Source organism: Ensifer sp. ENS10, from assembly GCF_014852025.1.
Taxonomy (GTDB): Bacteria; Pseudomonadota; Alphaproteobacteria; order Rhizobiales; family Rhizobiaceae; genus Ensifer.
The window spans coordinates 111,209-168,879 of the sequence record NZ_JACVAS010000004.1 but is presented as its reverse complement, the minus strand read 5'-3'; the positions used below and the strand labels follow the sequence as shown (position 1 = coordinate 168,879).

Genomic DNA, 57,671 nt, shown 5'->3' with positions numbered 1-57,671 from the left:
GCGTGCATCTTCGTCAAGGACGAAGGCCATCGCCTGGGCCTTGGAAGTTTCAAGGCGCTCGGCGGCTCCTATGCTGTGATCCGTCTGGTGATCGAAGAGGCGGAACGGCGTCTCGGGCGCAGCCTCGATCTCGATGACCTCGATCAGCCCGAGGTCCGGGCGATTGCCGGGGCGATGACCTTCGGCTGCGCCACCGATGGCAATCATGGCCGGTCCGTCGCAATGGGCGCCCGGCTCGTTGGTGCGAGATCGGTGATCTTCGTGCATGCGGGCGTCAGCGAGAAACGCATCGAGGCGATCGCTCACTATGGCGCCGAGATCGTTCGGGTGGCCGGCACCTATGACGATTCTGTCCGCGAGGCGGCGCGGGTCTGCGACGAGAATGGCTGGACGGTGGTTTCCGACACATCCTGGCCCGGCTACGAATACATTCCCGGCCTGGTGATGCAGGGCTACACGGCGCTGCTCAGCGAGGCGTTGCGGCAGATGGAAGAGCCGCCGACCCATGTCTTCGTGCAGGCAGGCGTCGGTGGCATTGCCGCCGCCACCGCGGGACATCTGGCGTTGCGCTATGGAGCGGAGAGACCGCGTTTCGTCGTCGTCGATCCCGCACGGGCCGCCTGCCTCTACGAAAGCGCCAAGGCGGGGCAAACCGTCAAGGTACCACATGGCGAGCCGACCATCATGGCGATGCTCGAATGCTACGAGCCGTCGCTCGTCGCCTGGCGTATCCTGTCCCGCGTGGCCGATGCCTTCATGACCGTCGATGATGAGGACGCCGTTTCGGTCATGAACCGGCTCGCGCGCCCGAAGGGGGCTGACCCGGCGATCGTCGCCGGTGAGAGCGGTGGCGTCGGGCTGGCCGGGCTTCTGGCGGTTGCCCGAGATCCGGCGTTGCGGGAAGCGCTCGGATTGACCGCACAGTCGCGCGTCTTCGTCATGAATACCGAGGGGGCCACGGATCCCGAGCGTTATGCTGCCTTGGTGGGTCTGTCGCCCGAGACTGTCGCGAACACACCGAACGAAAGAGGGTGACTCATGGTGGGAATCGACTTTGATCGGCTTGTCGAGGATATGACCGCCTGGCGCCGTGATCTGCACGCGCATCCGGAATTCGGTTTTGAGGAGCAGCGCACCGCATCCTTCGTCGCGGCGAAGCTTCGAGAATTCGGGCTCGACGAGGTCGTGGAAGGCGTCGGCGGCACCGGTGTCGTCGGCCGGCTGAAACGCGGCAGTGGCAATCGCGCCATCGCCCTTCGCGCCGACATGGACGCGCTCCGGATACCGGAGCAGGGAGAGCAGTCCTATCGCTCGACCCGGCCCGGCACTATGCATGCCTGCGGCCATGACGGCCACACCGCAATGCTGCTCGGGGCAGCGAAAATGCTGGCAGAAGGCGGAGGCTTCGACGGCACCGTTTGTTTCATCTTTCAGCCGGCCGAAGAGTGGGGCAAGGGCGCGCTGGCGATGCTCGACGACGGCCTGATGGAGCGCTTCCCCTTCGACGAGATCTACGGCCTGCACAACATGCCGGGGCTGCCGGTCGGCCGCTTCGAGACCCGTGTCGGCGCGATCATGTCGGCGGAGGACAATTTCGAAATCGTGCTGAAGGGTGTTGGCGGGCATGCGGCGCGGCCGCATTGGGGCAATGAGACGCTTGTCGCGGCTTGCGCTACCGTCGTCAATCTGCAGACGATCGTCTCGCGGCGCCTTTCGCCGACGGATATCGGCGTCGTTTCGGTGACCGAACTCTTGACCGACGGCACGCGCAATGCCTTGCCCGGCCTCTCCCGGATCCTCGGGGACGCCCGCAGCTTCCGCCCCGAGGTCAGCGCCAAGATCGAGGCGGAGATGCGCGTGATCGCCAAGGGCACGGCGGATGCCTATGGCTGCGAGGTCGAGGTCAGCTACACACGCGAGTTCGTGCCGCTCATCAACGACCCGGCCTTGACCGGCCACGCCTTTGCTGCGGCGCAAGCGGTGTTCGGGCCTGAGAATGTCGCGACGGCCGCTGAGCCTATGACCGGTTCGGAGGATTTCGCGCGCTTCCTCGAGCACGTGCCGGGCTGCTTCGTCTTCATCGGCAACGGCGAGACGTCGGCGCCGCTGCACAATCCGCGTTACGATTTCAACGATGATGCCCTGATCTTCGGCGCGCGCTACCACGCGGAAATCACCCGGCAGAGACTGGCGCCGACTGAGCCCCGGCCATGAACAGAAATCCGCATGAAAGCAGGACAGCCAAGCCAATGCAGACCATCGATGCCGCGCGCCTCCTCGGGCGTATTCACGATCTTGGCGAGATCGGCCGCGATCCCCACGGGCAATTGACGCGACTGGCCGGTTCCGACAACGACAAGGCTGGCCGCGATCGCCTCGTCGCCTGGATCGAGGCGGCGGGTCTCGAAGTCGCCATCGACCGCATCGGCAATATCTTCGGCACCTGGCGCGACGAGGGTAATGCCGGCGAGGCGCCCATCATGCTCGGCTCGCACGTCGACACGGTCATCAATGCCGGCATCTATGACGGCTGTTACGGCGTGATTGCCGCGCTCGAAGTGATCGAAACTTTGAGAGAGCGCGGTCTGACGCCGGCCCGGCCGATCGTCGTTGCCGCCTTCACCAACAAGGAGGGCGTGCGTTTTGCGCCCGACATGCTCGGCTCGCTCGTCTATGCCGGCGGGCTGCCGGTGGAGAAGGCGCTTGCGACCGTCGGCACAGATGGCGCGGTGCTGGGAGAGGAACTCGCGCGGATCGGCTATGCGGGCAATGTCGAACCGGGGTTCCTCATCCCCCACGCCTATGTCGAGCTCCATATCGAGCAGGGACCGGTGCTGGAGCGCGAGGGCATGGCAATCGGCGCGGTCGAAAACCTGCAGGGCATTTCCTGGCAGCGGGTGACGATCGACGGTGTCGCCAATCACGCCGGCACGACGCCGATGGCGATGCGCTGTGACGCCGGGCTTGCGGCCGCCCGCATCGGCCTTTTCCTGCGCGATCATATAACCCGCTCGAACGCTCCGAGCGTCGCGACCATTGGCACCATGCGTTTCGAGCCGGACGCAATCAACGTCATTCCGTCGCGGGCGGTCTTCACCGTAGACCTGCGCGACCCGGACGAGGATCGGCTGCAGGCGCTGGAGGCGGCGCTTGCGGATTTCCTCCTGCGTGTCGCCGCTGAAGAGGGTGTCGAGATATCGGTCGAGCGCCTGGCGCGTTTCCAGCCGGTCGCCTTCGATCTGGGCATTGTCGCCACGATCGAGGCTTCGGCGAAGGCGCGGGGCCTGAAGAGCCGGCGCATGACTTCGGGCGCCGGCCACGATGCGCAGATGATCGCACGCATCGCGCCGACGGCGATGATCTTCGTGCCGAGCCGCGACGGCATCAGCCACAATCCGCGCGAACACACGGAGGCGGATGATCTGGTTGCCGGGGCGAATGTGCTGCTCGATGTCGTCGAGCGGATTGCTTGCAGCGGCTGGAAAGGCAGTTAGGAATACTCGCGGCGAGAAAGACGATGGTCTGTATCCGTAACTCCGCCGCCACACTCCGGCAGGTCGTGATCGGGATAGACATATCTCGAATGTAAAGCTCTGACGCCGGCTGATCTGTTCTCGCGCGTCAGAACCCGTTCCTACCGCACATCCGGAGTCCGGTTTCGAGAAATAGCGCAGGTCCCCCTCCGTTGCGACGAAGTTGACCTGTCTTCAAGGCTCTCATTTCGTGTCAACGGTCTTCTGCCGGGCAGACGATTCAGGCTGGCTCCGTTCGAAGCGCCTTTCCGGCGTCTGGCGGAAAAGGTTAAGGAAATTGCTGCCGCCGTGCCAGACCTTGCCGCTTGGTCCGTAATCCCGTGAGTCGCGCATCGATGAGTGGGGCTCGCTGTGGCTATCGCTGTCGATGACGGCAGCACCTCCGCCGCCTGCGCCGGTGCCGCCGGGAACGCCGCCTACGCCGCTGCCGTCACCGGTGCCCCAATCGCCACCACCCCCATCGCCGCCACCCTCTGTGCCGTTGCTTCCGCCGCTCCCGACGTTTTCGCCACCTTGGTCGCTGCCATCAGCGCCATTTTCACCATTCCCGCCGACATCGGCGTCGTCCGCATGGGCGGCGGAAATCCAGGAAAAACCCGCGGCAAAACTCCCGCTGTCGTCGAGGCGTGGCAGATCTCCAGCGAGTGCCACAAGGCCGCCTATCGACAGGGCCGTCAGTCTCAGCAGGCGTGTCCTCAAGTCATTCTCCTCGTAAACGGCGTTTTTTTCGTCGTCCTGCAAGAGCGCCGCAGAGGACGGCAGCTTGGCGTGAATGACGGGTCCGCCGGCGGCGACTTTTGCGTGAGTTTTACATATCGTTCAACCGATAAGGGGGCAAGCTATTCCCCCAGGGCCCAGCATCCGCCTTGCCGTCGGAAGGGACTACGAGGCGTCCCTCCCGACGTGTTGCGCTTTAACTCTTAGCTTCGACCTCAGCGACCGGCATATAGAGATCGCCGCCCTCGCGGTATTTCGCGGCCATTGCCTCCAGCCCTTCCTTCTGCGCTTCCGCACGAATGTCGTGCGAGATCCGCATCGAGCAGAATTTCGGGCCGCACATGGAGCAGAAATGCGCGACCTTGTGTGCCTCCTTCGGCAGGGTCTCGTCGTGGAAGTTTCGGGCCGTCTCCGGGTCGAGAGAGAGGTTGAACTGGTCCTCCCAGCGGAACTCGAAGCGGGCGCGCGAGAGAGCGTCGTCGCGCACCTGGGCGGCCGGGTGACCCTTGGCGAGATCGGCGGCGTGGGCGGCGATCTTGTAGGTGATGACGCCCACTTTGACGTCGTTGCGGTCGGGCAGGCCCAGGTGTTCCTTCGGCGTGACGTAGCAGAGCATGGCGGTGCCGAACCAGCCGATCATCGCAGCGCCGATGCCTGACGTGATGTGGTCGTAGCCCGGAGCGATGTCCGTCGTCAGCGGCCCAAGCGTATAGAACGGCGCCTCGCCGCAGACGGCGAGCTGCTTGTCCATGTTCTCCTTGATCTTGTGCATCGGCACGTGGCCGGGGCCCTCGATCATCACCTGACAATCCTTCGCCCAGGCGATCTTGGTGAGTTCGCCGAGCGTTTCGAGTTCGGCAAACTGCGCCGCGTCGTTGGCATCGGCGATCGAGCCCGGGCGCAATCCGTCGCCGAGCGAGAAGGAGACGTCATAGGCGCGGCAGATGTCGCAGATCTCCTCGAAATGCTCGTAGAGGAAGCTTTCCTTGTGGTGATGCAGACACCACTTGGCCATGATCGAGCCGCCGCGGGAGACGATGCCGGTGACGCGATCGACGGTGAGCGGGATGTAGTGCAGGCGTACGCCAGCATGGATGGTGAAATAATCGACGCCCTGTTCGGCCTGCTCGATCAGCGTGTCGCGATAGACCTCCCAGTTGAGGTCCTCGGCAATGCCATTGACCTTTTCCAGAGCCTGGTAGAGCGGCACGGTGCCGATCGGCACCGGTGAATTGCGGATGATCCATTCGCGGATGTTGTGGATGTTGCGGCCGGTCGAAAGGTCCATAACCGTATCGGCGCCCCACCGCGTCGCCCAGACCATCTTCTCGACCTCCTCGGCCATCGACGAGGTGACAGCGGAGTTGCCGATATTGGCGTTGATTTTCACCAGGAAGTTCCGCCCGATGATCATCGGCTCGGATTCCGGATGGTTGATGTTGGCGGGCAGGATCGCTCTGCCGCTGGCGATTTCCTGGCGCACGAACTCCGGTGTCACATGGTCGGGGATATGGGCGCCGAAGCTTTCGCCGTCGCGAGCTATCGCGCGTGCCGCATCGCGGCCGAGGTTCTCGCGGATCGCCACGAACTCCATCTCCGGCGTGATGATGCCGGCGCGGGCGTAGGCAAGCTGCGTTACCGCCTTGCCGCCAGTCGCCTTGAGCGGCGCGTGCTGGAACGGGAAGGTCGGCGTCAGCCGGTCGCCGCTGGCAAAACCGTTGTCTTCAGGACGGACGATGCGCCCCTCGTAGGTTTCCACGTCGCCGCGCCCGACGATCCAGTTGCGACGGAGTCGCGGCAGCCCCGCCTCGATGCTGATCTCCGCATCGTCGGCGGTATAGGCGCCGGAGGAATCGTAGACGGTAACCGGCGGCTCGCCGGAGGTCGGGTGCAGCGCGATCTCGCGCATCGGCACGCGGATATCCGGGTGGAGGATGCCTGATTTGTGGACCTTGCGGGAGGCGGGAAGCGGGCCTTGGGTGACCGTGAGAGGGGTGGGCTTTGTGGCAATATTCATGACGAGGCTCCAAGTTTGCGATTGGAGACCCAGTTCTGATGCCGGAAGGATGAAAGACGCTCCGCCAGGTGCTGGACGCACGGAATCCTGGCTTCGATATCTGCACCGTCCCTACGCCAGTATGAACTGGATCAGGTTCAACGGGTCACTGCGCCACAGCCGGTAAGCCGGCCATCCAGCAGAATCTCAGCCCCTTGCGGGACCCCCCTGGTGAATGCCCAAGAGATAGCCATCGAACGGCACGGGTCGTCAAGCGCGAATTCGCCCGTCGACGAAGATGCAATTTTTGGGTGTATTTTGGCCGCTGACGAGAGTTAGCTGCCGGATTTTTCCGGAACGCCGCGCTCCGCATAGTCGGCTCGGTTGATGCCGTGGCGCTGGAGCTTGTCGTAGAATGTCTTGCGCGGAATACCGAGCGCCTCGATCGTCGCCTTGACGTCGCCGCGCTGGGCGCGAAGCACTTCCTTCAGGATCTCTGCCTCGTAGTGTTCGAGCCGTTCCGGTAGCGCGAAACCCGGCTGTTCTGCTGGCGCAACCGGCTGTCCCAGCGGGCCTTCGACGCCGAGCGCCACGCGTTCGGCAAAATGTGAGAGTTCGCGCACATTGCCGGGCCAGGCATGGGTCATCAGGTGTTGCTGCACTGCCGGCGAGACGTGAGGCACGTCCCGCTTGAAGCGCTCCGCCGCCCGCGTCAGGAAGTGCGAAAAGAGCAGCGGGATATCATCGCGGCGCTCGCGCAGCGGCGGGATCGACAGCGTTACGACGTTCAATCGGAAGTAGAGATCTTCACGAAAGTCCCCGCGCTGGGCCGGGTCGCCGAGATCGATCTTGGCGGCGGCGATGACGCGAATATCGACGGGGCGCACCTGGTTGGTGCCGAGCGGCGTGATCTCGCGGGCTTCGAGAACGCGCAGCATCTTGACCTGGGTCGCCGGCGGCATCGCCTCGATCTCGTCGAGGAATAGCGTGCCGCCGCTCGCGTGTTCGATCCGGCCCACACGCTTCTTCAGGGCGCCGGTGAAGGCGCCCTGTTCGTGACCGAAGAGTTCGCTCTCGATCACCGTTTCCGGCAGCGCGCCGCAGTTCAGCGCCACGAAATTGCCGTCGCGGCGCCGGCTCCAATTGTGGAGCAGCGTCGCGACCACCTCCTTGCCGCTGCCGGTTTCACCGGCGACGAGCACGTCGACATCCGTGTCGGCGATGTGCCGGATCGTCTGGCGCAAGCGCTCCATGACCGGCGTCTGGCCGATCAGCGGCAGGCTGTCGCCGGCCGTTTCGGCCGCCCGTTTGAGCGCGCGGTTCTCCATGACGAGACTGCGCTTTTCCAGCGCGCGGCGCACGCTCTGCACCAGCCGGTCGGCGGCAAAGGGTTTTGGGATGAAGTCGTAGACGCCATCCTGCAGCGCCTGAACTGCCATCGGTATGTCGCCGTGGCCGGTCACCAGGATCACGGGCAGGTCGGCATCGAAGGCAGCGATGCGGCGAAAGAGCTGCAGCCCGTCGATGCCGGGCATGCGGATATCACTGACGACAATGCCATCAAAATTCGCGTCGAGGGTTCCCAAGGCTTCGGCGGCGCTTGCAAGCGAAGTGACGGCGAATCCGGCGAGCTCCAGCGTCTGCGTCATCGCCTTGCGCAGATCGTTGTCGTCGTCGATGAGGTAGACGGATGGCTGCATCGCTCAGGCCCTCTTCAGGCGCACCGTGAAGACGGTGCCCTTGTCGCTGGTTTCGACTGATATCTCGCCGCCATAGTCGGCGACGATCTCCTGGGAGATGGCGAGTCCAAGGCCGAGCCCTTCGTCCTTCGAGGTGTTGAACGGCGTGAACAGATCCTCGCGGATATGCTGTGGTATGCCGGGGCCGTTGTCGGTAACGACAAGCAAGACCGTGCCGGAAGGGTCCTCCTCACAGCGCACGCGGATCTCGGCATCGCTGCGCTCGCCGAGTGCCTCCAAGGCATTCTGCAGGAGATTGATCAGGACCTGTTCAAGACGGATGCGGCTGCCGTAAACGCTGAGCCCGTTTTCCGGCAGGTCGATGACGATGGCATCCATGCGGCCGGCAAAGCGGCTGCGAAGCAGCATCAAGGCGCCCTCGATCACCTCGCGCATCGGTGTCGGCTCGGCGACGAAGCGGCCCTTGCGGGCAAAGCTGCGGAGTTCGTCGGTGATTGTACCGACCCTTTCGGTCAGCTCGGCGATGCTGACGAGGTTCTCCACCGCCGTTTGCTGCTGCCCCCGGTCGAGGAAGGTGCGGGCATTGTCGGCATAGGCGCGGATGGTCGCGACCGGCTGGTTGATCTCGTGGGCGACGCCGGCGGCCACCTGGCCGAGGATCGCCAGACGGTTCGCCTGAACCAGTTCCTGCTGCACGGCCTGCAGCTTCTCGCCGGTGCGCCGGTGATCGGCAATCTCCGTTTCGAGATGATCACGCGCAAGGCTGAGATCCTGGGTGCGCTCCGCCACGCGGTGCTCCAGTTCATCGCGCGCGGCACGCTCCCTTGTCGCAACCAAGGTCAGGGCCTGGCGACGACGCAGGAGGAAGGCCGCAAGCGCAAGCAGCGGCACGATCACGGCCAGCGCAATCAGCCGGGCCTCGCGGGTTGCCGCCGAGACCGCCCCATCCAATGGCGCCAGTTGCTCCAGCCGCCAGCTCGTGGTCGGAACCATGGTTTCGACCCGCAGGAACCGCCGCTCGCTGTCGCCGGGCAGCAGCGCATGCAGCTCGCTGGAGCCGTCGCTGGTCGGCCCGATGTCGCGGAACGGCAGCGGCAGCAGCGAGGCATCGCCGAATTGCAGGCTGTCGCGGATCGCAGCGACACGATCGCGCGGAATGGTTCTGGTGGTCATGAAGCGCCAGGACGGGAAACTGGTGATGAGCACGATGCCGCGCCGGTCGGTAACATAGACCGGCTTGCCGGAGGCGAGCCACTCCGCTTCCACATCGTCGAACTCGAGCTTGGCGACGACGACGCCGATCGGGCCGTCCTGCCCCTGCACCCGCCGGGAGATATAGAGTCCCGGCCGTTTGCTGACCGTGCCCATGGCGAAATGCTCCGCCTTGCCGTCCCGCATCGCCATGCGGAAATATTCGCGGAAGGCGTAGTCGTTGCCGACGAAGCTCGTCGGCTCACGCCAGTTGCTGGCGGCGACCGCGACGCCGTCGTTGCCGATCACATAAATGACGGCGGCGTCCGTGTTGGCGGCAAGTGCCTGCAGCTTCTCGTTCAACCGCTGCAGCGCCTGGCCGTCGCGGGTCGAAAGCGCTGCTTTCACCTCGACGTCGTCGGCCAGCACCAGCGGCGTCGAGCGCTGACGTTCGAGCACGGCGCGCAGCAGCGAGGCTTTCAGATTGGCATCGATCCGGCTCTGGGCGTCGACGGTTTCGAGCGCCTGGTTGCGTCCATATTCACCGGCGAACAGAAGGCCGGCGACGAGCAGCGCCAGAGCGAGGCCGGCGAACACCAGCCAGGTGCGGCGCATCGACCGGTCGAGATCTGCCAGGTTGAGGGGGGCGGATAGGGCACTGAACATGGCGCGATTGTGCATTTTTTCGCTCAGACTTCCAGGTGACCTGTGCGGAAATCCGCTCAACTCTTTGTGCGTGTCGAGCCGTGTGAACGAAACATCCACGTCGATTCAAGGGCTTGGCTCTCGCCGCAGAGAACTGGCACGCCCGTTGCAAATGACATCCTCATGACAGCCCGAGCTGTCGCGCATCGGAAATTGACCCGGGAGGCCCGGCATGACGCCGGACTGGGTCCAGTGGAGGATATCATGATTATCGACCAATCCGCGGAACCGCGCGGCAAGACACCTTTCTATCGTCATCTCTATGTCCAGGTGCTGGCGGCGATCGCCGCGGGCATCCTGCTCGGCCATTTCTATCCGTCGCTCGGCACCGAGCTGAAGCCGCTCGGCGATGCCTTCATCCGCCTCGTCAAGATGATCATCGCCCCGGTCATCTTCCTCACGGTTGCGACCGGCATTGCCGGCATGACCGATCTCGCCAAGGTCGGCCGCGTCGCCGGGAAGGCGATGATCTACTTCCTGACCTTTTCGACGCTGGCGCTGATCATCGGCCTGATCGTCGCCAATGTCGTTCAGCCGGGCGCCGGCATGCACATCGATCCGGCGTCGCTCGACGCCAAGGCGGTGACGACCTTTGCCGAGAAGGCACATGAGCAGACGATCACCGGCTTCCTGATGAACATCATCCCGACGACACTGGTCGGTGCCTTTGCCGATGGCGACATCCTGCAGGTGCTGTTCATCTCCGTGCTCTTCGGTCTTGCGCTGGCGATGGTCGGCAAGAAGGCTGAGCCAGTCGTCGATTTCCTGCACGCGCTGACGCTGCCGGTCTTCAAGCTCGTCGGCATCCTGATGAAGGCCGCCCCGATCGGCGCCTTCGGCGCCATGGCGTTCACCATCGGCAAATACGGCGTTGCCTCGATCGCCAATCTGGCGATGTTGATCGGCACCTTCTACTTGACGTCCTTCCTCTTCGTCTTCCTGGTTCTCGGCGCCGTCGCCCGCTACAACGGCTTCTCGATCATCGCGCTGATCCGCTACATCAAGGAAGAACTGCTGCTGGTTCTCGGCACATCCTCGTCGGAAGCGGCACTGCCGGGCCTGATGAGCAAGATGGAAAAGGCCGGCTGCAAGCGCTCGGTCGTCGGCCTGGTCATTCCGACCGGCTACTCCTTCAACCTCGACGGCACCAACATCTACATGACGCTGGCGGCCCTCTTCATCGCCCAGGCCATGGATATCCAACTGTCGCTCGGCGACCAGGTGCTGCTGCTGCTCGTCGCCATGCTGAGCTCCAAGGGTGCCGCCGGCATCACCGGCGCCGGGTTCATCACGCTGGCCGCAACGCTCTCGGTCGTTCCCGCCGTTCCGGTTGCCGGCATGGCACTCATCCTCGGCATCGACCGCTTCATGTCGGAATGCCGCGCACTCACCAACTTCGTCGGCAATGCGGTCGCGACGATCGTCGTTGCGAAGTGGGAAGGCGAGCTGGACGAGGCACAGATGGCGGCTGTCCTTGGTGGTCGCACGCCGGAAGCGCTGCCGCAGCCGGCACTGCAGCCGGCCGAATAAGCTTGCCTCCCAAGGCATGACTGCCTAAGCGCAGTCCGAACGCGGCCCGTGGCAACACGGGCCGCGTCGTCGTTTGGGCTCATTGCCCGCTCAGCGTCATCTTCGGTTTATCAGGCGCACCACCGTTCAAGTAGGCGATGAACTCCCTAAGCATCGGCACCCGGCGCGGGCGGAAGCTCTCGTCCGCCATGCGGACATCGGCGATGCGATCGACGCGGAATTTGCGGTAGTCCTGCCGGAGGCAGCACCAGGCGAGCAGCACCAGCACCCGCTCCAGATAGACGATCGCCAGCGGCAGCACCTGCCGGTCGGTCCTCTGTTGCCCAGCGTCCACATAGCCGATGACGACCGCGCGCTCCTGCCAGCAGGCTTCGCGCAGCAGGCTGACATCGGCCACCGGTGGATCCCGGCGTTCGAAGCGATAGACCTGCGATGCGGCGTGCAGCGCCTGGCGCTGCAACCGGTCGGGCAGCGTCGCCGTGATCTTCGAAAGCACAGCGCCTGCCGCGGCCGCGAGATCAGGCTCGCCCATGTGCTGCACTTCGGCGAGGCCGAGCACCAGTGCCTCGATTTCGAGACGTGTGAAGGTCTGGGGTGGCAAGGCGATGTCCTCCGTCAGCCGGTAGCCGAAGCCCCGCTCGCCATCGATGACGGCGCCGGCGGCGCGCAGGCTGTCGATGTCCCGGTAAAGCGAGCGCAACGACACACCGGTCTCCTCGGCGAGCCGAGCGGCCGTCACCGGGGAAGGGAGGGTGCGCAGCGCCTGCAGCAGGCGGAACAAACGATCACTACGGGCCATGACTGAAGATAGACGAAGCCTACTGACGGAAACTGACAGTTGGGCAACTGTATAGGTTCCGCATTCGCTAACGCAACCGAGGACTTCATCATGCTGACGCTCTTTCACGCCCCGCGCTCGCGCTCGTCGCGCATCATCACGCTGCTTCGCGAACTCGACGCCCTCGACAAGGTCGAAATCAAGATCGTCGACATCACCCGCGGCGACGGCAGTGGCCGGAAGGACCCGGCGAACCCGCATCCGGAAGGCAAGGTGCCGCTACTCGTTCATGACGGCGTCGTGCTGTGGGAAAGCATTGCGATCATTCAGTATCTGACCGATCTCTTTCCGGAAAAGAAGCTGGCGCCGCCTGTCGGCGACCCGCAGCGCGGCCGTTATCTGAGCTGGCTTGCCTGGTATGCCGGCGTCGTCGAGCCGGTGCTGATCACGCAGGCGGCGGGGCTTTCGCATCCCTATCTGGATAGCACCTTCCGCGGTCCGGAACAGATGGCACAGCGCCTTGAAAACGCGCTGAAGGACAGGCCCTATCTGATGGGCGAACACTACTCGGCGGTCGACCTGCTGCTGCATTCGCCCTTTGCCTGGTATCCTGCAGCGACACCGGACAGCGCGGTCGTCAAGGCGTGGGTCGAACGCTGCGGGCAGCGCCCGTCGCTGCAATGGACAGCCGACTACGACACTCGCACCGCGGCCGCGGCCTGACTGCGCTGAGTGGCCGCTCTCGTCGAGGGCGGCACTTTTTCCGCTATTTTCGCTTGAGGTTGATCTCGCTCGTCACCACCCGCTTGCCGGAAGCTGGGTCGACATCAACCGTCGTCAACTGCATGCCGTCGGCGCCGATCTTGCGTACGGTCAGGTCGGCGCGGCGGTCGCCGTTGACTTCCTTAGCCCAACGGATGGTCAGATTGATCGCATCGCCGCGGCGACTGCCGTTGAGACCGGCACGGCCGCCGCGCGGGCCGAGATAAGAGCCGCTATAGGTTGAGCCTGTATAGCGAAGCTTCGCGTCGATGGAGCGTGAGATCAGCAACATGCCCCGGCAGACACCGGCCATCGACAGCGCGAGGCCGATTGCTTCGGAATTGAAGCTGCAGGACACGTTGACTGGCGACATGTTGGTCCGGATACGGACGACGCCGCTGCCCGCCCAGCTCCCGCCCAAGGACTTCAGGAACGCGCCCTCGTCCGCGCGCGCAACGCCGGCGGCGCATGCGGTCATGACGACAAGCAACAGCCATCGTGGCATGGATGCAACCCTCCGTTCAGCGGCATCAATAGTACATCAGTGGGCATCTGGGTCACCAGCCGAACGTGTCAGCGTGGCAGATGTTCCGTTCTTCGCTTCAGATCCCGTGCAGAACCTGCGTTGCCTTGACGGCGGCCGATGCCCGGTTCTCGACGCCGAGCTTCACATAGATCTGTTCCAGATGCTTGGTCACCGTACGCGCGCTCAGGCCCAGGATCTCGCCGATGTCGCGGTTCGCCTTGCCCTTGGCGATCCACAGAAGCACCTCGGATTCCCGCTGCGTCAGCGCGAAGTGCTGGCGCAGCATTTCGTCGTCCGTCAGCCGGTTCTCGGCCGTCAGGCGGAAGAGATATTCATTCGGGCCGATGCCGCCGAGATAGGATATCTGCAGGCCCGCTTGGCCGGGTTGGTCGAGCGTGAAGCTCTCTTCGGGCGATGACGGCCCGCGGGTGCGGTTATCCATCCAGCGCGCTATGCGTTTCGTGACCGTGCTCAGTCCATCGTCACGGCCGGTTGCGGCATTGACGAGGCGGGTTGCCTGCGGCGTCGACCAGCAGATGCTGCCATCTGCGCGCACAGCCAGGAGATGGCGCCCGGCCGCATCGAGCGCGACGCGGGCGCTCTGGGCGGAGCGCGCGTTGGAGAGATGGACGCGGATGCGTGCCCGGAGCTCGTCGATGTTGATAGGCTTCGTCAGATAGTCGACGCCGCCGGCTTCAAGGGCGCGGACAACATGCTCGGTCTCGGTCAATCCGGTCATGAACAGTACCGGCGTCTGGCCGACGGCGGCGTTGGCCTTGAGGCGCCGGCAGGTTTCGAACCCGTCCATGCCCGGCATGACCGCGTCAAGCAGAATGACGTCGGGAGTAATGCGCTCCGCGATCGAAAGCGCGGCGTTGCCCGACGTTGCGATCAGCGCGGAGAAGCCCGATTGCTCCAGCGCTTCGGTCAGGAAGCCGAGAGCTTCCGGCGAATCATCGACGAGCAGAACGATGTCGCGGCGGTCATAGGTCTCAGCCACGGGCCTCGCCTCCTTCTTGGGTGTTGTTCCTGAGGAAGGCGTCGTAGCCGGAAAGATCGAAGGCCTGCACATAGGTCCGCGCCTCCTCGACGAAGGATTGGTGTTCGGGTGCGAGCGCGATCTCCGTCAATTTGGCCTCGATGCCCCTGATGTAACCGATCTCGCCGAGGCGGATCAGTTCCTGCACATGATGAAGATCCGGACGCGTCATCGATCGGACCGGTGGCGCGGCATGCGGCGGCTGTTCCTCGTCTTCGTGGATCCAGGTGAGGTCAAGATGCACCGCAAGTTTGTCGACGAGTTGGCCGACGACGAAGGGTTTGGCGAGCGTGTCGTTGTGGCCGGTGAAGGCGCCGGTGGTCGAGCCGTCGCCGATATTGGCCGACAGCATGATGATCGGCGCCGTTTGTCCTGCTTCACGCAGCCTGGCGGCGAGTTCCCAGCCGTTCATGCCCGGCATCGAGATGTCGATCAGGAAGAGGTCAGGGCTGACGTCCGCAAGGAGGGACAGGCAATCGGCCCCGGATGGGATGGCGAAGACCGTGAAATCCATGGGCACCAGGATCTCGCGCATCAACGTGCGATGATCGGCATTGTCGTCGACGACGACGATCGTGCGCCGCGAGCCGAGATAGGAAGTGACGCGCCGGACGGGTGCCGCGAGCGCCGGACGGTCGACGGCCGAAAGCATCAGCCGGACGCGGAAGGTGGTGCCTTTGCCAAGCGTGCTCGTGACGGCGATTTCGCCGCCGAGCGTCTGCGTCAAAAGCCGGGTGATCGTCAGGCCCAGCCCGAGGCCTGGCATGCTGCCTTGATGCTCGGCCTCGCCGCGCTGGAAAGGGTCGAAGATGCGCGGCAGGTCCTTGTCAGCAATGCCACGACCGCTATCGATAACGGTGAAGGTCGCCACCTGGCTTCGATAGGCGACATCCAGGCGGATGCCGCCGCGCTCCGTGAATTTCAGTGCGTTGGAGAGAAGGTTGACGAGGATCTGGCGCAGGCGCTTCTCGTCGGTTTTCACATAACGCGGCAGGCTGGCGGCGCGCTCGTGCTCAAAGGCGATGCCTTTTGCCTGCGCCTGCGGCCGGAACATTTCGACGATCTGGTCGAGGAAATCGAAAATGTTGATCTCGTTGGAATAAACCTGCAGCTTGCCGGCCTCGATCTTGGAGATATCCAGCAGCCCGTCTATCAGGCCGGAGAGATGGTCGGCGCTGCGCTTGATGACCTTGATCGCGCCCTGTCGCGCCGGCGGAATGGTCTCGTCGCGCTCCAGCACCTGGGCGTAGCCGAGCACGGCGTTGAGCGGCGTTCTGAGCTCATGGCTGAGGCCGACGACATAGCGGCTCTTGGCGCGATTGGCGGCTTCCGCAGTTTCTTTTGCCTGCTGCAGGGCGGCGTCCGTCTTCTTGTGGGCGGCGATTTCTTTGAGCAGCAGCGTGTTCTGGCGGGAGGATTCTTCTTCGGCCACCACGCGGCTGTCATGGGCGAGCACATAGAACCAGGAGACGATGCCCGCGAGCACGGCGAAGACAAAGAAGACGACGGCGACGGTACGCTCGACCACCGCGGCGACCTCTGGGGATGATCCGGCCGTCTGGTGGGCGATCATAGCCAAAATCAGGCCGATGCCGGCGATCGACAAAACGGCGGAGATCGCGTAGCGGCCGAGACGGGTCGCCAGCTTTTCGGTGATCGCGCTGGGCAGCAGCGTGTTGGCGACGGTCGCGACCTGGGCGTTGAAACGCGCCTTCGGCTTGCACATGTCGTGGCAGCGGCTGTCGAGCGAGCAGCAGAGCGAGCAGATCGGCGCCGCATAGGCCGGGCACCAGGCCATGTCCTCCGGTTCGAACGGATGTTCGCAGATCGAGCAGGTGATCTCGGTCTTGCTGGCCCAGCTCCGGCGTGGCTTGCGGGCGAGGTAGAACTTGCCGTCGGTACCCCAGGCAATCAACGGCGAGGCGATGAAAGCCACAACGAGTGCGATATAGGGTGCGAGCGAAGCGGCGATGTCGCCGAATACGCCGAAATGCGCCGTCAGCGCCACCGTCGCCGAAATCGCCATGGCGCCGAGGCCGACCGGGTTGATGTCGTAGAGATGCGCGCGCTTGAATTCGATACCGGGCGGCGATAGGCCAAGCGGCTTGTTGATGAAGAGGTCGGCCGAAATCGTGCAGAGCCAGGCCATGGCGATGATCGAAAAGACGCCGAGCGTTTCCTCGAGCAGCCGATAGATGCCGAGTTCCATCAGAAGAAGCGCGATCGCGACGTTGAAGATGAGCCAGACGACGCGGCCCGGATGGCTGTGCGTCAGCCGCGAAAAGAAGTTCGACCAGGCGAGCGACCCGGCATAGGCGTTCATCACGTTGATCTTCAGCTGCGAGACGACGACGAAGGCGACCATCAGCAGGAGGGCTGCCGTTTCCGACGGGATCATGTAGCCGAAGGCGGTGTAGTACATCTGCGCCGGATCGGCCGCCCTGGTCGAGGGCACGCCGGCAGAAAGCGCCAGAACCACGAGGAAGGAGCCGGCGAGCAGTTTCGGCGCGCCGACGAGCACCCAGCCGGAGCCGGCAAGAAAGATGGCGATGCGGTGATGCAGCTTGCGCTGGCCGTCCGGCGGCAGAAAACGCAGGAAGTCGACCTGCTCGCCGATCTGCGCCATCAGCGCGAAGATCACGGCCGATGCCGCCCCGAATTCGACGAGATCGAAAGGGGCGATCGTACCGGGCGGCCCTGATGCGTGATGAATGCCGGAATAGGCAAGCCAGGCGCCGACTTTTTCCCAATCGGCAAAGGCGATGAACGCGAAGGGCAGGATATTGAGAACGATCCAGAAGGGCTGGGTCACGAGCTGGAACTTGCTGATCAGCCGCACGCCGTGGGTGACGAGTGGGATGACCATGACGGCACTGACGATGTAGCCGATCCACAAGGGGATGCCGAGTGCGAGTTCGAGCGCTCCCGACATGATAGAGGCCTCGATCGCAAAGAGGATGAAGGTGAAGCTCGCATAGATCAGCGAGGTCAGCGTCGAGCCGATATAGCCGAAGCTGGCGCCGCGGGTCAGAAGATCGATGTCGACGCCGTGGCGGATGGCATAACGGCTGATCGGCAGCCCAACCGTCAGGATCATCAGGCTCGCGACCAGGATCGCGACGATTGCGTTGGTGGTGCCATAGGACATGGTGATCGCGCCGCCGATCGCTTCCAGCGCCAGAAAGGAGATCGCGCCAATCGCCGTCTGGGAAATGCGTTCGGAGGAAAAGCGTCGCGCGCTCTTGGCGGTGAAGCGCAGCGCATAGTCTTCCAGCGTCTGGTTGGCGACCCAGCGATTGTATTCACGCCGAACGGGGATAATGCGCTGGCGTGCCGCCATGGGGTTCCTAACGTGCCGTCGAGGGAGGTCCTGCCTTTTTTCTTAGCACGGATGTTTTCTGCTTAAAATTACTGCAACGGTGAAAATGTGCGGTGCAGCAAAGAAAAAGCGCGACCAGCGGATTCGGCTATGGGGATAGCCGAATGCGGTGATCCGGGCGCATTTGAGGTCTGATGGTCTCGGCGGTCAGGCGGGGATGCAATAAACCGGATTGCTGATGGCGCGGCGAACCGTGCGCTGCGCGAGATCGTCATTGGAGAGTTGCCACGGCAGGCTATTTCCGGGCAGCGCCTCGCGGAAAGCAGCGACGATGGCGTCTCGGCTCGCGAACGCGACGATCTCGGCTCGCAGGAAAATCGACGGCGAACCCATATAGTGGCCCGTCCAGTCGTCTGCCTCGATCATCTGCTCCCCGACGATGCCGGAGGCATCGAGCCACAGGAGTTTGTCGCCCTTGGCGCCGCGAACCAAAGCCTCTGCCGCAACTTGCCCGGTGACGGTCGATCCCATGGGCTGGCCGTTGGCGGTGAGTTCCAGATGCGGTCCCGTTGGGCCTTCGGTGACATAGCCGTGGCCGGATTTCATTGCGCCGAGCACGGCCTCTTCCGAAAGCTCTGCGAGAAAGAGCACCGTCGTCGGGCGTGCGAGCACCAGAGGCCCCTCCGGCATCAGTCGCGCCGGCTGATGGAAGTCGCTACCGCCGATGGCAGAGATCTTCAGGCCGGAGGCCAGCCGCTGCTGGTAGCGCTCCAGCGATACCCAGTTCCAGGCAAGCCAATGGGATTGCCAGACCTCCATGCAGTCGATCTTGGGCAGGTCGTAATCCCAGGGGATGGTCGGCTTGTCGTGGTTGATCGACAGCAGTCCGCCGCGCTCATGCACGAGACGTTCGAGCGTATGGGCATGCTCGGGCCTGGTCATGCGGAAATCGATCCAGTCGTCGACGCCGAAGACATTGGCGTGGCCGACGGCGGTGGTGATTTCCATGGCGCGGATGAAGACGAGGTCGGCGGAGGAATGCGGATGGAAGTAGCGCCGCTGGGTTATGGTGTTGTGGTCGGCGACCGCCAGGAAGTCGAGCCCTGCCTGTCGCGCGGCGGCGTGCAGCAGTTCCGGGGAACCGGCCGCATCCGAATGGAACGTGTGGCAATGAAGGTCGCCGCGATACCAGCCGGCCCCCTTGCGGACCGGAAACTGTCGCGACGGCTGCGGCGCGATCGCACGCCGGCTGCTGTCATGGTCTACGATCACCAGCACGTCGACGCCGCCTTCGGGGACTTTATAGAGACCCAACATGACCTTCCACCGCCCGGAGGGTATCTCGCCATGGATGTAGCCGGGGGTGGCGTCGTCGGTGGCGACGAAAAAGTGGTCGCGCGCGCCGCCGCTCCAGCCGCGAAATCCCTGATCGGTCGGATAGTCGGTTGCGCGCGGGTCAAGCACGCCGAGATCGATGATGCACTGCTCCGACTTCGGATAGCTCAGCGTCACGTCGATCCGCGTCACGCCCTCAGGTACATCGAAGGGGACGTAGAAATAGGGATCGGCCGCCTGATCCCTGCGGGTGATCCTCGCGGAAAATTCCAACATAGCGGCCTCAGCGCTCGTCGGCTGCGGGAATGCGCGCGCCGGTGTCGTCAAAGAGGGTGACGTGCCTGGCGTCAAAGGCGAGGTGCACGGAGGTTCCGACCTTGATTTCGTCATCGGTGAAAATGCGCGCCGTGACGCGGCCGTTGTCGCCGCGCTCGAGCGTAACGAGGCTTTCCGGCCCCATGTTCTCGTTGGCGAAGAGCTCGCCGGAAAGAATGTTGTGGTCGGTGGCGCCGGCGATGCGTAGGTGCTCCGGGCGCACGCCAAGCGTCATCTTGCCTGATCTCGCCGCCTTGGCGACGGCGTCGGTGAGTTCGATCGGCGCAACCTGAAGTCCGTCGGCGCGCAGATGCAGCGCGCCGTCGCCTACGGACGCCTCGACCGGAACCAGGTTCATCGGCGGGTTGCCGACGAAATTGGCGACGAAAGTGGTCGCCGGCCGGCGATAAATCTCGATCGGCGGGGCGAATTGCACGATCCGTCCCTTGTCCATGACGGCGATGCGGGTCGCGAGCGCCATCGCTTCCGCCTGGTCGTGGGTGACGTAAACGGCAGTCATGCCCATGTCGCGCTGCAGATGGTTGAGGAAGCCGCGGGCTTCGAGCCGGAGCTTCGCGTCGAGGTTCGAGAGCGGTTCGTCGAAGAGATAGACTTCGCTCGGATAGACCAGTGCGCGGGCGAGCGACGTGCGCTGCTGCTGGCCGCCGGAAATCTGGCTCGGCAACCGCTTCAGAAGGTCGCCGATCTTGAGCACGTCGGCCACATCCTTTGCCCGGGCATGACGCTTGGTTTCGGCCTCGCCGCGCACCTTCAGCGGATAGGCGATGTTGTCGGCGATGTTCATGTGCGGATAGAGCGCATAGTCCTGGAAGACCATGGAAATGCCGCGGTCCTTCGGATGCAGATAGGTGACGTCCCTGCCGCCGATCATCACCCGGCCGGAGCTTGGCGTTTCGAGACCCGCGATCATGCGCAAGCTCGTCGTCTTGCCGCAGCCCGACGGGCCGAGCAGGCAGATGAACTCGCCGTCGGCGATCTGGAAGCTGATGTCGGGCACGGCGACGAAGGCGCCGAAGGTCTTGGAGATGTTCTGGAATTCGACAGAGGCCATGACAGATTTCCGATTACGACTTGATGCCACCGAAGAACCGGAAACCGAATTTCCAATTCACGAAGAGATAGAGGGCGATGACGGGCAGCGAATAGATCAGCGAATAGGCAGCCAGCAGCGTGACGATTGGTGTGCCGGCCTCCGAATAGAAGGAGTAGATCGCGACGGATGCCGGCATCAGCTTGTCGCTGCGCAACAGGATGAAGGGGATGAGGAAGCTGCCCCAGATGTTGACGAAGGCCCAGACGACAACCACGACGATGCCCGGCCGGATGACCGGCAGCGCCACATCGAAGAACGCCTGCAGCGGCGAGGCGCCGGCGACCATGGCGCTCTCCTCATAGGAGCGCGGGATGGCGTCGATGAAATCGCGAAGAATGAACATCGCCGTCGGCAACAGCCCGCCGGCAAAGACGAGAATGACGGCAAGATGGGTATCGATCAGGCCTGCCGCCGAGATGATGAGGAAAATCGGCACCATCGCCGCCGAGCCTGAAACGACCGACGAGAAGAGCAGCAGGATATAGGTGACGGCGCCCTTGCCGGGGATCGGCGAGCGCGACAGTGCGTAGGCGGCAAGCGTTGCCGCCCCACCAACCAGAACCACGCCGCCCGCCGCCTGGATGAGGCTGTTCAGCAGCGCCTGCATCGCGAAGGTGTTCTGGAAGACGGTGGCGAAGTTCGAAAGCGTGAAGGGCGACGGTATGGCAAGGCCAAGTTCGGCACGGGCATTGAACGGCGCAAAGACGAACCAGACGAGCGGCAGCGCAAAGACCGTGCCGAGGAAGGTGGCAGCGGCCGCAAAGATCGCGCGCCGCACGAAGATGTTCTGAGTCTTCTGCATCATTCCGCCTCCACCGGCTTCTTGTGGGCAAGGCGAAGATAGACGAGCGCGAAGGCGAGATTGATCAGCATGATGACCACGCCGACGGCAGCGCCCTTGCCGAACTCGAAATCCTTGAACGCGATGCGGTAGGTGTAGATCGACAGGATCTCGGTGCGATAGGACGGCCCGCCATGGGTGAGCAGGAACGGCGTGAAGACGTTAAAGGTCCACATGGTGATGAGGATCAGATCGGTGACGACATGGCCGCGGATCAGCGGCAGCGCAATGTCGCGCAGCTTCTGCCACGAGGTGGCGCCTGCGACATCGGCTGCCTGGAAATAACTCGGCGGGATCGACTGGAAGGCCGAATTAAACAGCATCATCGAGAAGGCGGCGCCCCGCCAGGTGTTGAAGAACACGATCACCCAGAACGGTTGTTGCAGCAGCCAGTCGCCCGGCGGCAGACCGAGGCCGCGCAGGATCATGTTGAGCGTGCCGTTGTCGTAATCGAGGAACGCGAACCAGGCAAAGCCGATCACCACCTCCGGCAAGATCCAGGCGGCGATGACCGCGGTCTGCAGGAAGGATTTGAGCGTCGGCGTGACCGTCTGGCTGAGCCAGGCGAGCAGCAGCCCGAGCAGCGCCTGGCCGATCAGCGCCGAGAGCAGCACGAACTGGATCGTCAGGATCAGCGAAAACCCGAACTGGCCGCGGGTAAAGAAGGTCGCCGGATTGAAGAGCGCGAAATAGTTCTGCAGGCCGACGAAATCGGGGTCGACGGCCGTGCGGCCGAGCAGTGTGCGGTTGGTGAAGGAAACGAAGATCACCCAGAAGAAGGGAACGATGACGAAGACCCCGACGAGGGCCGTGGCCGGTGCCAGGAAAAGCGCGCCGGCGCGCGTCGAAAGCAGGGAGAATTTCTTCATGCGCGTTTCATGCCCATATCCTGGATCGGGAGCCCGGCCACGGATGGCAGCCGGGCGCTCTGTCGTTGGATCGAAGCGGGATGAGGGCCCCGTTGCGGCCACATCCCGCATTGGCTTTAGAGCGTGCTGACGGTGTTTTCTTCGCCGACGATGGCGATGACGGCCGCCTTGTACTGGGCCATCGCGTCCTCGGGCGAGAGCTCGCCGGAAACGACGCTTTCGGTCATGCGCTGGATCTCGGTCGAGACCTTGTTGTAATTGGCGTCGTTCGGACGGGCCGTGGTGATCGGCAGCAGCGTCGTTGCCGTTTCCGTCAGGAACGGCGAGTTCGGGATCGCCACGTCGTCGCGGATACGGATGGCCGGCTGGATTTCCTGGAACGCGTCGAGCTGCTCCTTGCTGTTCATGAAGGAAAGCAGCGCCCAGGATTCGACAGGCGCGTCCGTATGCGGATTGATGACGAAGCCGGTGCCGCCGGACATCGTGACGAAATCCTGGCCGCGTAAGCCCTTTCCGGGTGCTGCGGCGGGCATCTTCTTCCAGGTCATGGTGTTGTCGCGATCGGCGACGGCGAATTCGGCGCCGGGTGCTGTGACCGAGCGATAGAACCAGTCGCCCTCGACGAGCATCGCAGTCTTGCCATCGCGGAAATTGGCGAAGGTGCGGTTGCGGCCGTCGGCAAGCAGCTGCGCGCGCTGGTCGCCGAGCTTGTCGTCGACATAGATGGTCTTGTAGAGCTTCAGCGTGTCGAGGATGCCCTGGCTCGACACGATATATTTGCCGCTGTCGTCGGTGACCTGTTCGCCGGTGCCGAGCAGCGCCATCCAGTAGCCCTGCATGGTGGTCGCCTCGCCCATGGAGACACCGGCGTTGAGCTGCAACGGGAAGCTGTCGGGGGCGGCCGCCTTGATCTTGCGGGCGGCGTCGAGCAGCTCTTCCCACGACTTCGGCTGCCAGCTGTCGGCATCGAGGCCGGCCGATTTGAACAGGTCCTTGCGCACGAAGATCATGCGGGCGTCGGTGCCGAGCGCGATGCCATAGGGCTTGCCCTGGTAGCTCATCAGCGCCTTGGTGCCGTCGGAGATATGCCGCCAGCCCTCCCACTTCGGAACGTCTGGGCCGGCCACTTCCTCGAGCGACTTCAGGAGATTGCCCTGGACGAAGCTCGGGATCAGGAAACCGTCGAAGCCGGAGACATCAGGGCCGGCGCCGGTGGAGAAATCGAGCGCGAGCTGCTGCGTCAGCTGCTCGTCCTCGCCGCCGAACTGGGTGAGCTTGACGGTGACGTCCTTGCCTTCGGCCTTCATCTTCTCGGTAAAGGCCGGAATGACCTTCTTTTCGATCCACTCGGCCATGCCGCTGTTTACGCCGCCGATGATGCAGCGGCAGGTGATGTTGAGTTCGGTGGCGCTCACCGGCGCGGCAAAGGCGATGGCCGCGGCTGCGCTGAGCAATAGGGAATGAAACCTGGTACGCATGTTTTCTCCTCCCGGTCGATCCTCTCAAGGACCCATGTGTCTGGCTGCGACAGTCCGGTCCTCCTCCAGGTCCGCTGTCCCGACGACGATCAAGAATGAACACGCTTTCATCTTTGTCAACACGGACCAGGAGTTCTTTCTGCGATTGTCGGGAGAATTTCTATTCCACTTGACGAAATCGGCGAGTTGTCCTCTTTTGTGAGTGAACACGTTTTCATTTTGTGACGGATAGATGAACGATCGCGCCGAAAAGAAAGCTGCCCGAGCCACCGCAGACCAGGTGGCGCGCGCGGCCAATGTCTCCCGTGTCGCGGTGTCCCGGGCCTTCAACCCGAACGCCTCGCTGAAGCCGGAAAAACGTGACCGCATTCTCAAGGTGGCGCGCGAGTTAAACTACACGCCCGACATGGCGGCGCGTTCGCTGGTTACCGGACGTTCGCACCTCGTCGGCATGATCGTGCCGGATGTCTGCAGTCCCTGGGAGAGCCAGGAGATCGACGCGCTGACGACCGCGCTTCAGGCAGAAGGCTTCGCCACGCTGCTGTTCAAGGTGAAGGCCGATTTCAGCATGGATCCGCGGCTGCTCACCTATATGCGCGGCTTCAATCCGGACTCGGTGATCGCCTTTACCGAGAACATCCTGCCTGATGTGCTCTGTGGTTTTCTCGATCGCGCCGTGCCGATCTACGTCATCTACGACGACGTCGAGCAGTTCGCGGGCGCGGCTTCGGGCACGCTCTACGATCGGCTGCTTGTCCGACAGAAGAACGGCATCGAGCAGGCCGTTGCATTGCTTCAGGGTTACGGCGCGCGCCGCATCGCCTACCTCGGCGGCAAGGCGCAGTCACTCGCCAATGCCGAGCGCGAGCGCACTCTCAAGGAGACGCTCGCCGAACGCGGCATGGATGCGCCGATCGTGCTTGCGGGTGATTACACCTATGACACAGCCTATCAGGCGACGCTCGACCTCTTCCGGGTCGGCGATGGTGCGGACGCGATCTTTGCGGCCAATGACGTCGGCGCCTTCGGCGCGATCGACGCGCTGCGCCACGAGCTCGGGCTTTCGGTGCCTGAGGACGTCAAGGTCGTCGGTTTCGACGACATCCCGCAGGCGCACTGGAAGAGCTACAACCTCACCACCGTGCGCATCGACCTCGAAGAGCGCGTGCGTGCGCTCGTCCGCCTCATCCTGATGCGGCTTCGTGCGCCCGATGCCGAGCCGTTTACCGAGACACTCAACACCCGCCTGATCGTGCGGGGCACCGTCGGCTGAAGGTAGCGAACATGACCAAAAAACGCATCCACGTCGTCTTCAAGACCCATCTCGACATCGGCTTTACCGATCACGCCGAGAAGATCCGAAAGCAGTATCACGAGCGCTTCATTCCGCAGGCGATCGAAACCGGCGCACACTTCTACAATGAGAACCCGGACGAGCCGCTGTTCGTCTGGACGACAGGCGCCTGGCTGATCTGGGATCACCTGAATTCTCGCTCGAAGGAAGAGGTCGCGCGGCTGGAGCAGGCGATCGAGCGCGGCCTGATCCGCTGGCACGCGCTGCCGTTCACGACGCATACGGAGTTGATGTCGCCGGACCTTTTTCGCACCGGGCTTTCCTATGCGCAGGAGCTCGACCGCCGCTTCGGCCTGAAGACGATCGCCGCCAAGATGACCGACGTGCCCGGCCATACGCTCGGCATGGTGCCGCTCTTGGCGCAAGCCGGCGTACGCTTCTTGCACATCGGCGTGAACTCGGCCTCGCCGCCGCCGGAAATCCCTGACGTTTACCGCTGGCGGGCGCCTGATGGCGCGGAAATCGTCGTCATGTACCAGCGCTCCTATGGCGAGACTTATTTCCCGGAGGGGATTTCCGACGGCCTGAGCTTCGCCCATACGAGCGACAATATCGGACCGCAGAGCGTGTCGCAGACGGCCGAAGCCTATCGCGAGATCCTGAAGCACGAGCCCGGCGCCAGCGTGCGCGCCGCGACGCTTGAGGACTACGGCGCATTGATGTGGGAGGCACGCGAGCGCTTCCCGGTCGTGGAAAAGGAACTCGGCGATAGCTGGATCCACGGCAGCGGCACCGATCCGGAAAAGATCTCCCGCTATCTCGCACTGCAGCGGCTCTACGGTCGCTTCGCTGAGGAGCGGATGACGGCGAGCCGTCAGGCCTTCGGGCGCAAGCTGGCGCTGGTTGCCGAACACACCTGCGGCGTCGATATCAAATCTTTCCTGCGCGACGAAAAGGCCTGGGCGCGCCCGGCTTTCGAGGCGGCGCGAAAGACGGATCCTCGTTTCCACTATACGGAGGCATCCTGGGCGGAGCAGCGCGCCTATCTCGACCAGGCCGTTGCGGAGCTGGATGCGGAGGATGCCGCGCGCGCCGAAGCGGCGCTTGCCGAGCTTGCCGTTTCGCCGCGGCCCGAACCTGGCAGTGCTGCAGCAAGACTTGACGTTGGCGGCTGGGTCATCGACCTCGATCCGGTAACGGGCGACGTTGCCGCGCTGACAGCGCCCGACGGTCGAACGATCCGCGGCGCCAACGGCTCGCTGATCGCCTATCGCTACGAAAGTTATGATGCCGGCGATGTGCGCCGTCACATGGATACCTACCTGACGCATTGGATGGACTGGGCGGTGCTCGATCATGACAAGCCCGGGCTTGCCCAGGTCGCGGAGGCCCGTTCGCAAACCTATTCACCTAAGCTTCGGGGCACGACGGCGACGTCGATCGTCGCGGCAATGCCGGCCGAGGCGGTCGAGCAATTCGGCGCACCGGCTGAGATCGCCATTGAATTCTCCGGCGGGAAGGACGGCCTCGATATCCGGCTGACGCTCTACGGCAAGAATGCCAACCGTATGCCGGAAGCAAGCTTCCTGTCGTTCACACCCGAGGGGCGCTCTGAGTGGATCGTGCGCAAGATGGGGCTCTGGCACGCGACCGACAATTTCGCCCGCGCCGGCGGTGCCCAACTTCAGGCGGTCACGGCTGTCCGCGGGCGAACGGAAGAGCGCGCAGAACTTTTGGTCGAGAACCTCGACACGCCGCTCGCCGCACCTCAGGCGTGGCCGTTCATGGCCTTTTGCAAGGACCTGCCCGACTATTCCGGCGGGGTCCGGTTCAACATCCACAACAACAAATGGGGCACCAACTTTCCGATGTGGTGGGGCGGTGATTTCACCACACGCTTCAAGCTCAGCCTCGGTGGCCGGTAACAGACGAGGCATGGACTATTACGTGCGGGTGTCGGTATCGGTTGATTGGAAAACCGGTCCCCTGAGAGCGGTTTGCATGGTGCCGCTCTCATAGGGGGACGTCGACGCGGCGGACATGCTGCCGGCGTGGCGGGGCAGATACCAGACATCGACAGGCAGCCTGCGACCGGGTAGCGAGACGTCGTTCTGCGCCACCCAGTTGGCGGGTGGAACCGGAGCCCTGAGGCGCGCCATCAGCGCGGCCGACACCACCAGTGGCGCGTCGAGTGCTTTGGACAGGCTTTCCAAGCGCTGGGCGACATTGACTGCATCGCCGATGACAGTGAATTCGCTGTGGCAACCGCTGTCCAGAACGCCGCCGACGACCTTGCCGTAGTGCAGGCCGATGCCGGCATCGAGGGCGGGGTGGCCGTTTAGCGCATTGTGGTTCTTCCAGTCGTTTAGCGCGTCGACGAGATCAAGCGCGCAGGCCATCGCCCGATCCGCGTCGTCGTCCATCGGCCTCGGCTGGCCGAAGACGGCCATCACACCGTCGCCAATGAATTTGTCCACCGTGCCGCCATGCTCGAAGATCGTCTGGGAGACGAGCTGACGGTATTCCGCCAGGACGAAGGCGAGTTCAGGAGCAGGGGCTGTCTCGGAAAACAGGGTGAAGTCGCGCAGGTCGACGAACATGATCGCAGCGTCTCGGCGTTCGGGGCCAAGCGCATCGCCTTTTTTCTGCAGCGCCGAGACCACCAGCGGCGAGAAAAACCGGGAGAGGTTCTGGCGTCGTTGATCCGCTTTCAGCGCTTCCTTGCGGGTCCGGTCGTGATCGCGCGGGAGAAGATAGATGGCAAAGGCCGTGAAACCGAAGCTGACAGTCAGGCCGAGATCCTGGTTGAAGAACGACCCGAGCAGGGAAAGCGTGCCGGCGGCCTGATGCCTTGCGGCGGTCGTAGCGAGCATCGCCACCCAGGCAACGAGCACGATGCTTGAAAAGATGAGAACGAGCCGTCGTTCGAGCTTCAGGCCGACATGGACGAGCAGGATAAAGGCGACGACCAGGCCCGTGGTCGTCAGATTGTGGTTTTCCGTTACCGGCCCGGCGAGGATGTGCGCGTAGAGCAGCAGCGCGACCAACAGGGCGTCGAGGACCACGAAAAAGGTCTTCAGCCACGAACGGCCAGGCAGGTAGTGGGCCGTCGCCACGGAGGCGATGCTGATCGCGAGATAGCTGACGACGACGATCGCGTGCATCCGTTCTGCGCCCTCGTTGCCGCCGAGCAGCAGGTTTGCGAGCAGGATGCCGAAAGCGACGAAGCGAAGCAGGATCGAACGCATCTCGCGGGCGAAGTCCCAATGGGGATGTAATGAAGACGTCATGCCTGTCGGCCCCGAGATTTGAAACACCCTGCCCCCCGCGCAAGTTCGACCGTTGCTGTCGTTGCCAGCCTTTGCTGACAGTCGATTCACGTCGATTCCGTGACGCGATCGCTCGGTCCGATGCCGTTGGCCTGTCCGTTTCTAGAGCTTCCAACGGTGGCAAGGTCAAGCATGGACGGGGACGATTGCGCGTGAGCTTCGGCCTTCCCGTCGTCGGCCGTTCCTCTTTGCCCCCGGCGCCTACGTAGAATGACGTATGTGCAGTGCAGTGTGGCTGTCCGATGATCCCCTCAAGCAACGGCTAAAAAGCACCGAAAGCCCAGTTGCTCCAGAACGAGAGGGGTTCCATCAGATGAATATCAAGGCAAGCGTCACCGGCGCATTCCTAGCTGCCGTCCTGTCGACGACGGCGTTCAACGGCGCCTTCGCCGCCGATGACACGATCAAGGTCGGCATCCTGCATTCGCTCTCCGGCACCATGGCGATCTCCGAGACGACGTTGAAAGATGCCATGCTGATGCTGATCGACGAGCAGAACAAGAAGGGCGGCCTGCTCGGCAAAAAACTAGAAGCCGTCGTCGTCGACCCGGCGTCCGACTGGCCGCTCTTTGCCGAAAAGGCGCGCGAACTGGTCTCGGTCGACAAGGTTTCGGCGGTCTTTGGCTGCTGGACCTCGGTGTCGCGCAAGTCGGTCCTGCCGGTGTTTGAGGAGCTCAATTCGATCCTCTTCTATCCGGTCCAGTACGAGGGCGAGGAAAGCCAGCGCAACGTCTTCTATACCGGTGCCGCTCCGAACCAGCAGGCGATCCCGGCCGTCGACTACCTGATGGCGAACGAAAGCGTCGAGCGCTGGGTGCTCGCCGGCACCGACTATGTCTATCCGCGCACGACCAACAAGATCCTCGAGGCCTATCTCATCTCCAAGGGCGTGAAGCCCGAGGATATCATGATCAACTACACGCCCTTCGGTCACTCCGACTGGCAGACGATCGTTTCCGACATCAAGAAGTTCGGTTCGGCCGGCAAGAAGACCGCCGTCGTCTCAACCATCAACGGCGATGCCAACGTACCCTTCTACAAGGAACTGGCGAACCAGGGCGTCAAGGCCGAGGATATCCCGGTCGTCGCCTTCTCGGTTGGCGAAGAGGAACTCGCCGGCCTCGATACCACTCCGCTCGTGGGGCATCTCGCCGCCTGGAACTATTTCCAGTCGGTCGACACACCCGCCAATGCCGAGTTCATCAAAACCTGGAAGGCCTATACCAAGAACGACAAGCGCGTGACCAACGACCCGATGGAAGCGCATTACATCGGCTTCAACATGTGGCTGAAGGCAGTGGAGAAGGCAGGCACCACCGATACCGACGCCGTTCTCGACGCGATGATCGGCGTCTCCGTGCCGAACCTCTCGGGCGGCTATTCGACGATGATGCCGAACCACCACATTACCAAGCCGGTGCTGATCGGCGAGATCCAGGGCGACGGCCAGTTCGAGACCGTCTGGGAAACCCCCGGGCTCGTCGTCGGCGACGAATGGTCCGACTATCTGCCCGACTCGAAGGACCTGATCTCCGATTGGCGCGCGCCGATGTCGTGCGGCAACTTCAACGTCGCCACCGGCAAATGCGGCGGCAAAGGCTCCTGATTTCATCACCGAGTCATAGACCGGGCGGGCAGTCCGCCCGGCCAATCCTTGCATGACGAAATCCGGGGGCAAGCATCCCTCCGTCCGATGATGCGGCCGGGCGGAGGGATCTTAACGTGAAATCCTCGACCGAAACGCCCGTCGCCCACGCGACACGGCAAGACCCGAGCGAGAGGGTAATGTACCGAATTCTGCAGATCCTGTTTGTTGCGCTGTGCCTGTTGATATCGACCCACGTGGTCGGTCTGCGTGCGGCGGACGACCTTGGCGCGCTGGTCGACCAGCTCGGCGCCGCGAAACTTTCGGAAATGGACGAGCGGATCTCGGCGCTCGCCAAGACCGGTGACGCCAAGGTCATTCCCGTTTTGGAGGCACTGGGCGAGGGAGAGCTCTATCAGCGCAAATCCGATGGCAAGGTCTTCCTCGTCAAGGCGCAAGGCGCGGACCTGCTGCTCGTCGATCCCGTGACGGGAACGGAAGCTGGGCAAGCGCCAAAGGCGGCGATGCAGAAGGTCAAGGTGAACAATGCGGTGCGCCGCGCCGTGCGCAGTGCGCTCGGCGGCCTGACCCTTTTCAGCGATGACGCCGGCGCCCGACTGAAGGCGGCGCAGTCGATGCTGCAGACGCCGAATGCCGATGCGCTCGAGGCGATCGAGACCGCGATTGCGGCCGAAAAGGATGCAACAGTTCGCAGGGTTCTCGACGAGGCGAGAGCCGTGACGCTCCTCCTGTCGGAGCGAGGCGACGATGAAAAGCGCCAGGCGATAACACTCCTTGCCGAGGGCAATGGGCGCAACGGGCTTGCCGTTCTGACATCCGCGCTGGCCACTGCCGATGCTTCCCTCAAACCCGATATCGAGGCGGCGATCGCCCGCATCGAACAGACCCAGGCGCTTTGGAGCGCCGGCCAGAATGTCTGGTACGGCCTGTCGCTCGGCTCCGTTCTGCTGCTGGCGGCGATCGGGCTTGCCATCACCTTCGGCGTCATGGGCATCATCAACATGGCCCATGGCGAGATGGTCATGCTTGGCGCCTACACGACCTTCATGGTGCAGGAGGTCGTGCGCAATTCCTATCCCGCGCTTTTTGACTGGTCGCTGGCGATCGCCTTGCCGCTTGCCTTTCTCGTCACCGGGGCCGTCGGCTTTGCAATCGAACGCGGCGTCATTCGTTTCCTCTATGGCCGCCCGCTGGAAACCCTGCTTGCCACTTGGGGCTTGTCGCTGATCCTGCAGCAGTCGGTGCGCTCGATCTTCGGGCCGACCAACCGTGAGGTCGGCAATCCCTCCTGGATGTCCGGCGCCTTCGATCTCGGCGGGCTGACGATCACCTGGAACCGGCTGTGGATCATCGTCTTTGCGCTGGCCGTCTTTGCCGCTCTGCTCTTCCTGTTGAAACGGACATCGATGGGCCTGCGGATGCGGGCCGTGACCCAGAACCGCCGCATGGCTTCCTCCATGGGCATCCGCACGCCCTGGGTCGATGCGCTGACCTTTGCGCTCGGCTCCGGCATCGCCGGCATGGCCGGCGTCGCGCTCTCGCAGATCGACAACGTCTCGCCCAATCTCGGCCAGGGTTACATCATCGACAGCTTCATGGTCGTCGTCTTCGGCGGCGTCGGCAATCTCTGGGGCACGCTCGTCGGCGCCTTCTCGCTCGGCATCCTCAACAAGTTCCTCGAACCCTATGCCGGCGCCGTGCTCGGCAAGATCCTCGTGCTCGTGTTGATCATCCTGTTCATCCAGAAGAAACCGCGCGGGCTCTTCGCACTCAAGGGAAGGGCGGTCGAAGCATGATCACGTCGTTTCTCATGAAATCGCTGGACCGCAGCATCCTCGTCGTCGTGGCGATCCTCCTCGGCCTCGCCATCCTCGTACCCGCGCTCAACCTTCTGACCGCGCCCGATCATCCGCTGCACGTGCCGACCTATCTGGTCTCGCTGTTCGGCAAGTATCTTACCTATGCGCTGCTGGCGCTGGCGCTCGATCTTGTCTGGGGCTTCTGCGGCATTCTCTCGCTTGGGCATGCCGCCTTTTTCGCGCTCGGCGGCTATGCCATGGGCATGTATCTCATGCGCCAGATCGGTGCGCGCGGCTCCTACGGCAATCCGCTGTTGCCGGATTTCATGGTGTTCCTCAACTGGAAGGAACTGCCCTGGTTCTGGTACGGCTTCGACATGTTCTGGTTCGCCGCGCTGATGGTGGTGCTGGTTCCGGGCCTGCTCGCCTTCGTCTTCGGCTGGTTCGCCTTCCGCTCGCGCGTCAACGGCGTCTATCTCTCGATCATCACCCAGGCGATGACCTATGCGCTGCTGCTCGCCTTCTTCCGCAACGACATGGGCTTCGGCGGCAACAATGGGCTGACCGATTTCAAGGATATCCTCGGCTTCAACATCCAGGCGGATGGCACACGCGCCACACTGTTCGCGGTCTCGGCGCTGATACTGGCGCTCTGCCTCATCCTCACCTCGGCGATCGTTCGCTCCAAATACGGCAAGGTGCTCGTCGCCGTGCGCGACGCGGAAAGCCGCACCCGCTTCCTCGGATACCGGGTGGAGCACATCAAGCTCTTCGCCTTCACCGTCTCGGCGATGATGGCCGGCATCGCCGGTGCGCTCTATGTGCCGCAGGTCGGCATCATCAATCCCGGCGAGTTCGAACCGGGCAATTCGATCGAGGTGGTGATCTGGACGGCGGTCGGTGGGCGCGGCACGCTGATCGGCCCAATCGTCGGCGCCATCCTCGTTAACGGCGGCAAGAGCATCTTCACCGCTGCGTTTCCTGAATTCTGGCTCTTCGCCCTCGGCGGTCTTTTCGTGCTCGTCACCCTGTTCCTGCCGAAGGGCGTCGTCGGAACGGCCAGCGCCTATTTCGCCCGCCGGCGTGCTGAGCGTAGGGCGCAGACGGGCGAAACGCCGGACAATCTTGCTGTTGAACCCATTGCGGCGGAGTAGGCGACATGAACCAGACGATCGGCCAGACCAAACCGACCAGCCTTCTCTATCTCGATGGCGTCTCCGTCTCCTTCGACGGCTTCAAGGCGCTCAACGCGCTCTCCTTCGTCATCGAACCCGGCGAACTGCGGGCGATCATCGGCCCAAACGGGGCCGGCAAGACGACGATGATGGACATCATTACCGGCAAGACCCGACCCGACGAGGGGCAGGTTTTCTTCAAGGGCGGGATCGACCTGACGAAGAAGGACGAGGCTGAGATCGCCTCGCTCGGCATCGGCCGAAAGTTCCAGAAGCCGACGGTCTTCGAAAGCCATACGGTGTGGGACAATATTGAACTCGCCTTGAACCGAAGACGAGGCGTCTTCGCGACGCTGTTCTATCAGCTGACGGCCGCGGACAAAGCCCGGATCGAGGAAATCCTTGCGACCGTCCGGCTTTCTGCGCGTCGCGACGATCTCGCCGCCAACCTCTCGCACGGCCAGAAGCAGTGGCTGGAGATCGGCATGCTGCTTGCCCAGGAGCCGGAACTGCTTCTGGTCGACGAGCCCGTCGCCGGGATGACGGATGCGGAAACGGCCGAGACCGCGGTTCTGCTCAAGGAGATCGCAAAGACCCGATCCGTGGTGGTCGTCGAGCACGACATGGGCTTCATCCGCGAATTGGGGGTCAAGGTTACCTGCCTTGCCGAAGGTGCAGTGCTGGCGGAAGGCTCGATCGACTTCGTCAGCAGCGACCCGAAGGTGATCGAGAACTATCTCGGCCGGTAATGCCCCATCCAGCAAACGTCATAGGAGGGCGCGCCATGCTGAGCGTCGAAAACGTCAATCTTCACTACGGTGCCGCGCAGGCGCTGCGCAACGTGTCGATCACCGCCGAGATGGGCAGGATCACTTGCGTGCTCGGCCGCAACGGCGTCGGCAAGTCGAGCCTGCTCCGGGCCGTTACCGGTCAGCATCCGGTTAGCGCCGGCGCGATCGGCTTCAACGGCGTAGCACTCGCGGGTATGGCGCCCTACCGCCGTGCCAAGGAAGGCATCGGCTACGTGCCGCAGGGCCGTGAGATTTTTCCGCTGCTGACGGTCAAGGAGAATCTCGAAACCGGCTACGCCCCGTTGAAGCGGGGCGATCGCTCGATACCGGAGGACGTCTTCAATCTCTTTCCGGTTCTTCGTTCGATGCTCGGGCGTCGCGGAGGCGACCTCTCCGGCGGGCAGCAGCAGCAACTGGCGATCGGCCGGGCACTGGTGACACGGCCGAAGATCCTGGTGCTCGACGAGCCTACCGAGGGCATTCAGCCTTCGATCATCAAGGATATCGGCCGGGCGATCCGCTACCTCCGGGATTCGACCGGAATGGCGATCCTGCTGGTCGAGCAATATCTGGATTTCTGCCGGGAACTCGCCGATCACGTCTACATCATGGACCGCGGCGCCGTGGTGCACGAGGGGCCGCCAGAGACGTTGGATACGGCCGAGGCCCGACGACATCTTACGGTTTGATCACCCGCTACCGGCATCTCTGGTGTCAGGTGTCCTGCAAGGGGCGCCATCGTTCGCGTGCGCAGGTGCTGGCGCCGCGGACCGAACCTCAATCCACCGAAGGCTCATTTATGAGAAATCGCGGTCTCTGCCATGAAAGCGCCAAGAAAGCGCACTAAATCTATGCAGTAACTCACGTAATTTCTTGAGAATGGTACGGTTTGGGTGTAGGACATCCTAAGCGAAAGAGTGCGGCCGTCACAACCCGTTGCCTCCGGCAAATGCCTGAGGAGCGGAATTGTGGCGGCCTTCTTGTTCACGAAAGCGAAGTGACATGTTGACCAAAAAAGGAAAATACGGGCTCAAGGCCCTTGTCGACCTGGCTCAACTGGAGCCAGGAGAGACCGCCTTCATCACCGAGATCGCCACGCGGAACAATATTCCGAAGAAGTTCCTGGATGCGATCCTTCTCGAACTGCGCAATGCCGGCATCCTGCGCTCGAAGAAGGGTCCGGGCGGCGGCTATTCTCTGTCTCGACCAGCCTCCGACATCCGCATCGGCCAGGTCATCCGGACGCTGGATGGCCCCTTGGCGCCGATCCGCTGTGCCAGCCGCACCGCCTTCGAGGCCTGCGACGACTGCGCAGATCCGGTCAACTGTCATGTGCGCAAGTCGATGAGCAATGTTCGCGACGCGATCGCCTCGATCCTCGACAACATGACGCTGGAGCAGTTCGCCGCCAATGACAACGCCTCCGAGATCGTAGCGTTGCGCGATGCCGAGGCGGGCTGAGGCGGCGCGGAAGCGGGTAGGACATTTCCAACGGCCGCGCCGCCGTGGAACTGGATTGCTGTCTTTATCTATATAATATGTGCATTATTTCGCCTCAACCATGGAGAGGCGGATGAGCAACGTACATTTCCTCAAAGAGCTGGTGGCGGCCGACAACAGCGAACATGATCAAAAACGGCGGGAGCTGTTTGCCCGCGCCGAGACGCTGTCTAGGGATCTTGCCCGGCGTGGCGCCGAACTCGACCGCGTCGGAGCGCCGCCGCGGGAAGAGGTCGAGGCGCTCCGTCAGGCCGGTCTGCTGACGGCACTGCATTCGCCCGAGATTGGCGGAGCGGGGCTGAGCTGGGTCGACGGGCTGCGGCTGGTACGCATCATCGCGCGCGGCGAAAGCTCGATCGGCCAATTGCTTGGCTATCACTACGTCAACAGCCAATATGTATACTGGGCCGCTGCCGATCCGAAGCAGGCCTGGGTGCTTGGGGCGGAGACCGTCGAGCGGCAGCTCTATTGGGGTGCCGCGGTCAACCCGCGCGATCCGGGCCTGACATTGGAACGACGTGGTGGCCACTATGTGCTGAACGGCCGCAAGACATTTTCGACCGGCGCGCATGTCTCCGACCGCATCAACGTCAACGCTGCGATCGGCGGCAAGATCGCCAACTTCGTCGTGCCGACCGATCGGCCGGGTTACATCACCAACGACGACTGGGACAATATCGGCCAGCGCCTGTCGGACAGTGGCAGCGTCGAGTTCCGCGATTTCCCCGTCTACGAGCGTGATTTCATCCTGCCGCTTGCTGATCCCTCCGATCCGCCAGTGGTGCAGGCGACGTTCAACACGCCGTTGATCCAGCTCGTCTTCGTCAATTTCTACCTCGGCACGGCCGAAGGTGCGTTTGCCGCGGCCCTCGACTACGTCCGCAGCACGACGCGTCCCTGGGTGACATCGGGTGTCGAGCGCGCCGGCGATGATCCCTATATCCTCGAACGGATCGGCGAGTTGCAGGCAAGCCTGAAGGCGTCGGTCGCTTTGGCCGATACGGCGGCGGCAACCGTCGAGGCGGCACTGTCGCAGGGGAGGTCGGTGACGGCTGAGGCGCGCGGCGAGGCGGCGATCCAGGCCTATGCGGCCAAGGTGCACTCGACCCATGTCTCGCTCGACGTGACGACGAAGGTCTTCGAACTGATGGGCGCACGCGCCACGGCCGGGCATTATCGCTTCGACCGCTACTGGCGCAATGTCCGCACTCACACGCTGCACGATCCGGTCGCCTACAAGGCGCGCGAGGTTGGCGATTTCGCATTGAACGGTCGGATCCCGCCGGTAAGCCTTTACAGCTGAGCGCCGCCCCGCAGGCGCGATTACCTCGGCCTGAACTAAAAACGCCGCCTGGACCAGGTCCCGGCGGCGTTTCTTGGATGGCCCCGCCTTAAGCGGAGGCTGCGATTGCTTGTCGCTGTCCGCCGAGATCCCGATAGCCGGCGCCCGGATGCGGCGCTGCAAGCCTTGGCCCGGCGCCGAACAGCTTTTCCCTGAGCGTGCCCTGGCGATAGCCGGTCTTGTAGACGCTGCGTTTCTGCAGTTCCGGTACCAGCAGGTCGACGGCGTCCTCGAAGGTCTCGGGCGTGACCGCATAGGCGAGGTTGAAGCCGTCGACATCGGTGTCCTCGACCCATTCCTGCATGAGGTCGGCGACCGTCGAGGGCGAGCCGACGAAGACCGGTCCGAAGCCGCCGATGCCGACCCAGTCGGCCATCTCGCGTACCGTCCACACGCGATCCGGATCGATGGTCGTGAAGGTCTCGACGGCCGATTGCACAGCATTGGTGTAGCGGTGGCGCAGCGGTTCGTCCGGCGCGAACTGGCCGAAATCTATGCCCGTCCAGCCGGAGATCAGCGCCAGAGCGCCCTCATAGGAGACGTGCTTGCGGTACTCGTCGAACTTCTTCTTCGCCTCGGCATCGGTTTCGCCGAGGATCACCGTCTGCAGATTGAAGGCAAGGATTTCGCGCGGGTTGCGGCCGGCGCGCTCTGCCGCCTCCCGGACATTGGCGACATAGCGTTTCAATACGGTCTTTGAGGGCGCGGCGACGAAGATGCATTCGGCGTGCTGGCCGGCAAAGTCCTTGCCTCTGCTCGAAGAGCCAGCCTGGTAGAGCACTGGCGTGCGCTGCGGCGAAGGCTCGCTCAAGTGGATGCCCGGAACGGTGAAATGGCGGCCGCGGTGGTCGATCGGGTGCACCTTGTCGGGGTGGGTGAAGATGCCGGTTGGCCGGTCGCGGACGACTGCACCGTCTTCCCAGCTGCCTTCCCAGAGCTTGTAGCAGACCTCGAGATATTCCTCAGCGAGATCATAGCGGTCGTCATGGCGCGTCTGCTGCGCCTGGCCGACATTGAGGGCGCCACTGTTCAGATAGGAGGTGACGATGTTCCAGCCGATCCGCCCCTTGGTCAGATGGTCGAGCGTCGAGATGCGGCGGGCGAAGGTATAGGGGTGTTCGAAGGAAAGCGACGCCGTCAGGCCGAAGCCCAAATGTTCGGTTTCGTGGGCCATGGTCGGCACCAGCTGTAGGGGGTCGTTGACCGGAACCTGGGCCGAATGGCGAAGAGCCGCGTCTGCATTGCCGTTCAGCACGTCGTAAACGCCGAGCACATCGGCGATGAAAAGGCCGTCGAACTTGCCGCGCTCGAGCGTTTTTGCCAGATGCACCCAATAGTCGAGGTCCTTGTAGCGCCAGGACTGGTCGCGCGGATGGGTCCAGAGCCCCGGCGACTGATGGCCGACGCAATTCATGTCAAAGGCATTCAGCCGGATTTCGCGACTCATGGAGTTCTCCTTCGAGCAAGGTTTATGCGTTGCCCGAAGCGTTGGTCACGCCTCGAGCCGCTTGTGCGCGGTCAATGGGATCAAAGTGCGCCGTTCTTCGGCGGCTTGACGCCGTTCAGGTGGTAGTTGCCGACGACGTGATGCTTCCAGCGCACCGGGTCGTGCAGCGTGTGGGTGCGGGCGTTGCGCCAATGCCGGTCGAGGTTGAGGCCGATCTTCGTCGAGGCGGTTCCGGCGAGTTCGAAGAGCGTGTTGCTCGCTTCCAAGGCGATCTCGGTCGTCAGGACCTTCGCCGCAGCAACGGCCAGCGTTGCCTCGACGACGCTCTCCTCGGTGCCGTTGATCTGGGCGACATCGACCTTTTTGCCGGCGCGTTCGACGGTTGCGGTTGCCGCCTCCAGCCGGATGGCGAGCTGGCCGATGCGGGCGATGGTCAGGGGATCATCGGCAGCGCGCTCGACGCCGCTGTCCATCCAGGGCCGCGCATGATCACGTACGAAATTGAGGGTTTCGGCAAAGGCCGCCCGGGCGATGCCGAGGTCGATGCCGGCATGAATGATCTGGCCGACGGAGCCAATCGTCGTCGGGCGCTCGAAGCCGCGGTGATGACGCACCACCGCATCGGCGGTGACGTAGACATTTTGCAGCACAGTCGTGCCGCTGCCGGTCGTGCGCTGGCCGAAGCCGTCCCAGTCGTCGATGACCTGCAATCCTTCGGCGCCGCGCGGCAAAAACGACATGGTCAGCTTGTCGTTTGGATCCAGAGCGAAGACCACGATCCATTCGGCAAACAGCACGCCGGTCGAATAGTACTTGCGCCCGTTCAGCCGGAAACCGGGACCATCGGGCGCCAACCGCGTCGCGTAGTCGCCGACAGTCTTCGTGCCGCGCTCGGAAAGGGCGTTGCCGAAACGGTCGCCGGCAAGCGCACGGCCGAAGAAGAACGCCTTCTGCTCCTCGGTGCCGTCAGTGCGCAGCGCTTCCAGAATGTAGAAGTGGTTCTGCGGGATCTGGCCGATCGAGCTGTCTGCTTCCGAGAGGATGGCGGTGATCTCTGCCAGAACCGCATTGGAGACGTCGATGCCGTCATATTCCGGCGGCACTGTGATCGCGAGCAGGCCGGATTGGGCCAGCGCATCGAGCTCGTCGAAGGGCAGGATGCGGTCCGTATCCCGCTCATTGGCGCTCTTCGCAAATTCCGCCGCCAATTCGCGGGCGATCGACAGCGCTTCCTCCTCGCTCTCGATCCGGTGCGCCGGGGCTCGTGTTTTCTCGGAAAGCCGCGAGATCGTTCCCATGTGACTGCTCCCTGTCGATTGAGGTGCATATCAGTGAATTATCTGGCAGAGCCGGGTAAGATAGTATATTCTATAGAAATTATCGATTTGAGATTTTCGTTTCTGCCGCGGTGGCGGCCCGGTGTTTACCTTTGGGGCGGGATCGTTAATATCGAGTCGGGGGGAGGCCGCGGGGGAAACCTTGGCCGCGGCGCGCGACGTGTATGCGTGCCGATTTCCCGCCAAAATTGACTGCGGCTCAGGGAACTATCACCCGATTTGCGCATTGCGTCATCGCCTGCAGTTTAACCAGTCGCGTGGCCACAGAGTATCGGCCACCCGGCACGAACACAAACACATGCTGACAGAATTGGCCATTCGCGTTTCCCGGCCTTAACCACTGAAGGAGACACAAATGACGAATTTCCTGCCTGCTCTACATGAAGGGCACGCCTCCATCACGCTGCAGAACCTGTTTCGCGATGCTCTGGAGGCCTATGACGACTGGGGCGCAAACATGCCCGAGCCGTTCGTTGCGTTCGAAGGTAAGCTGCTTCCGATCAGCGAAGTCTTCGACTGGATGAAACCTTGTACCGACATCATGCCGGCGAACCTCCTCGGCATCGTCACGGACCGGCTGAACAAGCCTTGGAGCGGTGAAGGTCCGCTCGACGCTATGACCGTCTCGACGGCGGCACGCGTGATGGCTGTTCTCACGCGACGGCAGTTGCGCAGCTTCGGTCGTGGCTCGATCGAGGTCTTTGCCGAGCGCTTCAACCATCCGGTGCAGGCCAACGCCTGATCGGTGAATCCCTGAGGAGCGCGTTCGCGCGCTCCTCACCAATGGCGAGCCGCTCGGTGATCGATTTGGCTACGCTCGGTGTCGCACCCCTTTCTTGCCGGATCGCCTTCCCGTAAACACGGGAGCTAGCGGATGTTCGAACGAACCGGGGGCGGCGTGAATTTTCGACAATTGGAAGTGCTGCGCACGCTTCTTGCGACCGGATCGACGATTGCTGCCGCCAAGACCATGGGCCTCAGCCAGTCCGGTGTCAGCCGGTTGTTGCAGCAGCTCGAGGAAGACCTGTCGCTGACGCTCTTTGCTCGCGACAAGGGCCGGCTGATCCCGACGCCGGAGGCGATGAAACTCGCCGAGGATGCCGAGCACATTCTGTTGGGCATCGACCGCTTCACCAATCTGGCGCAGGATCTGCGCAGCGGCGCCGTCGGCCCCGAGGTCGTGCGCATCGGTCTGCCGAACAGCATGTCCGAGACTTTCGCGCCGGCGATGCTCGCCGACTATGCCAAGGATTTTCCGGGCGTGCGCATCGAGACTTTCTTCGATACGACCGTCGCGATCGCGCGGCTGGTGGAGCAGCGCATCATCGACTTCGGCTTTCTGCGCTATGAGGGGCAACTCAGCGCCGGCATCGAAATGCAGCCGGTCGCCACCGGCGTCAGCGTCTGCGTGATGGAAAAGGGGCATCCGCTCTCTGCGCTCGATACCATCACGCCCAAGGAATTGCGCGGGGTGCCTCTGATCCTCATCGGCCGGCGCCGGCCGACGCGCGTCATGCTCGACGAGATCTTCCGCAAGGCCGGCGTGCCGCAGAAGGTCAAGATCGAGACCCACAGCAACAGCTCTGCCTGCGCCTATGCTGCCTACGGCCTCGGGGTCGCGATCATCAGCAGCTTCTTTGCCAGTTTGCATCGGCATCTGCCGATCGAGATCCGCCGATTCTCGCCGCATCTCACCCAGGATTTCGGAGTCGCAACGGCGGCCGGCGTTCCGCTGTCGCTTGCTGCCCAGGCCATGATCGATTGCCTGAAGCGTCAGGTCGCCGCCGTCCACGACCTGTAGACTGTGGGTCGCCTCGGCCCAGGGCAGCTACTGCATGTCTCCTTAAATCGGCTTCGATTTAAGGACAAAGACATGCAGAAAATCAAAGTGCTACAGCGACTTTTGCGCGTCTGATAAGACGCGCGGCGCTGTAGTAATGCCTTGTTTTATATTCAGTATCCTGTTCGTCGGAGCGATCCATCGATGCTCGCCCGGCGTGTCATGTCCTTGTCATAGAGGTATGACGATTACTCATAATATTGCGCGATTTTTTCCAATCGATCATAGTTCCATCAACAAGAGCCGACGGGCGGGAGAATCGCGGTAACGCGTGCGGCCTGCCTCAGTACGGGGAACCCATGATCAAGTTCATTCTCAATCGCCTCGTGATGGCGATACCGACGATCGTTATCGTCTCGGTGGCCGTCTTCACGCTCATCCGCCTCATTCCCGGCGATCCGGCAGCGCTGATGCTCGGCGACATGGCCGAGCCGCAGCAGATTGCCGCGATGCGCACGGAGCTCGGTCTTGACCGCAGCATCCCCGAGCAATTCGTCATCTGGGCCGGCAATATCCTCTCCGGCGATTTCGGCACGTCGATCGTCACCGGCGAGCCGGTGCTGCATCTGGTCCTCAGCCGCTTCATGGTGAGCGCCGAGATCGTCGTGATCGCCGTGTTTCTCGCAAGCCTCATTGCGGTACCGGCTGGCGTCATCGCCGCCTGGCGGCAGAACAGCCTGACGGACCTTGCGCTGGTCGGTACGGCGACGGTGCTTCTGTCGATCCCGACCTTCTGGCTTGGTCTGCTTCTGCTGCTCGCCTTCGGCCTCAAGCTCGGCTGGCTGCCGGTGCTCGGTTATGTGCCGATCACCGAGAACTGGAAGGCCGGGCTTCTCTATCTGGTCCTCCCGGTCATGACCCTTGTCATCCACGAGATGGGCGTGATCATCCGCATGGCGCGCGCCTCCACACTCGAAGTGCTGAGACTCGATTACATCACCCACGCCCGCGCCAAGGGGCTGTCGGAAAGTGCGGTTCTCTGGCGCCACGCTTTCAAGAATGCCTTCGGTCCCACCTGGACGATGATCGGCCTGATCCTCGGCAACCTGCTCGGCGGCATTGCCGTCATCGAGACGGTTTTTACCATCCCCGGCCTCGGCCGATTGATGGTCGATGCCATCTTCCAGCGCGATTACCCGGTGATCCAGGGCTGCCTTTTGCTCGTCGCCTTCTCCTATGTCGTCGTCAACCTCGTGGTCGACCTTCTCTATCCTCTCTTCGATCCGCGGGTGGTGGCAGAATGAGAAAGTTCACCTTCAATGGCGTCATCGGCGGCGGCCTCATCGGATTGCTCGTGCTCATCGCGCTCATCGGTCTCATCTGGACGCCCTATGATCCGATGGCGCTCGGCTTCACCGCGCGCCTCGCCGCTCCCGGTGCCGCGCACTGGCTCGGCACCGACGAGTTCGGCCGCGATGTCGCAAGCCGTCTGATGGTCGGCGCCCGCGCCAGCGTCTGGATCGGCTGCCTCACCGTCACCTTCGCCGTCGTCTGCGGTACCTTCATCGGCATCGTCAGCGGCTATGCCCGCGGCTGGGTCGATGGCGTCATCATGGCGATCAACAACGCGCTGCTGGCCTTCCCCGGCATCCTGCTCGCCCTCGGCCTGCTCGCCGTCTTCGGCGCCAACCAGTACGGTATCATCTTCGCACTCGGCATCGCCTATACTCCGTCGATGGCCCGCGTGGTGCGCGGCGCAGTCCTTTCACTGCGTGAGCGCGAGTTCATCGAGGCGTCGCGGGTCATGGGCAATGGCGAGATCTATACGATGCTGCGCCATATCCTGCCGAACTGCGTGGCGCCGATCACGGTCCTTGCAACCTCGATGTTCGGCTGGGCGATCCTGTCGGAAAGCGCACTTTCCTTCCTTGGCCTCGGCGTGCCGCCACCGGCGCCCACCTGGGGCAACATGCTCGCCGCCGGCCGTCCCTTCATCGAACAGGCCGTCTGGCTCGGCTTCTTCCCCGGTCTTTGCATCGCGCTCACTTTGCTCGGCATCAACCTCTTGGGCGATGCGCTGCGCGACAAGCTCGACCCCCGCATGCGAGGCCTGAAATGACCGGCAAAACTCTTCTCAGCGTTCAGGGCCTTTCGCTCGCCGTTACCCATTCCGGCAACCAGGTGGTCAGGAATGTCAGCTTCGACGTCGCGCCCGGAGAGATCGTCGGCATCGTCGGCGAAAGCGGCTCCGGCAAGACGCTCGCGACCCGGGCGATCATCGGCCTGATCCCGCCGGCCGTGCGCCATGCCGGCGGCACCATCCTCTACCGGGGCAAGGATGTGCTCGGCATGAAGGACCGCGACCTGCGCGCGCTTCGCGGCGGCGAGGTCGGCGTCGTCTTCCAGGAGCCGATGACCTCGCTCAACCCGTCGATGACCATCGGCCGGCAGCTCGAAGAGGGCCTGATACTGCACACCAAGATGTCGGGCGAGGAGCGTCGCACGGCGATCCTCTCGATGCTCCAGCGCGTTGGCATCCGCGAACCGGAGCGGGCGCTGTCTGCCTATCCGCACGAGTTCTCAGGCGGCATGCGCCAGCGCATCATGCTCGCTTCTGTCATGCTGCTGAAACCGGCCTTGTTGATCGCCGACGAACCGACGACGGCGCTCGATGCCGTCGTCCAGCGCGACGTTATGGAACTGATGGTCGAGTTGACCCAGGCCGAGGGCACGGCGGTGCTGTTGATCAGCCACGATTTGCCGATGGTGGCGCGATACACCAACCGCTTCGTCGTGATGGAAAAGGGCGTCGTCGTCGAACAGGGCCTGACCGAAGAAATCCTGCAGGCGCCGCAACACCCCTATACCCGCAAGCTTTTGTCGTCGCTGCCGTATCGCGGCGCGGCGCGCGAGCTCGACATGACCCGCACGCCGATGGTTTCGGCCCGCAACATCGTGGTCGATTATCCCGGCCGCAAGGGGCTGTTCCGAAAGCACGAACCGAAACGGGCGCTGCACGGCGTCAGCGTCGACATCCATGTCGGCGAGGTGGTGGCGCTGGTCGGCGGCTCCGGCTCCGGCAAGACGACGCTTGGGCGAACGATCGCCGGCCTCGTCGAGCAGAGCCAGGGCGAGATACTCTTCCAGGGCCGCGAGCGCAGCGCCGACTGGCGCGATTATCGGCTGAACTGCCAGATGGTGTTTCAGGATCCCTATTCCTCGCTCGATCCGCGCATGACCATCCAGGCGCTGGTCGAAGAAGCATTGCGGCTGGTGCCGGATCTCGACGGTCCCGCGAAACGCCGCCGTGCTCTTGAAACGCTGGAAGAGGTCGGGCTTAGCGCCGATTTCGCCAACCGCTATCCGCACGAGCTTTCCGGCGGCCAGCGCCAGCGGGTGGCGATCGCCCGTGCCATCGCCCGGCGGCCGAAGTTCCTGATCGCCGACGAGCCGGTCTCGGCCCTCGACGTCACGGTCCGGGCGCAGGTGCTGGAGCTCTTTTCCAGCCTGCAGAAGCGCTACGGTTTCTCGTGCCTGTTCATCAGCCACGACCTCGGCGTCGTCGAGCAGGTCGCCGACCGCGTCGTCGTCATGCAGGACGGCCGCATCGTCGAAGAAGGCGACCGTGACCGGATCTTCGACGCGCCGCAGGAGACTTACACCCGCAAGCTCCTATCCGCGATCCCGGCGCTCGATCTCAACCAGACCGGTGGCGTCACCCTCAAATGGCGGCTGGAGGCCTGAGATGAGCAACGAATTCAAGACCGGCGCGATCACGGCCGAACTCAACGCCATCGCCGATGCCCAGCCCTTTGTTACGCGCTTCCTCGTGCGCAATCTGCAAACCGGCGAAACGATCGGTCGTGGTGAGCGTGATGAAACGCCGTCCGCCAGCACCCGCAAGACCTCGATCATGATGGCGGCGCTGAAGGCGGTATCGGAGGGGCGCCTGGATCTTGATGAGCGCATCACCTTCGAAGCACGCCTCGCCCAAGAAGTGGCGAGCGGCATGTTCCGCTACCTGACGCCGGGCATCGTCATTTCGCTGCGCGACGCAATCGTCGGCATGATGGTGCTGAGCGACAATGTCTGCACGAAGATGGTGTTCGAACGGCTGACGCTCGAAGAGGTCGATCGCTATTGCAAGGCGCTCGGCATGGTGGGCACGCACCACCGTTTCCTCATTCCGCCGCTGGCGCTGAAGCCCGATCATTCGCTTGCCGACGTTACAACCACGACGGCGGCCGACCAGGTGATGTTGTTTGAACTGATCCTGGCGGCTGAGCACGATGCCGTAGCAGCAGCCAAGCTCGGTATCTCCCTCGAGCTCGCCAGTTTTGCCGTGCAGACGCTCAAGAACCAGGTGCTGCGCTACGGCATCCGTTCGCGGCTTCCCTTCCAGGTGGTGGCCGCCTGCAAGGGCGGTCGGGGAAAACGCGGCCGAATGGATGCCGGCGTCGTCTATCGCGATGGCAAGCCGCTCTACGCCATCGCTGCCTTTACCGACGGCGTGCCGATGCTGATGCCGGACGGAACGCCCGGCTACACCATCGCGCTCGAAACGATCGGCAAGCTGTCGCAGGCCTGCTGGCGCGCCTTTTGAACCGACAACCAACAACAAGAGAGAGGAACCCATGAAAACCATACTTCTTGCCGGCACCATGCTGATGAGCGCGATCGCGCTCGGCCACGCGCGCGACCTGACGGTGGCGCAAAGCTCCGACATCCGCAGCAACGAGCCCGGCGTCAACCGTGACGGCAATACCGACTCGGTGATCTTCCACATCGTCGAAGGTCTCGTCGGCTATGCCGAGAACGGCGAAGTGAAGCCGCTGCTCGCCAAGAGCGTCGAGGTTTCCGCCGATGGTCTGACTTATACGTTCAAGCTGCGCGACGACGTGAAGTTCCACAACGGCAAGGCGCTAACCGCGGAAGATGTGGTCTGGAACTGGACCCGCTACATGAAGCCGGAGACCAAGTGGACCTGTGCCGGCGATTTCGACGGCGGCAAGTCGATCAAGGTGACGAACGTTGCCGCAGCCGATGCTTCCACCGTCACCATGAGCATCGAGAAACCGTCCGCGGTCTTCCTCGGCCTGATGGCGCGCCCGGAATGCGGCTACACCGGCATTGTCTCCAAGGATTCCGTCGGCGCTGACGGCGCCTTCGTCGCGCCTATCGGCACCGGTCCGTTCAAATGGGCCGAGTGGAAGAAGGGCGAATATGTCCGGCTCGAGAAGAACGCCGACTATGTCTCGCCCGACAATGACGGCAAGCCCGATGGCATGGTCGGCTCGAAGCGGCCGCTCGTCGACGGCATCAAGTTCATGGTGATCCCGGACGCTTCGACGGTGAAGACCGGTCTGCTTTCGGGCGCGCTGGATACCGCCGAGGTCTCGGCCGATCTCATCGCCGAGTTCAAGGGCAGCGACACGATGCAACTCATCGTCAAGCGCAACAACGGCAAGAACCTGCTCTACTTCCAGACCCGCGACAAGGTGCTGAGTAACGTGGCGGTCCGCCGCGCCATGGCCGAGGCGCTCGACCTCGATCAGCTCGTCGCCGCCGTTTCCAACGGGACCGGTGAGGCCAATTCGTCAATGGTCTCGGCCGACTCGGTCTTCTATTCCGACGTCCAGAAGAAGAAGATTCCGATGGACTTGGAAAAGGCGAAGAAGAACCTCGCCGATGCCGGCTACAAGGGCGAGCAGATCACCATCATCGCCAACAAGCGCGGCAACGTGCCGAGCTTCCCGGCGGCCGTCGTCGCCCAGGCGATGATGCAGCAGGTCGGTCTCAACGTGCAGATCGAGGTGCTTGACTACGCCACCCAGGTCGATCGCCGCCGCTCCGGCAATTACCAGGTGATCTCGCAGTCGGTCTCGCCGCGCCTCGATCCCGCGCTGATGTACGGCTTCTATGTCGGCAACAAGGACAAGAACGCCTCGCTGATGTGGGACAATCCGAAAGCGGTCGAACTGATGAAGGCGGCTTACATCGAGGCCGACCAGGCCAAGCGTCAGGCGATCTTCGACGAGTTCCACCAGTTGATGCTCGACGAGGTCCCCGGCATCTTCATGTACGACATGGTCGACATCTGGGGCGCCACCAAGAAACTGCACGGCCAGCCCGTCTGGCAGTCCAATACCCGTCTATGGGAAGTGACGCTTGATGACTGATCCGGCGCTGGCCTGATCTGACCAAAGAGATGGCGGCCGCTCTGCCGCCATCTTCAATCCACCGATAGCAATACTGATGCGACCGCGCACCGCGCCGTTGCAAAAGGAAGATTCATGCCAAAATCATCCGCACTGACCGCCCTTGTCGAAACCGTCGAGGCGCTGAAGCCCGAATTCGCCGCGATGAGCGACGCGATCTGGGAACATGCGGAACTGAGCTTTCACGAGGAAAGGTCGGCTGCGACCCAGATCGCGATGCTGGAGAAGTACGGATTTCGCGTGTCGCGCGGGCTGGCCGAGATCGATACGGCCTTTGTCGGTGAGGCGGGCGCGGGCGGTCCGGTGATCGCCTTCCTTGGTGAGTTCGATGCGCTGGCGGGCTTGAGCCAGGTGGCCGGCGTCGCCGAAGCACGGGCAGAGGTCGAAGGCGCTACCGGCCACGGTTGCGGCCACAATCTGCTCGGTACCGGCTCGTTGCTCGCTGCCGTCGCGCTTGCCCGCTACCTGAAGGACAACGGGCTGCCGGGCACGGTGCGCTATTATGGTTGCCCCGGCGAGGAGGGCGGTTCCGGCAAGACCTTCATGGCGCGCGCCGGCGTCTTCGCCGATGTCGATACGGCGCTGACCTGGCATCCCGCACCCTTCAACGGCGTTCGCTCGACCAACAATCTCGCCGTGCTCGAAATCTATTACCGCTTCAAGGGTGTGGCGGCGCATGCGTCCAACGGCGCCCATCTCGGCCGCAGTGCGCTCGATGCGCTGGAACTGATGAATGTCGGCGTCAACTTCCTGCGCGAGCACATGCCGCAGGATTGCCGTGTGCACTATGCGATCACCGATGCGGGCGGCAAGGCGGCAAACGTCGTCCAGGCGCGTGCCGAGGCGCTCTATCTGGTGCGGGCGCCGCAGATGCCGGAAGCACTGGCGCTGGCTGCGCGGATCGACAAGATCGCCAAGGGCGCGGCGATGATGACCGAGACCGAGGTCGAGATCGTCTTCGATCCGGCGGCGACGAACCTTCTGCCCAACATCGCACTGGAGACGGCAATCCATCAGAACATGGTGGCGCTCGGCCCGATGCCTTTCGACGAGGCCGACATCGCCTTTGCCAAGGACATCCAGAAGACGCTGACGCCGGAGGCGATATCGAGCAGCATCCGGCTCTACCAGATCAAGGGCGACGTCTTCGCCAGCAGCCGTCTCGACGGTTCGACCGGCTTGCATCTCGGCCTTCGCGATTTCGAGGGGCAGTCGCATTTCCGCGCCGGCTCGACCGATGTCGGCGATGTGAGCTGGATCACCCCGACCGCGCAATGCTGGGCACCCGCCTGGGCAATCGGCACGGCGCCGCACACCTGGCAGGTGGTGGCGCAGGGCAAGAGCCCGGCCGCGCACAAGGCTTTCGCCCATGCGGCGAAATCATTGGCGGCAACGGGTCTCGATCTGATCCTCGATGCCGATCTGCTGGCGCGCGCAAAGGCGGAGTGGCGCGAAAAAACAGAGGATAAACCCTATCAGTGCCCGATCCCGGATCACATCGGCCCCAAGCTCTGATTGCTGATTTGACGGTTTTATCGAACGCCCGCGCCGCCGTCGCGGGTGTTTTCTTTTGCGAGATTGGCACCCCCAGCGTGTCGCTCGCCATTGCCGCCGATCGCGGTCGAAGTCTTGACGCGAATCAGAAGCTTCGGCATCTCTGTTACGGAGTTTTTCGAATAAGTGCTGATTGGCCGTATTTGGATTAAATCTCTGTTAGTGCATCGCCGCAGCGTTGTGCCGCGATGCATGCAAGGAGTAGGGCGAAATGACGATGACGGCAACCCAGGCAAGGCAGGACGCGGATCACTCCCAGGCTCGCCGTCCGGCCGACGAAGCGATCGCGGCCGATGCGCGCGCGCTTTCCGACCAGTTGAAGGCCATGCGCGAGCGGCTCTTCCCGCCGACGGCGATGAAGACGCTTCGCAGCTTCACCTCGGGCGAGGCGGCCAAGCTGATCGGTGTCTCCGACGGCTATCTGCGCCAGCTTTCGCTTGCCGGCGAGGGCCCACAGCCGGATACGGGGCTCGGCGGTCGCCGGTCCTATTCGCTCTCCGACATCAACGCGCTTCGCCGTCATCTCGCCGAACAGGCGCTGGCCAAGGGCAATGCCGTCAAGGCGCGTAGCTACCTCAAGTGGCGTGACCGGGGAGCAGGCGAGCACCTGCAGGTGATCTCTGTCACCAACTTCAAGGGCGGCTCCGGCAAGACGACCTCGTCGGTGCACATCGCGCAATATCTCGCCATGACAGGCCATCGCGTACTGGCCGTCGACCTCGACCCGCAGGCCTCGCTTTCCGCCCTCTTCGGCTATCAGCCGGAGCTCGACCTCACGGGCAACGACACGCTCTATGGCGCGATCCGCTACGACGCCGAAGCGCGGCCGCTGAAGGACATCATCCGCAAGACCTATTTCGACGGTCTCGATCTTGTGCCCGGCAATCTCGAGCTTCAGGAGTTCGAGCATACGACGCCGCAGGCGCTGAGCGCCCGCCACAATGGCAGCGATGCCGGCCCGCTGTTCTTTGCCCGCGTGCAGACAGCGCTCGCCAGCGTCGCCGATGACTATGATGTCGTCATCATCGATTGCCCGCCGCAGCTCGGTTATCTGACACTCTCGGCCCTTTGCGCTTCGACCTCCGTCATCGTCACGGTGCATCCGCAGATGCTCGACGTCGCCTCGATGAACCAGTTTCTCTACATGACGTCGGATCTCTTAAGCGTCGTGCGCGAGGCCGGTGGCGAGCTGAATTTCGACTTCCTGCGCTATCTCGTCACCCGCTTCGAGCCGAACGACGGGCCGCAGGCACAGATCGTCGGCTTCATGCGCTCGCTGTTTGGCGAGCGGGTGCTGACCTCGGCCATGGTGAAATCGACGGCGGTCTCGGACGCCGGCCTGACGAAGCAGACGCTTTACGAGGTCGGGCGCGAGAATTTTACGCGCGCCACCTACGACCGTGCGGTCGAATCGCTGAACTCGGTCAACGGCGAGATCGAAGCACTCATTCATGCGGCATGGGGGCGCTGATCGAATGGCTGGCAATCGCAAGAACGAACTGCGCGCCCTCTTCTCCGGCAATGTCCAGCCGGCAGGTCCGGCCGCGCCGGCTGATGAAACGCAGCCTGCCACTGCGGCGAGCGCCCAGCCCGCCCAGCCCATGGCCGCCAAGGCACCGCTTGCCGAAGTTCCCCGCGCCGCTTCCGGCGCGATCAAGGCCATGGGCCTTTCTCTCGGCAGCATCACCCGTGAGGCGGAAGAGGCGCGCGCGCTGCGCGAAGCCCTGACGCAGGGCGAGCGTGTCGTCGAGCTCGATCCGGACCTGGTCGATGCCTCCTTCGTCGGCGACCGCCTGACGGATGGCGAAACCGACGACCCGGATTTCCTGGCGCTTGCCGACAGCATCCGCGACAGCGGCCAGCAGTCGCCGATCCTGGTGCGTCCGCATCCGGAGAAGCACGGCCGCTACCAGACGGCCTATGGCCACCGGCGCCTCAACGCCGTGCGTAGCCTCGGCATCAAGGTCAAGGCGATCGTCCGGCCGCTGACCGACGATGAGCTGGTGCTCGCCCAGGGCAAGGAAAACGCTGAAAGGCGCAACCTCTCCTTTATCGAGCGGGCGATGTTTGCCTCCGCGCTTGCCGACCGCGGCTTCGACCGCAAGGTGATCGGCGAGGCGCTCGCCGTGCAGAAGAGCGAGCTGTCGCGTTTGATCCAGGTTGCTGAAGGCGTGCCGCCGGTTATCGCCCGCGCCATCGGCCCGGCGCCGAAGGTCGGCCGTGAGCGCTGGATGGCGTTTGGCGCCCTGCTTGAAGACGAGGCCGCGGTCCAGACCGCGCAGGAGGAGTGCCGCTCACGGCGCTTCCTCGAAGCCGAAAGCGACCACCGGTTCCAGATCCTGTTCACCCGGCTATCGCGCAAGCCGAAGGTGGAAACGGTGAAGCCTGAAACGCTGGTTGACGCCGGCGGACGGGCCTTTGCCAAGCTCAAGCGCGACGGCAAGAACGCCCGCATCGAGTTTGCCGCCGATGTCGATCCCGCCTTCATCGACGAGGTGGCCGAGCTGCTTGCCAAGCATCACGCGGCGTTTGCATCGGGCCGCGAAGGCTGACCGACACCAGCCTCTCTCAAGTTTCCAATCGGGCCTGCGTGACGCCCTCACGCAGGCCCGATTCGTTTTCTCGGTGGTACCGGTAGCAGGTCACCACAGACACCCCTTTCCAGGCGTCGATAGCGCGCCTGTCCAAGAAATATTTTCACGTTGTGGCAAATGGCGACGGAACGCCGCGGTGGCCATTGGCATGCCGGGGGTTGCGCGTGCTTCAGTCCGTGATCGACGAGGTTGGTTACCCCTGGTTTCGGGACGAAACGGGGCGTTGGAAGGGACTTGTTAACCTTCATTTCCTATCGCTTAGAAGGCCCCTCGGCGATGTCTCTAGCTCTTCCAGGACCCATGCGTATTCCCAGGACAAACTTCTCACAGGCTGCTTTGCATGATGCAAACCAGGCGGATTATTTCGATGGTCCGCAGGATGATGCGTTGAGCGGTATGCCCACCCATGAGGCGGCGACCGCCGACCCCTATCAGTTGTACGAGGCGCCCGCAGCGCCCCGCAAGCCGGCCAACCAGCAGACCGAAACCATGAGCCGCGCGACGCGGCTCTATGGGCAGGGCTCTGCCTATGCGCCTGCACAGGTGACGGCGACGACCAGCGAGCCGCTGCCGACCCTCTCAGAGATCGCCGGCCACTACGGTGACTCCACCTGGGAGAGCCATTTCTTCCTGGCACCGAATGTGCGGTTCACCCGCACGCCCGAGCGCGAGTTCATGAAGCGGCGCGCGCCGCAGATGGACGAAAGCGAAGTGGCCTCCGAGGAGGCGCCGGTGCTCGTCGAAACAGACGGGGCAACCGTCGAAGCGACGATGGAGCCTGCGCCGGTTTCCGCCGACGCCGTAGTGCCTGCCGTACCGGTCTTGGCTGACGAGACACCCATGGATGCTGCGGTAGACGACGCGCCGCAGTCTGAAGTGACCCTGCCATCCTACAGCCCGTCCGAACTTTTGCGCATGCTGACCAACCAGCTACCGACCTGGACCGCGGCGCAGAACACGATCGAGCCGCCAATGCTCGATCGCGTCGAGGCTTCGGCTGATGACGGCGTGGCGCTTGTGCCGGTTCTCACGGCGCCGATCGCCGTTTCCGAGCCTGTCGTGGAGGCGCAGTCCGTGACCGCTCCAGAAACGGCTGCCGCCGATCGCGGCGCGGCACAATCGAGTTTCCTCTCCGATTTTGCCTTCTTCGAATTCGGTCCGGCCGAAGACACCGAGGCAGCCGGCGAAGAAATCGCCCACCCGAAGCCTTTTGTCGAGACGCCTGCTCCTTTGCCAATGGTCCCGGTCGTCACGCCCGTTGCCGTCGCGCCGCCGGCACCCGTTCGTCCGGTTGAAATCCGCCGCATGCCGCCGACCGGGATCACCTCGCTGTTCCGCGTCGTCGATGTGCGTGGCGCAAAGCCAGAAGAGATTCCGGCACCGCAATCGCTTGCCGCCGCTGCCGAGGTCGTTGCCGACGTTGCGCCGGTCGCCGTTGCCGCGGAACCCGTGTCCGTCGCCCCAGCTGAAATTGCCGCAGAACGCGTCGAAAGCGAACCGGCACCCGTCGCGTCGAAAGCCGCGATCACCATGCCGGCACAGGTCACCCGCGCGCCGAACACAATGCCGGCGATCGGGGTGGTTGAACGCACATTTGCCGGCGATGCCTACGAGTTTCCGTCCGAGGAGCTCCTGCAGGAGGCGCCCCAAGGTCAGGGCTTCTTCATGACGCAGGAGCAGCTCGAACAGAATGCCGGCCTGCTGGAAAGCGTGCTGGAAGATTTCGGTGTCAAGGGCGAGATCATTCACGTCCGCCCCGGTCCGGTCGTAACCCTCTATGAATTCGAACCGGCGCCGGGCGTGAAATCGTCCCGTGTCATCAACCTCGCAGACGATATCGCCCGCTCCATGTCGGCACTTTCAGCCCGCGTCGCCGTTGTTCCCGGCCGCAACGTCATCGGCATCGAACTGCCGAACGCGACCCGCGAGACCGTCTATTTCCGCGAGCTGATCGAATCCGTCGATTTCCGCAAAACTGGCTACAAGCTGGCGCTTTGCCTCGGCAAGACGATCGGTGGCGAGCCGGTGATTGCTGAACTGGCGAAGATGCCGCATCTGCTCGTCGCCGGCACCACCGGCTCGGGCAAGTCGGTCGCGATCAACACGATGATCCTGTCGCTGCTCTACCGGTTGAAGCCGGAAGAGTGCCGCCTAATCATGGTCGATCCGAAGATGCTCGAACTCTCCGTCTACGACGGCATCCCGCACCTGCTGACGCCCGTCGTCACCGACCCGAAGAAGGCGGTGATGGCGCTGAAATGGGCCGTGCGTGAGATGGAGGACCGGTACCGCAAGATGTCGCGGCTCGGTGTCCGCAACATCGACGGCTACAACCAGCGTGCAGCCGCCGCCCGCGAAAAGGGCGAGCCGGTGATGTGCACCGTCCAGGCCGGCTTTGAGAAGGGCACCGGCGAGCCGCTGTTCGAACAGCAGGAAATGGACCTGGCGCCGATGCCATATATCGTCGTCATCGTCGACGAGATGGCCGACCTGATGATGGTCGCCGGCAAGGAGATCGAAGGTGCGATCCAGCGGCTTGCGCAGATGGCGCGTGCCGCCGGTATCCACCTGATCATGGCGACACAGCGTCCCTCGGTCGACGTCATCACCGGCACGATCAAGGCCAACTTCCCGACCCGCATCTCGTTCCAGGTCACCTCGAAAATCGACAGCCGCACGATCCTCGGTGAACAGGGCGCCGAACAGCTGCTCGGCCAGGGCGACATGTTGCACATGCAGGGCGGCGGGCGCATCGCCCGTGTACACGGTCCCTTCGTCTCCGATCTGGAAGTCGAACACGTGGTCGCGCATCTGAAGACCCAGGGACGCCCGGAATACCTCGAGACCGTCACGGCCGACGAGGAGGAAGAAGAGCCCGAGGAAGAAACGCCGGTTTTCGACAAGAGCGCGCTTGCGTCCGAGGACGGTAACGAACTCTACGACCAGGCGGTCAAGGTGGTCCTGCGCGACAAGAAGTGCTCGACCTCCTACATCCAGCGCCGCCTTGGCGTCGGTTACAACCGCGCCGCTTCGCTGGTCGAACGCATGGAGAAGGAAGGCCTCGTCGGACCGGCGAACCATGTCGGCAAGCGCGAGATCATCTACGGCAACCGCGATCATATGAGCGCACCCGACAACGACGATATGGATTGATTTCGGTCGGTTGGTGTGCCGGCGGACTACTTCGACACTATCGCATTAAAACCAGCGCCGCCGTCGACAAGTTGTTGGCGGCGGCTTTCTTATGCAGATTTCGGTGATAACTTCCCCGCGGCACGGGGCCTTCTACCGTATTTTGGGCGTCACCAATTGGATGATGTGATCCATGCACGCAGCAGGGCAGCGCCGTCATGGCGCAACGATTTGGTGCAGTCTTGCGCTCGCCATTGTCCTTCATGCCATCGTCATCCTGGCACTCTGCTTCGTTCCTGAACCTGAGGCCCCAATTCCTTTCCCGGAGGAAAGCGTCGCCGTTGAAATAGTGAAACTGCCGACGGTTGCTGCGGAAACAACCAAGCCCAGGTCCGGTGCTTCTCACGTCGGTGAGGCAGTTGCGCAAGAAGCCGCGCCCGAACGGGCCGTACCGGCGGCGACATTGCCGGACGTGCAGCCGGCAATTCAAGCCAAGCGGTTCTTTTCGGCGGCAATTCTCGCCGACCCGCGCAGCAAGCAGGCGCTGAAGGGGCTCTCCCAGCTCGCGGCGGATGAACGCATTGTCCAGATTTGCAATCTCGAGGCTATGGAGCAGGTTCATCGCTGGCGAGTTGATTTCAAACCGGATTTTCTCGTTGCCTACGCTATGGCGGATATCCGATTGGTAGGTACGAACCTCCGCGCCGATGGTGCTGCATTTTGCAGCAACGACCGCTGGTACAACATTAAGTTCGACTGCGAAGCTGCCCCGGATATCAAGCGTCGTCGCGTTCGAATTTCAGATGGGCGATGAGATTCCTGAGAGTGAATGGGAGGGGCACTTCCTCTCCGCTGGCACCAAAGCCCGCTGATCGCGGCAGTGGTCGACGTCCGACCGCTTGGTGCGTGCTTTGGCCCTATCCCACGGGAAGCTGGCTGCGGGGCGGATCAAGCCGAGGCTGTCCCGCCTTTTGGGTGACCTGCGCGGCAGCAGTGCTTGAGCATCTTGCCGGATCCGCAAGGGCAAGGGTCGTTGCCGCGCAGTTGCAGGCGGCCAATCAGCGGCAATAGCGCCGCGGAGGGGAGGATCCCTGAAATCAGGATCGCCAATCTGGCAGACATGCCGGGAATGACTAGCCGTCGGCGGGCTTTGAAGCCGCGCCAAGCGCAGTTCGCCACGTATTCCGGAGTGGCTTTCGGCAAAACCTTGAACAATGCAGCCCTGTTGGCGCCTGATTTTTCAAGGAATTCGGTCGACACCGGCCCCGGCGCGACGCAGGTCACCGTTACACCCGTCTTCCGCGTCTCCTGGTACAACGACTCGGAAAAGGAACGCACGAACGCCTTGCTCGCGTAATACATGGCCATGTACGGGCCGGGGGTGAAGCTGGCCACAGAGGCGAGGTTGATAACGCCGCCACGGCCTCGCTCGACCATGCCCGGCAACAGGTGCAATGTCAGGTCAGCGAGGGCACGGATATTGACGTCGATCATTCCAACCTGGTCGGCAATCGGCAAAGCGGTTGCCGCGCCACGCAGGCCATAGCCGGCGCTGTTGACGAGGACGTCGCAGAGAAGGCTTTCCCGCGCGAGGAACTCTTCGAGAATCGTCTTCGCATCGTCGGCGGTGAGATCGACTGGTAGGGAGAATGCCTCGCCGCCCGCCTGCTTGATGGAGGATTCCACGGCGTGCAGCCCCCCAAGTGATCGTGCGACCAATACGACAGGTGCACCATCTCGCGCGGCAAGCTCGGCAATGGCTCTGCCTATGCCTCGTGACGCTCCGACTACAACAATTGCGAGTCGTGGTTTTTGATCCGATATCATGCTGACGGTTCCGGCGCCGTGCTTGGCAGGATTTGAGCAGCGGAAAGGCTAGCCACCTCGTCAGCGATCTCCCCGTTCAGTATTTCCTCGAAACGAGCCAATGCGCGCGCGACATTGGCGCCGTCCATGACGCGGTGGTCGTAGTGAATGCGTACGGTGACCGATCCGTCTTCGCCGATCGGGCCATAGTTGAAGATCGTCGTGAGCGGCGTCAGCGGATTGAGCGACTCGGCACCCAGGCCGGAATAGACCGACAACTGGAAAGTCCCGAATCGGTGGCCCCGCTGACGTCCCATGTTGAGGCCGAGCCACATCAACAACCTCCGCAGCGGCGCGGGCAAGCGCGCAATTTTCAGCGCACGCCGGAATTCCCTGATCTCAAGAACGGGACGGGATCGAGCCTCCTGAAGCAGGGCGCTCAACTCGGGGATCGACCGCTGCTCGGGTGTCTTGATCGTACTGAGAAGCACAACCCGTTCACCTTCGTGTTCGCGCTCGTGCGCCACGGACGCGACGCTTCCCGGGTACTCATAGAGTTGCGATCTTGGCAGCTTGACATAGGCCCGGCGGAGCTCCGGTGTCTCCTTGGAAAGTAGCCCGTACCCCTTGAGGAACAGCACTGTCCAGGAGGGGCGTTCCGTCTGGCTCGTCCTGGCTTCCTGCAATCCACTGATATTCATCTGTCGCTGTACCGTGACCCGCGGCACGGCGATCGAAAATCGCATCAGATCCCCGACAAGGCGTCGTGCCGCAGAAAGCTTGACCGGTCGGCCTCGCATCGTGCCACCTCTAGTAAAGATAAGGTATAATGCGCTTGGTCCTGTCCATGTAGGCGCGATACTCAGGACCGAAGAATTCCAGCATCAGGCGCTCCTCCTTGTCCACACGCAGGAAAAAAAGCACGGCGAAACCAGCGACTCCCAAGAGGCCCGCCACCCAGTTCGACAGCAGAAACATCTGGCCGATCGCCATGAGCAGGAAGCTTGTATACATCGGATGGCGCACGACGGCATACGGGCCCTTGCTGATCAGTTGATGCTTTTCGCGGATTTCCAGCGAGATCGACCAGTTTCGGCCGAGTTCCTTGTGGGTGCGACGGAACGTCCACAGAGCCAAAGCAAAGATCAGGCCCCCAAGCCCCACCATCCAGGCATGCGCGGGATAGTCGGCAAATGCGGGAATTCCTGTTGCAACGTAG

The 57,671-nt window shown here is 63.2% G+C and carries 45 protein-coding genes and 1 riboswitch (2 of these 46 running past the window's edge); of the genes, 26 read left to right on the top strand and 19 right to left on the bottom strand.

Annotation, left to right across the window (positions count from 1 at the left end):
• The 3 genes in view from IB265_RS16610 to IB265_RS16600 are tightly spaced (at most 35 nt apart) and all read left to right on the top strand, a layout consistent with a single transcriptional unit that may run on beyond the window.
• Positions 1–1,035: the 3' portion of a diaminopropionate ammonia-lyase gene (locus tag IB265_RS16610; protein ID WP_057251768.1), read on the top strand. The gene continues 171 nt to the left of window position 1, outside the view; only the last 1,035 of its 1,206 coding nucleotides appear in the window; the start codon falls outside the window, past its left edge; it ends in the stop codon at positions 1,033–1,035.
• 3 nt (positions 1,036–1,038) lie between these two features.
• Complete coding sequence (locus IB265_RS16605; protein ID WP_113479707.1) at positions 1,039–2,214, top strand: M20 aminoacylase family protein; 1,176 nt, start codon at positions 1,039–1,041, stop codon at positions 2,212–2,214.
• Positions 2,215–2,249: 35 nt separating this feature from the next.
• Positions 2,250–3,494 carry a Zn-dependent hydrolase gene (locus IB265_RS16600; protein WP_057251767.1) on the top strand — a complete coding sequence of 415 codons (1,245 nt, stop codon included), beginning with the start codon at positions 2,250–2,252 and terminating at the stop codon, positions 3,492–3,494.
• Positions 3,495–3,716: 222 nt separating this feature from the next.
• Here the strand turns inward: IB265_RS16600 and IB265_RS16595 are convergent, their stop codons facing one another.
• From IB265_RS16595 to IB265_RS16580, 4 genes are all read right to left on the bottom strand, one after another.
• Positions 3,717–4,232 (bottom strand): hypothetical protein, encoded by a 516-nt coding sequence (locus IB265_RS16595; protein ID WP_156414670.1) that lies wholly within the window; start codon positions 4,230–4,232, stop codon positions 3,717–3,719.
• A gap of 214 nt (positions 4,233–4,446) precedes the next feature.
• Entirely contained in the window at positions 4,447–6,267 is a 1,821-nt protein-coding gene (gene thiC / locus IB265_RS16590; protein WP_057251765.1) for a phosphomethylpyrimidine synthase ThiC, read from the bottom strand.
• A gap of 90 nt (positions 6,268–6,357) precedes the next feature.
• Positions 6,358–6,486, bottom strand: a riboswitch (TPP riboswitch).
• A gap of 95 nt (positions 6,487–6,581) precedes the next feature.
• Complete coding sequence (locus IB265_RS16585; protein WP_057251764.1) at positions 6,582–7,946, bottom strand: sigma-54 dependent transcriptional regulator; 1,365 nt, start codon at positions 7,944–7,946, stop codon at positions 6,582–6,584.
• A 3-nt stretch (positions 7,947–7,949) separates the two neighbouring features.
• The gene (locus tag IB265_RS16580) at positions 7,950–9,818 is read right to left on the bottom strand and encodes an ATP-binding protein (protein ID WP_082615907.1); all 1,869 of its coding nucleotides are present in this window, start codon (positions 9,816–9,818) and stop codon (positions 7,950–7,952) included.
• A 228-nt stretch (positions 9,819–10,046) separates the two neighbouring features.
• On the opposite strand from IB265_RS16580, the gene IB265_RS16575 reads away from it, so the two are divergent.
• A complete protein-coding gene (locus tag IB265_RS16575; RefSeq protein ID WP_057251763.1) occupies positions 10,047–11,372 on the top strand; it encodes a dicarboxylate/amino acid:cation symporter in 1,326 nt (441 codons plus the stop codon).
• A 79-nt stretch (positions 11,373–11,451) separates the two neighbouring features.
• On the opposite strand, the gene IB265_RS16570 is transcribed toward IB265_RS16575, so the two are convergent.
• The gene (locus tag IB265_RS16570) at positions 11,452–12,171 is read right to left on the bottom strand and encodes a YafY family protein (RefSeq protein ID WP_057251762.1); all 720 of its coding nucleotides are present in this window, start codon (positions 12,169–12,171) and stop codon (positions 11,452–11,454) included.
• 90 nt (positions 12,172–12,261) lie between these two features.
• On the opposite strand from IB265_RS16570, the gene IB265_RS16565 reads away from it, so the two are divergent.
• Positions 12,262–12,873, top strand: a complete 612-nt coding sequence (locus IB265_RS16565) for a glutathione S-transferase family protein (protein WP_057251761.1) — start codon at positions 12,262–12,264, stop codon at positions 12,871–12,873.
• Between the two features lie 43 nt (positions 12,874–12,916).
• Here IB265_RS16565 and IB265_RS16560 read toward each other — a convergent pair whose 3' ends face one another.
• From IB265_RS16560 to IB265_RS16525, 8 genes are all read right to left on the bottom strand, one after another.
• The gene (locus IB265_RS16560) at positions 12,917–13,417 is read right to left on the bottom strand and encodes a hypothetical protein (protein ID WP_057251760.1); all 501 of its coding nucleotides are present in this window, start codon (positions 13,415–13,417) and stop codon (positions 12,917–12,919) included.
• Positions 13,418–13,514: 97 nt separating this feature from the next.
• Positions 13,515–14,438: a response regulator transcription factor gene (locus tag IB265_RS16555; RefSeq protein ID WP_057251759.1), complete on the bottom strand. Its 924-nt coding sequence runs from the start codon at positions 14,436–14,438 to the stop codon at positions 13,515–13,517.
• A complete protein-coding gene (locus IB265_RS16550) occupies positions 14,431–17,817 on the bottom strand; it encodes an ATP-binding protein (RefSeq protein WP_057251758.1) in 3,387 nt (1,128 codons plus the stop codon). Before IB265_RS16550 ends, IB265_RS16555 begins: the two co-directional genes overlap by 8 nt.
• A 186-nt stretch (positions 17,818–18,003) precedes the next feature.
• Positions 18,004–19,407 carry a CehA/McbA family metallohydrolase gene (locus IB265_RS16545; protein ID WP_057251757.1) on the bottom strand — a complete coding sequence of 468 codons (1,404 nt, stop codon included), beginning with the start codon at positions 19,405–19,407 and terminating at the stop codon, positions 18,004–18,006.
• A gap of 7 nt (positions 19,408–19,414) precedes the next feature.
• Complete coding sequence (locus IB265_RS16540) at positions 19,415–20,518, bottom strand: ABC transporter ATP-binding protein (protein WP_057251756.1); 1,104 nt, start codon at positions 20,516–20,518, stop codon at positions 19,415–19,417.
• A gap of 13 nt (positions 20,519–20,531) precedes the next feature.
• Positions 20,532–21,362 carry a carbohydrate ABC transporter permease gene (locus tag IB265_RS16535; RefSeq protein WP_057252095.1) on the bottom strand — a complete coding sequence of 277 codons (831 nt, stop codon included), beginning with the start codon at positions 21,360–21,362 and terminating at the stop codon, positions 20,532–20,534.
• Complete coding sequence (locus IB265_RS16530) at positions 21,362–22,270, bottom strand: carbohydrate ABC transporter permease (protein ID WP_057251755.1); 909 nt, start codon at positions 22,268–22,270, stop codon at positions 21,362–21,364. Before IB265_RS16530 ends, IB265_RS16535 begins: the two co-directional genes overlap by 1 nt.
• Before the next feature lie 116 nt (positions 22,271–22,386).
• Positions 22,387–23,748, bottom strand: coding sequence for an extracellular solute-binding protein (locus tag IB265_RS16525; protein ID WP_057251754.1), 1,362 nt, complete (start codon positions 23,746–23,748; stop codon positions 22,387–22,389).
• 232 nt (positions 23,749–23,980) lie between these two features.
• On the opposite strand from IB265_RS16525, the gene IB265_RS16520 reads away from it, so the two are divergent.
• Both IB265_RS16520 and IB265_RS16515 read left to right on the top strand, forming a co-directional pair.
• Positions 23,981–25,021, top strand: a complete 1,041-nt coding sequence (locus IB265_RS16520; protein ID WP_057251753.1) for a LacI family DNA-binding transcriptional regulator — start codon at positions 23,981–23,983, stop codon at positions 25,019–25,021.
• Positions 25,022–25,032: 11 nt separating this feature from the next.
• Complete coding sequence (locus IB265_RS16515) at positions 25,033–26,967, top strand: DUF5054 domain-containing protein (RefSeq protein WP_057251752.1); 1,935 nt, start codon at positions 25,033–25,035, stop codon at positions 26,965–26,967.
• An 18-nt stretch (positions 26,968–26,985) separates the two neighbouring features.
• Here IB265_RS16515 and IB265_RS16510 read toward each other — a convergent pair whose 3' ends face one another.
• Positions 26,986–28,332, bottom strand: a complete 1,347-nt coding sequence (locus IB265_RS16510; protein ID WP_057251751.1) for an adenylate/guanylate cyclase domain-containing protein — start codon at positions 28,330–28,332, stop codon at positions 26,986–26,988.
• A gap of 352 nt (positions 28,333–28,684) precedes the next feature.
• On the opposite strand from IB265_RS16510, the gene urtA reads away from it, so the two are divergent.
• The 7 genes from urtA (at position 28,685) to IB265_RS16475 (ending at position 36,545) form a co-directional block, all read left to right on the top strand.
• Positions 28,685–29,977: an urea ABC transporter substrate-binding protein gene (urtA, locus tag IB265_RS16505; RefSeq protein WP_057251750.1), complete on the top strand. Its 1,293-nt coding sequence runs from the start codon at positions 28,685–28,687 to the stop codon at positions 29,975–29,977.
• A gap of 179 nt (positions 29,978–30,156) precedes the next feature.
• Positions 30,157–31,773, top strand: coding sequence for an urea ABC transporter permease subunit UrtB (gene urtB / locus IB265_RS16500; protein WP_057251749.1), 1,617 nt, complete (start codon positions 30,157–30,159; stop codon positions 31,771–31,773).
• Positions 31,770–32,930, top strand: a complete 1,161-nt coding sequence (urtC, locus tag IB265_RS16495; protein WP_057251748.1) for an urea ABC transporter permease subunit UrtC — start codon at positions 31,770–31,772, stop codon at positions 32,928–32,930. Before urtB ends, urtC begins: the two co-directional genes overlap by 4 nt.
• Before the next feature lie 5 nt (positions 32,931–32,935).
• Entirely contained in the window at positions 32,936–33,700 is a 765-nt protein-coding gene (gene urtD / locus IB265_RS16490) for an urea ABC transporter ATP-binding protein UrtD (protein ID WP_057251747.1), read from the top strand.
• 35 nt (positions 33,701–33,735) lie between these two features.
• The gene (gene urtE / locus IB265_RS16485; RefSeq protein WP_057251746.1) at positions 33,736–34,431 is read left to right on the top strand and encodes an urea ABC transporter ATP-binding subunit UrtE; all 696 of its coding nucleotides are present in this window, start codon (positions 33,736–33,738) and stop codon (positions 34,429–34,431) included.
• 313 nt (positions 34,432–34,744) lie between these two features.
• Positions 34,745–35,203: an Rrf2 family transcriptional regulator gene (locus IB265_RS16480; RefSeq protein ID WP_029742909.1), complete on the top strand. Its 459-nt coding sequence runs from the start codon at positions 34,745–34,747 to the stop codon at positions 35,201–35,203.
• Positions 35,204–35,315: 112 nt separating this feature from the next.
• Positions 35,316–36,545, top strand: a complete 1,230-nt coding sequence (locus tag IB265_RS16475; RefSeq protein ID WP_082615905.1) for an acyl-CoA dehydrogenase family protein — start codon at positions 35,316–35,318, stop codon at positions 36,543–36,545.
• A gap of 88 nt (positions 36,546–36,633) precedes the next feature.
• Here IB265_RS16475 and IB265_RS16470 read toward each other — a convergent pair whose 3' ends face one another.
• A complete protein-coding gene (locus IB265_RS16470) occupies positions 36,634–38,031 on the bottom strand; it encodes an LLM class flavin-dependent oxidoreductase (RefSeq protein WP_057251745.1) in 1,398 nt (465 codons plus the stop codon).
• 80 nt (positions 38,032–38,111) lie between these two features.
• The gene (locus tag IB265_RS16465) at positions 38,112–39,329 is read right to left on the bottom strand and encodes an SfnB family sulfur acquisition oxidoreductase (protein WP_057251744.1); all 1,218 of its coding nucleotides are present in this window, start codon (positions 39,327–39,329) and stop codon (positions 38,112–38,114) included.
• 394 nt (positions 39,330–39,723) lie between these two features.
• Here IB265_RS16465 and IB265_RS16460 point away from each other — a divergent pair, with 394 nt between their 5' ends.
• From IB265_RS16460 to IB265_RS16405, 12 genes are all read left to right on the top strand, one after another.
• Positions 39,724–40,110, top strand: coding sequence for a hypothetical protein (locus IB265_RS16460; protein ID WP_057251743.1), 387 nt, complete (start codon positions 39,724–39,726; stop codon positions 40,108–40,110).
• Positions 40,111–40,266: 156 nt separating this feature from the next.
• Positions 40,267–41,169 carry a LysR family transcriptional regulator gene (locus IB265_RS16455; RefSeq protein ID WP_057252093.1) on the top strand — a complete coding sequence of 301 codons (903 nt, stop codon included), beginning with the start codon at positions 40,267–40,269 and terminating at the stop codon, positions 41,167–41,169.
• A gap of 338 nt (positions 41,170–41,507) precedes the next feature.
• A complete protein-coding gene (locus IB265_RS16450; protein WP_057251742.1) occupies positions 41,508–42,452 on the top strand; it encodes an ABC transporter permease in 945 nt (314 codons plus the stop codon).
• Positions 42,449–43,267 (top strand): ABC transporter permease, encoded by an 819-nt coding sequence (locus IB265_RS16445; RefSeq protein WP_057251741.1) that lies wholly within the window; start codon positions 42,449–42,451, stop codon positions 43,265–43,267. The genes IB265_RS16450 and IB265_RS16445 overlap by 4 nt, the downstream gene beginning before the upstream one ends.
• Positions 43,264–44,892, top strand: a complete 1,629-nt coding sequence (locus IB265_RS16440; RefSeq protein ID WP_057251740.1) for an ABC transporter ATP-binding protein — start codon at positions 43,264–43,266, stop codon at positions 44,890–44,892. The genes IB265_RS16445 and IB265_RS16440 overlap by 4 nt, the downstream gene beginning before the upstream one ends.
• A 1-nt stretch (position 44,893) precedes the next feature.
• Positions 44,894–45,751, top strand: a complete 858-nt coding sequence (locus IB265_RS16435; RefSeq protein WP_057251739.1) for a serine hydrolase — start codon at positions 44,894–44,896, stop codon at positions 45,749–45,751.
• 31 nt (positions 45,752–45,782) lie between these two features.
• Complete coding sequence (locus IB265_RS16430) at positions 45,783–47,327, top strand: ABC transporter substrate-binding protein (RefSeq protein WP_057251738.1); 1,545 nt, start codon at positions 45,783–45,785, stop codon at positions 47,325–47,327.
• 114 nt (positions 47,328–47,441) lie between these two features.
• On the top strand, positions 47,442–48,881 hold the full coding sequence (locus IB265_RS16425; RefSeq protein WP_192494927.1) for a M20 family metallopeptidase: 1,440 nt from the start codon (positions 47,442–47,444) through the stop codon (positions 48,879–48,881).
• A 256-nt stretch (positions 48,882–49,137) separates the two neighbouring features.
• Entirely contained in the window at positions 49,138–50,391 is a 1,254-nt protein-coding gene (gene repA, locus IB265_RS16420) for a plasmid partitioning protein RepA (protein WP_113133081.1), read from the top strand.
• A 4-nt stretch (positions 50,392–50,395) separates the two neighbouring features.
• Positions 50,396–51,472 (top strand): plasmid partitioning protein RepB, encoded by a 1,077-nt coding sequence (gene repB, locus IB265_RS16415; RefSeq protein WP_057251735.1) that lies wholly within the window; start codon positions 50,396–50,398, stop codon positions 51,470–51,472.
• 342 nt (positions 51,473–51,814) lie between these two features.
• Positions 51,815–54,667 carry a DNA translocase FtsK gene (locus IB265_RS16410; protein ID WP_057251734.1) on the top strand — a complete coding sequence of 951 codons (2,853 nt, stop codon included), beginning with the start codon at positions 51,815–51,817 and terminating at the stop codon, positions 54,665–54,667.
• A 172-nt stretch (positions 54,668–54,839) separates the two neighbouring features.
• Positions 54,840–55,460, top strand: a complete 621-nt coding sequence (locus IB265_RS16405) for a DUF930 domain-containing protein (RefSeq protein WP_082615904.1) — start codon at positions 54,840–54,842, stop codon at positions 55,458–55,460.
• A gap of 134 nt (positions 55,461–55,594) precedes the next feature.
• Here IB265_RS16405 and IB265_RS16400 read toward each other — a convergent pair whose 3' ends face one another.
• The 3 genes in view from IB265_RS16400 to IB265_RS16390 are tightly spaced (at most 10 nt apart) and all read right to left on the bottom strand, a layout consistent with a single transcriptional unit that may run on beyond the window.
• On the bottom strand, positions 55,595–56,473 hold the full coding sequence (locus IB265_RS16400; protein WP_057251733.1) for an SDR family NAD(P)-dependent oxidoreductase: 879 nt from the start codon (positions 56,471–56,473) through the stop codon (positions 55,595–55,597).
• Positions 56,470–57,252, bottom strand: a complete 783-nt coding sequence (locus IB265_RS16395) for a hypothetical protein (protein ID WP_057251732.1) — start codon at positions 57,250–57,252, stop codon at positions 56,470–56,472. The genes IB265_RS16400 and IB265_RS16395 overlap by 4 nt, the downstream gene beginning before the upstream one ends.
• Before the next feature lie 10 nt (positions 57,253–57,262).
• On the bottom strand, positions 57,263–57,671 hold the 3' portion of the coding sequence (locus IB265_RS16390; protein WP_057251731.1) for a protein-S-isoprenylcysteine O-methyltransferase. 179 nt of this gene lie beyond the right edge of the window; 409 of the gene's 588 nt are visible here — the last part of the coding sequence; the start codon falls outside the window, past its right edge; its stop codon occupies positions 57,263–57,265.

Bases quoted from the DNA above. Each gene is read 5' to 3' on its own strand.
- IB265_RS16605 (WP_113479707.1), top strand. From the start codon at position 1,039: ATGGTGGGAATCGACTTTGATCGGCTTGTCGAGGATATGACCGCCTGG.
- IB265_RS16600 (WP_057251767.1), top strand. From the start codon at position 2,250: ATGCAGACCATCGATGCCGCGCGCCTCCTCGGGCGTATTCACGATCTT.
- thiC (WP_057251765.1), bottom strand. From the start codon at position 6,267: ATGAATATTGCCACAAAGCCCACCCCTCTCACGGTCACCCAAGGCCCG.
- IB265_RS16585 (WP_057251764.1), bottom strand. From the start codon at position 7,946: ATGCAGCCATCCGTCTACCTCATCGACGACGACAACGATCTGCGCAAG.
- IB265_RS16580 (WP_082615907.1), bottom strand. From the start codon at position 9,818: ATGCACAATCGCGCCATGTTCAGTGCCCTATCCGCCCCCCTCAACCTG.
- IB265_RS16575 (WP_057251763.1), top strand. From the start codon at position 10,047: ATGATTATCGACCAATCCGCGGAACCGCGCGGCAAGACACCTTTCTAT.
- IB265_RS16570 (WP_057251762.1), bottom strand. From the start codon at position 12,171: ATGGCCCGTAGTGATCGTTTGTTCCGCCTGCTGCAGGCGCTGCGCACC.
- IB265_RS16565 (WP_057251761.1), top strand. From the start codon at position 12,262: ATGCTGACGCTCTTTCACGCCCCGCGCTCGCGCTCGTCGCGCATCATC.
- IB265_RS16560 (WP_057251760.1), bottom strand. From the start codon at position 13,417: ATGCCACGATGGCTGTTGCTTGTCGTCATGACCGCATGCGCCGCCGGC.
- IB265_RS16550 (WP_057251758.1), bottom strand. From the start codon at position 17,817: ATGGCGGCACGCCAGCGCATTATCCCCGTTCGGCGTGAATACAATCGC.
- IB265_RS16545 (WP_057251757.1), bottom strand. From the start codon at position 19,407: ATGTTGGAATTTTCCGCGAGGATCACCCGCAGGGATCAGGCGGCCGAT.
- IB265_RS16540 (WP_057251756.1), bottom strand. From the start codon at position 20,518: ATGGCCTCTGTCGAATTCCAGAACATCTCCAAGACCTTCGGCGCCTTC.
- IB265_RS16535 (WP_057252095.1), bottom strand. From the start codon at position 21,362: ATGCAGAAGACTCAGAACATCTTCGTGCGGCGCGCGATCTTTGCGGCC.
- IB265_RS16530 (WP_057251755.1), bottom strand. From the start codon at position 22,270: ATGAAGAAATTCTCCCTGCTTTCGACGCGCGCCGGCGCGCTTTTCCTG.
- IB265_RS16525 (WP_057251754.1), bottom strand. From the start codon at position 23,748: ATGCGTACCAGGTTTCATTCCCTATTGCTCAGCGCAGCCGCGGCCATC.
- IB265_RS16520 (WP_057251753.1), top strand. From the start codon at position 23,981: ATGAACGATCGCGCCGAAAAGAAAGCTGCCCGAGCCACCGCAGACCAG.
- IB265_RS16515 (WP_057251752.1), top strand. From the start codon at position 25,033: ATGACCAAAAAACGCATCCACGTCGTCTTCAAGACCCATCTCGACATC.
- IB265_RS16510 (WP_057251751.1), bottom strand. From the start codon at position 28,332: ATGACGTCTTCATTACATCCCCATTGGGACTTCGCCCGCGAGATGCGT.
- urtA (WP_057251750.1), top strand. From the start codon at position 28,685: ATGAATATCAAGGCAAGCGTCACCGGCGCATTCCTAGCTGCCGTCCTG.
- urtB (WP_057251749.1), top strand. From the start codon at position 30,157: ATGTACCGAATTCTGCAGATCCTGTTTGTTGCGCTGTGCCTGTTGATA.
- urtC (WP_057251748.1), top strand. From the start codon at position 31,770: ATGATCACGTCGTTTCTCATGAAATCGCTGGACCGCAGCATCCTCGTC.
- urtD (WP_057251747.1), top strand. From the start codon at position 32,936: ATGAACCAGACGATCGGCCAGACCAAACCGACCAGCCTTCTCTATCTC.
- urtE (WP_057251746.1), top strand. From the start codon at position 33,736: ATGCTGAGCGTCGAAAACGTCAATCTTCACTACGGTGCCGCGCAGGCG.
- IB265_RS16480 (WP_029742909.1), top strand. From the start codon at position 34,745: ATGTTGACCAAAAAAGGAAAATACGGGCTCAAGGCCCTTGTCGACCTG.
- IB265_RS16475 (WP_082615905.1), top strand. From the start codon at position 35,316: ATGAGCAACGTACATTTCCTCAAAGAGCTGGTGGCGGCCGACAACAGC.
- IB265_RS16470 (WP_057251745.1), bottom strand. From the start codon at position 38,031: ATGAGTCGCGAAATCCGGCTGAATGCCTTTGACATGAATTGCGTCGGC.
- IB265_RS16465 (WP_057251744.1), bottom strand. From the start codon at position 39,329: ATGGGAACGATCTCGCGGCTTTCCGAGAAAACACGAGCCCCGGCGCAC.
- IB265_RS16460 (WP_057251743.1), top strand. From the start codon at position 39,724: ATGACGAATTTCCTGCCTGCTCTACATGAAGGGCACGCCTCCATCACG.
- IB265_RS16450 (WP_057251742.1), top strand. From the start codon at position 41,508: ATGATCAAGTTCATTCTCAATCGCCTCGTGATGGCGATACCGACGATC.
- IB265_RS16445 (WP_057251741.1), top strand. From the start codon at position 42,449: ATGAGAAAGTTCACCTTCAATGGCGTCATCGGCGGCGGCCTCATCGGA.
- IB265_RS16440 (WP_057251740.1), top strand. From the start codon at position 43,264: ATGACCGGCAAAACTCTTCTCAGCGTTCAGGGCCTTTCGCTCGCCGTT.
- IB265_RS16435 (WP_057251739.1), top strand. From the start codon at position 44,894: ATGAGCAACGAATTCAAGACCGGCGCGATCACGGCCGAACTCAACGCC.
- IB265_RS16430 (WP_057251738.1), top strand. From the start codon at position 45,783: ATGAAAACCATACTTCTTGCCGGCACCATGCTGATGAGCGCGATCGCG.
- IB265_RS16425 (WP_192494927.1), top strand. From the start codon at position 47,442: ATGCCAAAATCATCCGCACTGACCGCCCTTGTCGAAACCGTCGAGGCG.
- repA (WP_113133081.1), top strand. From the start codon at position 49,138: ATGACGGCAACCCAGGCAAGGCAGGACGCGGATCACTCCCAGGCTCGC.
- repB (WP_057251735.1), top strand. From the start codon at position 50,396: ATGGCTGGCAATCGCAAGAACGAACTGCGCGCCCTCTTCTCCGGCAAT.
- IB265_RS16410 (WP_057251734.1), top strand. From the start codon at position 51,815: ATGCGTATTCCCAGGACAAACTTCTCACAGGCTGCTTTGCATGATGCA.
- IB265_RS16405 (WP_082615904.1), top strand. From the start codon at position 54,840: ATGCACGCAGCAGGGCAGCGCCGTCATGGCGCAACGATTTGGTGCAGT.
- IB265_RS16400 (WP_057251733.1), bottom strand. From the start codon at position 56,473: ATGATATCGGATCAAAAACCACGACTCGCAATTGTTGTAGTCGGAGCG.
- IB265_RS16395 (WP_057251732.1), bottom strand. From the start codon at position 57,252: ATGCGAGGCCGACCGGTCAAGCTTTCTGCGGCACGACGCCTTGTCGGG.